Raw genomic sequence first — 55,209 nt, forward strand, 5'->3', positions numbered from 1 at the left:
CTACAGGCAGATAGGCCTTAGTCGAAGTCACATAGCCTGATCGATGCGATTCGAAACGGCGCCGAAGGTCGTTGGTCGACCCGACGTAGACATCGCCGTTACGAAGTTGCAGGAAATAGACGTACCACATGGTCCCCCTACGCTACTTCGTAGCTTCGGGCGACACCCTACGCCCAAAATGCGGTTTCGGGTGGCCTGCCACCCGAAGCCCGCAGGGCGTAGGGTGGCGGAGAGGATGGGATTCGAACCCACGAGAAGCTTTTGACCTCTACTCCCTTAGCAGGGGAGCGCCTTCGACCACTCGGCCACCTCTCCGTTGCGCCGGTGGATAAAGAAAAGCGCCGGCACAATCAACAAGCTGACGCTATTATCCTTGAAAAATCGACCCTTCGCCAAAGCGCCGCGCGGCGATGTGGCGATTCTACGGCAATTCCCTGGTTCGCGACTCGGGCCACGGTCACATTTCGGGCCGACCATCGCCGGAATCCGCGGTTTGCAACGGCTTGCGAAGGGCTGTTGGTTAACGGGAGCTTTCGGAGTGAGGCCAAATCGTGTCATTTGTGCAACAACGCCGGGGTATAGCGCCAACACAAACCTTTTGCCGGTACGATCGTGGTTGAATGCCGCCGTCTCATGGGTAATGTCGGGTTTGAAGGAGCGGCGCGGTGCGCATCTTTTTCGGTAGTGGGGATGGGGCAGGGAACGCTGTCCTTCAGCAAAGAATACCCAGACCCGTTTTTTAACTTTTGACTGGAGGTCAGAAAATGAACATCAAGAGCCTTCTTCTCGGCTCCGCTGCGGCACTGATCGCAGTTTCCGGTGCGCGCGCCGCCGACGCCGTCGTCGTCGCCGAGCCGGAACCCGCTGAATACGTCAAGATCTGCGACGTCTACGGCGCTGGCTACTACTACATCCCCGGCACCGAAATCTGCCTGCGCATCGGCGGCTATGTCCGCTATGACATCGGCGTGGGCCAGGCTGGCTCGTTCGACGGCGCCAGGTACCAGGACCTGTTGGATGCCTTGAATGGTGAAGACAACGAGAACGACGGCTACTACAAGCAGGCTCGCTTCACGCTGAGGACCTATACCGGCCAGGAAACCGAGATGGGCACCTTGAAGACCTACACCGAGACCCGCTTCAACTGGGGAACTGGTTATCAAAGCGTGCCTGGGTTCGACACGGGCTTCTCCGACTTTGGCAGCAGAGGCGTTTCGCTGAACTTCGCCTGGATCCAGCTTGGTGGTCTCCGCGTCGGTAAGGACGAAACAGCCTTCAACACGTTCACCGGCTACGCCGGCAACGTCATCCAGGATACGATCGTTCCCTACGGCGGTTTCGACACCAACGTCGTCCAGTACTACTTCGATGCCGGCAACGGCTTCTCGGCCGTGGCTTCGTTGGAAACCGGTGAAGGCTTTATCCTTAACGACGCTAATACTGCCCTCAATCTCGGTCACGACTCGGTCGACAGCTTCGTTCCGTATGTCGTCGGCGGCGTGAAGTACACGCAGGGCTGGGGCTCCATCAGCGGTGTTGTCGCCTATGACAGCAGCCTGGAAGAATGGGCCGGCAAGGTTCGCCTCGACGTGACGCCGATGCAGAACCTGTCGCTGTTCTTGATGGCCGGCTACGGTTCTGACGACAATCTCCCGCGCAACTTCTACAAGCAGTGGGGCGGCAACTGGGCAGTCTGGGGTGGTGGCACCTACACCATCAACGAGAAGACCTCGTTCAACCTCCAGGCGTCGTATGACGAAGCCAAGGAAGCTGGCGTCGCGGCCAATATCGCCTACGACATCGTTCCCGGCTTCACGATCACGGCCGAAGTGGACTGGGCTCATAACAGCCATCACATCGATAGCGACTCGCTGCCCGGTTATGAATACAACTGGACCGGCATCCCGGGCGACAAGAAAAACGCCGTTGGCGGCTTCCTCCGCTTCCAGCGCTCGTTCTAAGGGCTGGACTTAAGGCAAGTGAAATCCAGCCCGGGCGCTTTAACGCCCGGGCTGTTTTTGTTTTCGCGACTGGTCGCAAATAGAAGGAAAAGGGGTTTCGGTAGCTGAACAGAGTTGTGGAACGATGTCGTTGGGATCCGCCGCTGGCGGATGAAATCGGCCGCAACGCTTAAAACTCTTGAAAGGGCACCGCCAAGCAGGTAGGTCTAGGCCTATCCACTCGGGGGGTGTGGCGAATAATGACGAACGATGCGATTCAAGAGGGAGGAACCTCTGATCATTTTTCGATATTTTCTTCTCAAACTGCAAAGATAAAATACAGTTATAACAAGATACGAGAAGTAAAGTCGCACAGGATCGGAGAACTGTTTTCAGCATACCGGGACATACTTTGGGATGACGGGCGGCATAAATACAATGTCAGCTCCTTCATCGGCGAGATAGACGAGATTCTCCTTGGGGAGCGTTTCAGCGCCTTTGACCAAAGCACCCTCGACAACCTAATCGGCACCTTGCGCCAGCGCGGCAACAGCAACGCAACCATCAACCGGAAGATGGCTGCCCTCAGCAAACTGCTGCGCAAGGCTTACAAGATGGGGGATATCCACAGCCTGCCCGAGTTCCGCCGCCAGAAGGAGCGGGCGGGACGGATTCGTTTCCTCGAAAGAGACGAGGAGGCCCGGCTCTTCGCCGCCATCAAGAGCCGCAGCGAGGACGCTTATCGGCTTTCCGTCTTTCTCGTCGACACCGGCTGCCGCCTCGGCGAAGCGCTGGGTTTGATCTGGAACGATATCCAGGAGCACCGCGTCAGTTTCTGGATCACCAAATCCGGCCGCAGCCGCACCATTCCGATGACCGAGCGGGTAAAAGAGGTGATCAAGCTGCCGGCCACCGAGGGCCGCCGGCCCAAAGGCCCGTTCACCAAGCTCAGCCAGGCGCAGTTTCGCGCCATCTGGAACGATGCCAAGGCCGAAGTCGGGCTTGGTGCCGACGATCAGGTCGTGCCGCATATATTGCGCCATACTTGCGCCTCGCGTCTCGTCCAGGGCGGCATCGACATCAGGCGCGTGCAGATGTGGCTCGGCCATCAGACGCTGTCGATGACCATGCGTTACGCCCATCTGGCCACCAACGACCTCGACGGCTGCGTCACCGTGCTGGAAACGCCTCGGTCCGGTGGCTCGGATATCGGCGGCGCAAGCGCTTTGTCTTCTCCACCTCCGGCGAAGCGAGGGCCAAAAGGCGAGCCGGCCGCAAGCAAGGCCCCAAAGCCCGCAAAGAGAAGCGCTAAATCCTGACGGTTTGTTCCCCGCGAAGTTAAGTCAAGTAATACTCGACATGAAGTCTCGGGTATTACTTAGGTTGGCCTGCCACTCGGCAGCGAGCCTCCAAAATTCTTTCAGTGGCAAAGCGTAAATCTCCGAGATTGGCCGAAGCCTCCTCGCATTCGTCATCCCTGGGCCGGAGCAGGAGCGAAGCGACGTAGCGAAGACCCTGGGATCCATGCCGTTACATTTGCGTACACGAAAGCGGAGCAAATTCGAGTGCTTTTCGCACCGGCGGTCAGTCGCGGGTGATGGTTGAAGGGTAGCTGTCCACGTTACGGATACGAGCGCGATTCCGATCCGCTGCATTCTTCGGCTGACGTCATTCTTCGGCTGACGTCATGGCATGGATCCCAGGGTCTGCGCTCCGCTTCGCGTTCGCTCCGCCCTAGGATGACGAAGGCATGGTAAGTGCTTACTTCCTGCCACCCCGCCGCTCCGCTCGATCGAAAAAACCAGCGATCCTGCCCGGCAGGATCCCGGATTCCAAAAACGGTGCATGCCCCTGGCCGTCGGCGGTGATCGTCTCGATATCGGTATGGCGCGTCCGCATCTGCTCGAGCGTTTCGGCGGACAGCAGCTTCGAATTGGCGCCGCGTATGACGAGCATCGGGATGGCCGCCAGCGCGTCGAACTGTGGCCAAAGATCGGGCAGCGGCCGGCTGGGATCGAGCCCCGCCAGCGTCTCGACCAGTTTCGGATCGAAATCGGGCAGAAATCCCTCCTCGGTCTCGCGGTAGAGGGCTGATGCCATCCGCTCCCAATCCGCATCGGTCAGCGCCGCAAAATCCGCGCCATGGGTGCTGCGCAGGCCGCGGACCACCTCTGCGTACGTCTTCGGCCTGGGCGCGGGGTCGAGGTAGGAGCGGATATGGGCGAGACCTTGCGACTCGATCACCGGGCCGATGTCGTTGAAGACGATGGCCTTCAGCACGGGCGGCCGCATCGCCCCGAGCACATGGATGATCAGTCCGCCGCGCGACGTCCCAATGAAGGCTGCCTTCTCGATGTTCAGCGCCGCCAGCCCGGCAAGGATATCGCCCGCCTCGATGCCGATATTGTAATGGCCGATATCGGCATCGTAGGCGGACTGCCCGCGCCCGCGATAGTCGAAGGCGACAACCCTGCGCTTCGCCTGCGTCGACAGATAAAGCGCCAGCTCGTGAAAGTCACGGCAATTGCGGGTCAGGCCGGGCAGGCAAACGACTGGCCAGCGGCCGGAATTCGCTTCGCCGTAGATGCGGGCGTGCAGGGACAGCCCGTCCGGCGCGGCGTAGAAGAAATCGGAGAAGCCTTCGTCGTTTGGCATGTACACTCGATTCCGTGCTGCTGTCAGATCGTTGCGACTGCTACAGGCGAGGGCAGGGGCGGTCAAATTGGGGGCTCTTACTTCTCTCCTTGTGGGAGAAGGTGGATCGGCGCGTTAGCGCCGAGACGGTTGGGGGGTGTTGGACGGAGCGCTGTCGGAACCAAGCTGGAGCACCCCTCATCCGACCGAGCTTCGCTCGGCCACCTTCTCCCACAAGGAGAGAAGGAAAGGCTAACCCCGGCCGTTCACCAGATCTCCGACAATATCGTACTTGCCGGAGATACGCATCTTGTAGACCTCGTAATTCTCCATCACGCGCTGAACGTAACTTCTTGTTTCCGTATAGGGAATCCGCTCGATCCAGTCGACGACTGCATCGACGTCCTTGCCGCGCGGGTCGCCGTATTTCGTCACCCACTGGGCGGCGCGGGCGGGGCCGGCATTATAGCCGGCGAAGGTCAGCACGTAGGAGCCGTCGAAGCGGCCGAGCTGCTCGCCGAGAAAGGCGGCGCCCAGCGTCGCATTGTAGCCGGCATCGGTGGTCAGCCGCGCCTGCGAGAAAGTCATGCCGGCCTTCTTCGCCAATTGCTTGGCCGTGCCCGGCATCAGTTGCAGCAGCCCGCGCGCGCCGGCGCTGGAGACGGCGCCGATGTTGAACTCGCTTTCCTGGCGGGCAATCGCATAGGCCAGCGCCTTGCCCGAGCCGGAAATGTTGGCGGTGTCGGGAATGACGCCGAGCGGATGCAACAGCGCGCCGACATCGATGCCACGTGCGCCGGCGATCTTGCCGACCTTCAGCGCCATGAAATGGTTGCCTTGTCTTTCCGCCAGCGCCGCAAGCAGCGCAAGTTCGCCGGGGCTGTTCAGCTGCCCGGCAAGGTCGCGGTAGAGCGTCTCGGCATAGCGGTCATAGCCGGCTTCCTGCAGCCGCTTGATGGCGCTGACCGCCTCGCGGGTGGCAAAATTCCGGCGGTCGGCGGCACTTGGCTGCGGGTAGACGATGTTGAGGATCTGCCGGCCGACGCGCTCGCCGGCGAGCTGGCCGTAAAAGGTCGTGCCGTAGCTGGCGGCGCGGCTGAAATAATCCTTGGCACTGCCGGGCCCGCCGACTTCGGCGGCACGGCCGAGCCAGTAATAGGCGCGCGACAGCGACATCGGCCCTTGGGCGAGCTCCGCGATTTGCGCAAAATGCTTGGCGGCGGTGCTCGGGTCGTTGAGGCCGCGCAGCGCGTACCAGCCCGCATGGAATTCCGCCTCGGCAGCATTGGCGGGACTTTCGGCGGCATGCGCGGCGACTATTCTGTAGGCGGTCTTCATGTCGCCCTGGTCGACCAGCTCGCGCGACAGCACCCGGCGTTCGACCCACCAGGCGTCCGGATCGACCAGAGCGTCGCGGTCACCCGGCGCCTTCAGCACCAGCGCGGCGGCATCGGAAAATTTCTGTTGCTTGCGCAGATATTCGGCTTCGGCAAAGAGATAGCCGGCCGCCCGCTGCGCTGCCGGCACCGCCTTCAGCAGCTTGGCCGCGTTCTTGTCGCCTTTGGTGACTGCCGCCCAGGCATCGGCCAATTGCTGGGCGCCGGCGAGACCGGCGACGCGCAGCGCCGAAGCGACCCGATCGGCATAAAACATGCGCTCCATGCGGAAGCGATGGTCGGCGGCCGGGATCAGCGCGCCGAACTCGCGGATGACCGCCGCCTCGTCCGTGGCTTCGAGCTTTTCGGTGCGCCAGAATGGCGACAGCACCGAGCGCGCCGCCTTCGTATCGCCCAGCGCTACATAGGAGCGGGCAAGGATCACCACGCCCTCGAAGGTCAGCGGCTGGCTGCCGTCGAACGCCCGCACCACGATCTGTGGCGCGGGCTTCTCGCGATAGAGCGCGCGCTCGCTGTTCTTGCGCAAGGCGATCGTGCCCGGCCAGTTCGGCAGCATCTTCGCGGCATCGGCGATTTCGCCGCTCGGCACCTGGTCGCCGCCATAGAGCGCAATCGCCCAGGCAAGGATGTGCCGATCGAGCGATTTGGCCGGCAGCGTTTCGCGCACTTGGCGCGCGCGCTGAATGTCGTTTGCCGCCAGCGCATCGAGACCGCTCTTCAGCGCCGCGACGCTGGCGGATGGCGAAGGGGACTGCTGCAGTGCATCGTTCTGCGGCTCCGTCATCGGGATCGCCGACGTGACCTGCCCATCGACGCTGCCGCCGATCGCCGCGCCGGGGATCAGCACAACGATCGCGCCGAGAAGCGCGAAAAGATGAGGCCGCCTGGTCGGCATGGATTTGGTCTTTTCCTATTTCTTCGATGCTACAGCTGGCACAGATGAACTGCAGCCTATTCGTCTGTGATGAAGGGCCCGTAAAGAAAACCCTATCGAGGTCGTTCGAATTGCAATTGCTGGCGCAATGCTTGCCGCGCAACAATGTCGAGACTATGGTGCGCCGCTTCGCTTTCGGCTAGAAGGCGCGCACGACAAACACCTACAGCGCCGCGCGTCTTCTCAGACGCGCAAAGGACGCTGTAGCAATTTAAATTTGGCGCATGATCCTTTCCGAAATCGACGGCGATTTTCGGGGTCATGCGCTAGTCCCAAGGAGTTGGACGACATGCTAAGAGGCTCGCTGACCGCGCTCGTCACACCGTTCGAAAAGAGCGGCCGTTTCGACGAGAAAGCCTTTCGCGCGTTCATCGCCTGGCAGATCGCCGAAGGCACGACGGGCGTGGTCCCTGTCGGCACCACCGGCGAGTCGCCGACGCTGTCGCATGACGAGCACCGCCAAGTCGTCAAGGTTTGCATCGAGGTCGCCAAGGGCCGGGTTCCGGTCGTCGCCGGCGCCGGCTCCAACAACACCGACGAGGCGGTCGGCCTGGTCCAGTATGCTGAGAAGGCGGGCGCCGACGCGGCCCTTGTCGTCACGCCCTATTACAACAGACCGACGCAGCGCGGCCTCTATGCGCATTTCGCCGCCGTCGCCAAGGCGACCAGCCTGCCGATCATCATCTACAACATTCCACCGCGCTCGGTGGTCGACATGAGCCCGGAGACGATGGGGCAATTGGTGCACGACTTCAAGAACATCGTCGGCGTCAAGGATGCCACCGGCAAGGTCGAGCGGGTTTCGGAGCAGCGCGCCACCTGCGGCAAGGATTTCATCCAGCTCTCCGGCGAAGACGCCTCGGCGCTCGGCTTCAACGCGCATGGCGGCGTCGGTTGTATTTCGGTGACGGCAAATGTCGCGCCCAGGCTTTGCGCTGAATTCCAGGAGGCAACGCTTTCCGGCGACAGCGCCAAGGCGCTCGACCTGCAGGACCGTCTGTTGCCGCTGCACAAGGCGATTTTCATGGAGCCCGGCGTTTCCGGCGCGAAATATGCGCTGTCGAAGCTGGGTAAGGTCGAGAATGTGCTGCGCTCGCCGCTAATGACGGTCGAGCCGTCGACCGCCGAGAAGATCGACGCGGCGATGAAGCACGCCGGCTTGATAAACTAGGGATGAGGCGCCACCTCTCCGCATCATGAATCAAGTCAGAAAAGCCGATCCCAACAACAAGACCGTTGCGGAAAACCGCAAGGCGCGGTTTTCCTATGAGGTGCTCGACACGATCGAGGCCGGCCTGGTGCTGACCGGTACGGAAGTGAAATCGCTGCGCCAGGGCCAGGCCAATATCCAGGACAGCTACGCTTCGGTCGAGGGCGGCGAGATCTGGCTGATCAACTCCTATTTGCCGGAGTATCTGCAGGCCAACCGCTTCAACCATGAGCCGCGCCGCCGCCGCAAACTGCTGCTCAACAAGCGCGAGATGGCCAAGCTGGCGCAAAGCGTCGACCGCGAAGGCATGACGCTGGTGCCGCTGAAGATCTACTTCAACGACCAAGGCCGTGCCAAGCTGCTGCTCGCCGTTGGCCGCGGCAAGAAGCTGCACGACAAGCGCGAGACCGAAAAGCAGCGCGACTGGTCGCGCGAGAAGGGCCGGCTGCTGAAGGAGCGAGGGTGAGGAGCGGTCCGCGAAGCGGAGGAAAAGCCAGCGATTTGGCTTTTCGAGCGACGAACGCCCGGAGCCGTAGCGGCGGGCAGGGCGGACCAAAAGGGATAGGTCTCGTTTGAAAAACCGGATCGTCTTATGGGGCGCGGCCGGTCTGCTCGTGGCGGGCCTCGTTCTGGCCGGCGGCTATACCTACTTCCAGACGTTTTCTCCGGACCGCGGCAAATATCCGGTCAGGGGCATCGACGTCTCCCATCATCAGCGGCAGATCGACTGGCGGCGTGTTGCCGCCGACGATGTCGCCTTCGCCGTGATCAAGGCGACGGAAGGCGGCGATCATGTCGACGATGCCTTCGCCGCCAATTTGCGCGCGGCCCGCGCCGCCGGTCTTGCCGTCGGTGCCTATCATTTCTTCACCTTCTGCAGACCGGGTGCGGATCAGGCACGCAACTTCATCTCGGTGGTGCCGCACGATCAGCCTTTGCTGCCGCCGGTGGTAGACATCGAGTTCGGCGGCAATTGCCCGCAGCGGCCAACTCCCGAACAGCTGAGCGCCGAACTCTCCGCCTTCCTCGGCCCGGTCGAGGCGGCGTTCGGCAAGACGGCGATCCTCTATGTGACCGACGAGGCGGCGCAAGCCTATGCCGGGCAGCTAGCCAGCCGCCCGCGCTGGCTGCGTTCGCTGGCGCTGCGGCCGGGCCATGACAACTGGATCTACTGGCAGTATCACAACCGGGGCCGCGTCGACGGCATCAGCGGCGACGTCGACCTGAATGTTCTCCAGGGCGGACCTGCGACGCTGGCCGCATTGTTTGCCGCAGCGCCTGAAGCGACAGCGTCGGATTGATGCTATTCCCGTCCACCAAAACACCCTCGATGGCACGAAGACAGAGCGACGAAGCGTTCCCCATGTGGCTATTCATATCGCAGGCGGCGCCGTGCTAAGTACATTTGATGCCGGAGCGCCCTTCATCAACCAATGACAGCAACGCCCCGCCTGCTGCGACGGACGGCGGCGACCCCCGCCTGGCATTTGTCTATGCGGAGGCGGTGCGTGGCCTCCAGCACCAGCAGGGCGTGGTTGAAAGTCTCAATACGCGCGCCGGCAATCTGATCTTCGCAACCGCGTTCGCGAGTTCTCTCCTCGGAGGCAGGGCGCTCCTGGATGGCGTGGGGCCTTGGGACTGGCTGGCGCTGACATTGCTTTTTCTTATCGGGCTGCTGGTCGCGATTATGGTGTGGCCGTATTATAACTATACGTTCCGTTTCGATCCAGAGAAGCTGCTCCAGGACTTCGTCGATCAGCACCCTCCCGCAACCCTGGACGGGATGCACCGAGCGCTTGCGCTGCGCATCAAATCCGACATGGCCAGCAATTGGCGGATCATCCAACGCCTGCGCGTCGCACTGCAGCTTGCACTGTTTCTGTGGTTGCTGGATCTCCTGGCCTGGTTGTTCGCGATCGCCCGAATCTAGGGCTCGTGCCCCGGCGGGCGTCGTCCGACTCTATGTCTTCAGAAAAGCTTCTATCTGACTGAAGACGTTGACGAACATCGCTTCCGTCAACACGCCGGTATTGGTGTTGTAGCGCGAGCAATGATAGCTGGAAAACAGCGTGATGCCATTGGCCTGCTGCTGCCCACCATGCCGGAACGGATAGGCGGCAACGCGTTGGCCGAGCGCCCGCACGGTCGACTGGTGCGCGATCGAGCCAAGCGCCAGCACAGCGCGCAGATTTGGAAATCGCGCGATCGTCGGCACCAGGAACGTCCGGCAGGTCGCTATCTCGGCGCCAACCGGCTTGTTCTCCGGCGGCACGCAGCGCACCGCATTGGTAATCGCCGTACCGACAAGCTGCAGCCCGTCATCCGGTCGCGCTTTGAATTCGCCGCGCGCAAAGCCGTGCGCGATCAGCGTGTTGTAGAGCAGGTCGCCGGCAAAATCGCCGGTGAAGGGACGCCCCGTCCGGTTTGCCCCGCGCAGGCCCGGCGCCAGCCCGACGATCAGCAGACGCACTGCATCCTCGCCTTCCGGCGGCAAAAAGGTCGGCACCGGCGCGTTGAACCAGGACGGCTCACGCTGCCGCCATTCGGCTCTGAAATCATGCAGCCGCGGACAGAGCGGGCAGTCGCGATCGGGCTCGGGAGAGACGGCCGGCGGCGCGGTCAAGGCGACGATCGTCAATAGTCTTCCTCGTCGGCCTCGGCCGGTTCGGGCCGGCGCACCGGCCGCTCCGACGGATCGCGGCCGACTTCGTTCTTGAGTGTCATCAGGTCAATGAAATGGTCGGCCTGGCGGCGCAGATCGTCGGAGATCATCGGCGGCTGCGAAGCCATGGTCGAGACGATCGACACCTTGCGCCCGCGCCGCTGCAGCGCCTCGACCAGCGTGCGGAAATCGCCGTCGCCCGAAAAGATGACATAATGGTCGACGACATCGGCAAGCTCGAGCGCATCGACGGTCAGCTCGATATCCATATTGCCCTTAATCTTGCGCCGGCCGGTCGAGTCGGTGAATTCCTTGGCCGGTTTGGTCACCACCTTGAAGCCGTTATAGTCAAGCCAGTCGATCAGCGGCCGTATCGAGGAGTATTCCTGATCCTCGACCAGCGCGGTGTAGTAATAAGCGCGCAGCAGATAGCCGCGTTTCTGGAAGCTCGCCAGAAGTTTGCGGTAATCGATGTCAAAGCCCAGAGCGCGCGAGGTGGCGTAGAGATTGGCACCGTCGATAAAGAGAGCGATTTTTTCACGAGGATCGAACATAGAAAATGTCCTTTTTCGAAATAAGCGGTCGTCTAAATGCGTGGCGACTATCGGCCGGTCTGATAATAGACCTGTTGGCCTTCATCGTTCGAGATAACGCCAGTTTTACGGCAATCCAAGGCACCATGCCGCACCGCAAGCAATTGTGATCGGCGCTGTGTCGTCGCAGGCGGCCCGCGTCAGAGCTGCGCACCGCCATAAAAGCTTGTATTTTGGCGGCGTTCGGGTTATGGACCGCGCCTGTTTTCCATCAAATCCAGGCATGAAAGGGGCAACTCATGGCCCGCGTAACCGTTGAAGATTGCATCGACAAGGTCGACAACCGCTTCGAGCTGGTGCTCTTGGCCGGCCACCGCGCCCGTCAGATCAGCCAGGGCGCGCAGATCACCGTACCGCGCGACAACGACAAGAACCCGGTCGTTGCGCTCCGCGAAATCGCCGAAGAGACGCTGTCGCCGGACGACCTCAAGGAAGATCTCATCCATTCGCTGCAGAAGCATGTCGAGGTCGATGAGCCGGAAGCCGATGGCGAGGCGATTGCCGACCAGACCGGCAGCGCCGTTGCAGCGACCGATGCCGACGACGCCGAGGACAACGTCACCTTCGATCGCATGACCGAAGAAGACCTGTTGGCCGGCATCGAAGGCCTGGTGCCGCCGGAAAAAAGCGACGATTATTGATCTTAGCGACAACTGCCGACACTTTCGCGTCGGCAGTTTCGTGGCTATCTATGACATGCGCCGTACGCCAGTGCGGCGCATGATTCATTTCAGCATTGCGAGATCCCGCCCATGATGCGTCAGTATGAGCTTGTCGAGCGCGTCCAGCGCTACAAGCCTGACGTCAACGAGGCGCTGCTCAACAAGGCCTATGTCTACGCCATGCAGAAGCATGGCCACCAGAAACGCGCCTCCGGCGACCCGTATTTCTCGCATCCGCTCGAAGTCGCCGCCATCCTCACCGAAATGCACATGGACGAGGCGACGATCGCCGTTGCCTTGCTGCACGACACGATCGAGGACACCACGGCGACCAGGGCCGAGATCGACGAATTGTTCGGCCCGGAAATGGGCAAGCTGGTCGAGGGCCTGACCAAGCTGAAAAAGCTCGACCTCGTCTCGAAGAAGGCCGAGCAGGCGGAGAACCTGCGCAAGCTGTTGCTGGCGATCTCGGAAGACGTGCGCGTGCTTCTGGTCAAGCTCGCCGACCGGTTGCACAACATGCGCACGCTCGACCATGTGCCGGAAGCCAAGCGCCTGCGCATTGCCGAAGAGACGATGGACATCTATGCGCCGCTGGCCGGCCGCATGGGCATGCAAGGCATGCGCGAGGAATTGGAGGAGATTGCCTTCCGCTTCATCAATCCGGAAGCCTACCGCGCCGTCACCGCACGGCTGGCCGAAATCTTCGAGCGCAACAAGGGCGTGCTGTCGGAGATCGAGAAGGCGCTCTCCACGCTGTTCGACAAATATTCGATCAAGGCCGAGGTCAAGAGCCGGCAGAAGAAGCCGTGGTCGGTATTCCGCAAGATGGAGGCCAAGGCGCTGTCGTTCGAGCAGCTGTCCGACATTTTCGGCTTCCGCGTCGTTGTCGAGACGGTCGAGGACTGTTACCGCGCGCTCGGCGCCATCCACACCACCTGGTCGATGGTGCCCGGCCGCTTCAAGGATTACATCTCGACGCCGAAGCAGAACGACTACCGCTCGATCCACACCACCATCGTCGGCCCGTCGCGCCAGCGCGTCGAATTGCAGATCCGCACCTATCAAATGAACAAGATCGCCGAATACGGCGTCGCGGCTCATTCGATCTATAAGGATACCGGCGGCAAGATGAATGGTGCCGCCCATGCGATCTCGAAGGAAACCAATGCCTATGCCTGGCTGCGGCGCACCATCGAGCAGCTTGCCGAAGGCGACAATCCCGAGGACTTCCTCGAAAACACCAAGCTGGAACTGTTTCAGGACCAGGTATTCTGCTTCACGCCGAAGGGCATGCTGATCGCGCTGCCGCGCGGCGCCACGCCGATCGACTTTGCCTATGCCGTCCACACCGACGTCGGCGACACTTGCGTCGGCGCCAAGGTCAATGGCCGCATCATGCCGCTGATGACGGAGCTGAAGAACGGCGACGAGGTCGAGATCATCCGCTCGAAGGCGCAGGTCCCGCCGGCGGCGTGGGAATCGGTGGTCGTTACCGGCAAGGCACGCTCGGCCATCCGCCGCGCCACCAAGAACGCCATTCGCAAGCAATATTCGGGTCTCGGTATCCGCATTCTGGAGCGCGCCTTCGAACGCTCTGGCAAGACCTTCACCAAGGAAAGCCTGAAGCCGGTGCTGCACCGGCTGGCGCGCAAGGACATCGAGGATGTACTGGCCGCGGTCGGCCGAGGCGAACTTGCCTCCACCGATGTCATGAAGGCGGTGTTTCCCGACTACAAGGACGAGCGTGTCACGCTGGTCGCGCCCAAGCAGCGCGAGGAGGGCTGGTCGAAGATCCGCAACGCCGCCGGCATGCTGTTCCAGATTCCGGGCCGCGCCGCACGCAAGGACAAGAACCAGCCGCGCGACGACGCGGTGCCGATCCGCGGTGTGCGCGGCGATCTGCCGGTGCGCTTCGCGCCGGAGGGGGCAGTGCCAGGCGATCGCATCGTCGGCATCGTGCAGCCGGGAACCGGTATCACCATCTATCCGATCCAGTCGCCGGCGCTGCAGGCCTTTGACGACCAGCCCGAGCGCTGGATCGACGTGCGCTGGGATATTGACGAGCGCACCAAGGAGCGGTTCCCGGCGCGCGTCTCGGTCACCGCCATCAACGCGCCGGGTTCGCTGGCCGATATTGCACAGGTCGTCGCATCCAACGACGCCAATATCCACACTCTGTCGATGGTGCGCACCGCGCCCGATTTCACCGAAATGCTGATCGATCTTGAAGTGTGGGACCTCAAGCACTTGAACCGGCTGCTGTCGCAGCTAAAGGACAATTCGAGCGTCAGCGATGCAAGGCGCGTGAATGGGTGAATAGTGAATAGTGAATAGTGAATAGTGAAAGAGGGTGCTCTCACTACCCTACTACCATTCACCATTCACCATTCACCATTCACCATGGACATGGAGTGAACGATGAACACCGATGAAGTGCTGGGCATTTTCCGCGAGGCCGGCGCCGTTCTCGAAGGGCATTTCATCCTGACGTCGGGCCTGCGCAGCCCGGTCTTCCTGCAGAAGGCGCGCGTTTTCATGCATGCCGACAAGACCGAGCGCTTGTGCAAGGCGCTCGCCGAAAAGATCCGCACTGGCGTGCCCGGCAGGATCGACTACGTCGTCGGCCCGGCGATCGGCGGGCTGATCCCGGCCTATGAGACCTCGCGCCATCTTGGTGCGCCGGCGATCTGGGTCGAGCGGGAAGGGGGCGAATTCAGGCTGCGCCGCTTCGAGATCGCCAAGGGATCGCGCGTCGTCATTGTCGAGGACATCGTCACCACCGGCCTGTCGATCCGCGAGACCATCGACTGCCTGCGCGGCCTTGGCGCCGAAGTCGTTGCCGCCGCATGCATCATCGACCGCTCGGCCGGCAAGACCGATGTCGGCGTGCCGCTGATCGCGCTCGCCGAATATGAAGTTCCGGCCTATCCTGCCGACATGCTGCCGCCCGAGCTCGCCGCCATACCGGCGATCAAGCCGGGCAGCCGCAATATCTAATGCATGTCGCCCAAAAGTGTGCGGCGGTTTTGGGACAACGACATGCATAAAAACAAGTCAAGAGACGCTGCCGTGATTGCTGGCATCGATCATTTCGTGCTGACAGTTCGTTCGGTGGACGATACCTGCGCCTTCTATCAGCGCGTGCTTGGCTTCGAGCGCCTCGACGAGCCGGATCGACCAACGGCGCTGCTGTTTGGAACGCAGAAGATCAATGTGCATAAGGTCGGGCGTACCTTCGAGCCGAAGGCCAAGGCGCCGACGCCGGGCTCCGGAGATTTCTGCTTGATTGCTGCCCGGCCGCTCGCCGAGATATGTGCCAACCTCGCCGCCAATGGCGTGGTGATAGAGGTCGGCCCGGTCGAGCGTGTCGGCGCTCGGGGCGCGATGATGTCGGTCTATTTCCGCGATCCGGACGGCAACCTCGTCGAGGTCAGCGAATATCGATCCTAAGCGACGCTCCTTAAATTCGCCGTGATCATACCCTGTTCAGAACGGCGATACCCAAGGCTGGCGCGACCGGCCACCGAGCGGATGCCCTCGGCCTCGTTGTTCTTCGGCCAGCGCATCGCTATATCAAAGTCGTAGTTGCTTTTCGGCGACCGCAGAGCGCAGCATAGGGCTGTCGCGCCCGGCTGGAGAAGCCGGCGTAAAGCTATTGACGGAACTAGGAACAGGAACAGAGTGCTTTTTCGACGGCGCAAGCCTGATGGTTTTTTCGAGCGGGTGCGTACTTATTTGTGGCCGCGCCGCTCGTTCTCGCGCTCGCTGCGGTATTTTTCCAAGCGCATCCTGCGGCTTAGGGCCACGCCGCATGCCGTGGCCGCCGGTGTTGCGGCGGGCGTATTCGCGTCGTTTTTCCCGCTTGGCTTTCACTTCATCATTGCTGCCATCCTGTGCTGGCTGATCGCCGGCAATCTGGTCGCGGCAGCACTCGGCACGGTCTTCGGCAACCCCCTGACCTTTCCGCTGCTATGGGCCGCCTCCTGGGAGGTCGGCAAGCTGATCCTGCATGAACACCTGCCGGCGCATGGCCCGCCCGCGCATCTCGGCGACATGCTGCATAATCTTTCCTTTGCGCAATTGTGGGGACCGGTGCTGAAGCCGATGACGATCGGCGCAATACCGCTCGGCCTGGTTTTCGGCCTGCTGTTTTACGGCATCACCCGCTGGGGCATGGTCACTTTCCACGAGCAGCGCCGCAAGCGGCTGGCCGAAAGAGCGGCAAAGGCTGGAAAAACCGGGCCGGAAGTTCCTGCCGAATGATTATCGGTATTGGCAGCGACCTCATCGACATCAGACGCATCGAGAAGTCGCTGGAACGCCATGGCCAACGCTTCATCCAGCGCATCTACACCGAGATCGAACAGGCGCGCTCCGAAAACCGCGCGGCGCGTGCGGCCTCCTACGCCAAGCGTTTCGCTGCCAAGGAAGCCTGCGCCAAGGCATTGGGCACCGGTATGGCGCAGGGTGTGTTCTGGCGCGACATGGGGGTCGTCAACCTGGCCAGCGGCAAGCCGACCATGGCGCTGACCAATGGGGCGGCAGCGCGGCTGGACGAAATTCTGCCTGAAGGGCACCGCGCGGTGATCCACCTCACCATCACCGATGATTTTCCGCTCGCTCAAGCCTTTGTGATCATTGAAGCGTTGCCGGTCGAAGAAGCGCCACATTGATTGCATCTGACCACCGGCATGACGTTGCCCAGCGCGCGCCGAGACTCTATACCATCCAACGCACAATCGAGGACGACATGAGCGTGGCTGAAAAAACCCAGAAGAAATCCGGCGGACTTGGCGAAACCGTCAGCGTCATAGTCCAGGCCCTGCTGCTTGCGCTGGTCATCCGCACGCTCCTGTTCCAGCCGTTCTCGATCCCGTCCGGGTCGATGCGGCCGACTTTGCTCGAAGGCGACTATCTCTTCGTCACCAAGTGGTCCTACGGCTTCTCCCGCTATTCACTGCCGTTCGGGCCGAACATCTTTTCGGGCCGCATCTGGGGCTCAGAGCCGAAGCGCGGCGACGTGGTGGTGTTCAAGTTTCCGCCGGATCCTTCTGTCGACTATATCAAGCGCGTCGTCGGCCTGCCGGGCGACAAGATCCAGGTCAAGGATGGCCAGCTCTTCATCGACGATGTGGGTGTGCCGCGCGTCAAGGTCGGGCAGATCGACAACCACGACATCACCGAGGAGAACGGGCCGGTCGATGTCTATCGCGAGACGCTGCCGAACGGCGTCAGCTACGACACGCTCGACCTGACGCAGGCTTCGATCGGCGACAATACCAAAGAGTTCAAGGTGCCGCCCGGTCATTATTTCATGATGGGCGACAATCGCGACAACTCGTCGGACAGCCGCTTCACCGTCGGCTTCGTGCCGGACGAGAATTTGGTCGGCCGCGCCAACCTCATTTTCTTCTCGATCGGCGGCAGCGCCAGCCCGCTCGAAATCTGGAAATGGCCGTCACTGATGCGCGCCTCGCGCCTGTTCCATTTCGTCAATTAGGGCCATGGCGGCGACGAAACGGCTGACCGCCGATGCGCTCGCCGAGGCGCTCAGGGAGCGCACCGGCCACAGTTTTGGCGACCATCAGCGCCTGCAGCGGGCGCTGACCCATGCCAGCGCTCGCGGCAGTCACGCCGGCATCGACTACGAACGTTTCGAATTCCTGGGCGACCGCGTTCTCGGCCTTGTCGTTGCCGATATGCTGCTGGCGGCATTTCCCGACGCAGCCGAGGGTGAGCTGTCGCTGAGATTGAACGCTCTGGTCAACGCTGAAGCCCTGGCGGAAATTGCCGAGGAGATCGGCCTGCCGGAACTTATTCGCGCCGGTTCGGACGTACGCGGCCTCGACGGGCGCAAGCGCGTCAATCTGCGCGCCGATGCATTGGAATCGCTGATCGCCGTGCTCTATCTCGACGGAGGGTTGGAAGCGGCCCGTGCCTTCATCCACAAATACTGGCAGCCGCGCTCGCAAGCCATTGACGCCGCCCGTCGCGATGCGAAAACCGAACTCCAGGAATGGGCGCATCAGGCGGCAGGCGCAGTGCCGGTTTACATAATCGACAGCCGCGAGGGACCGGACCACGATCCGCTGTTCACCGTTAGTGTCAAGGTCGGCGCCTATCCGCCGGCGACCGGCAACGGGCGCTCCAAGCGCGAGGCGGAGCAGGCTGCAGCCGCGGCACTTCTGCAGCGGGAAGGCGTCTGGCTCAATCAAGGGAGTGCCGCATGACCGCCACCGAAGCTCCGGCTACAGAAGCTCCCGCTACCCGCTCCGGCTTCGTCGCGCTGATCGGCGCGCCCAATGCGGGGAAATCGACGCTGGTCAACCAATTGGTCGGCGCCAAGGTGTCGATCGTGACGCACAAGGTGCAGACCACGCGCGCTATCGTGCGCGGCATTGCCACCCACAACAACGCGCAGATCGTCTTCGTCGACACGCCGGGCATATTCAAGCCGAAGCGCCGGCTGGACACCGCGATGGTGACCACAGCGTGGGGCGGTGCCAAGGACGCCGATATCGTGCTTCTCTTGATCGATGCCGAGCGCGGCATCCGGGGCGATGCCGACGCCATCCTCGAGCGGCTGAAGGATGTCCGGCAGCCGATGGTGTTGATCCTCAACAAGGTCGATCGGGTCAAGCACGAGACGTTGCTGGCATTGTCGGCGGCAGCCAACGAAAGGGTGCCGTTCAAGCGCACCTTCATGGTTTCGGCGCTGACCGGGTCCGGCTGCAAGGACCTGCTCGACTATCTCGCCGAGACCTTGCCGGCCGGCCCCTGGTACTATCCGGAGGACCAGATCTCCGACCTGCCGATGCGCCAGCTCGCGGCCGAGATCACCCGCGAAAAGCTCTATCTCAGGCTGCATCAGGAACTGCCTTATTCCTCCCACATCGAGACCGAGAAATGGGAAGAGAAGAAGGACGGCTCGGTGCGCATCGACCAGACAATCTATGTCGAGCGTGACAGCCAGAAGAAGATCGTGCTCGGCCATAAGGGCGAGACGATCCGCGCCATCGGCCAGGCCGCGCGCATGGAAATCGCAGGCATACTCGAGCAGAAGGTGCACCTCTTCCTGTTCGTCAAGGTGCGCGAGAACTGGGGCGACGATCCCGAGCGCTACCGTGAAATGGGGCTCGAATTTCCGCACTGAGCCTGTTTGGGCGATCCGCAGAGCGGCCTGTTGGCCGCCTCAGGATTCTGAGCGGTCGCCGGGCTGCCCGCTTGGTCGACTTTGCATTTTGAACAACGGCCGAGTCATTCCGGGAGGCCATGCGTCGACCACGTCGTCGACCCGTTCCTCATTGGTACCGGCGCGACGGGAAATTCTGAGCGGTTTCTGAGAAATTTCCGATACTTCATGCAAAACAGGCCAGCTGACCGGCTGGAACTCCTGCCGATACTGCGATCGAGCATGGTTACCGTTTGTCGTCTCTCCGTCATACACCCTGCCTATAGGCTGTGCGAAAGACCCGCTTCCGAGCAAACCGGAACCGGCAGGCAAACAGCCAGATCAGGACATGACCGGGACTTGGAATCGCATCGACCCCATCCGTCAGATCGAGTTTGCAAACGCCGTCGCTGTTGAGATCGAGCGCGTGCTGGCGCGGCAAGGCAAGGTGACGAACAGCGATGCGGTCGTTGCAGCGGGCAGGGTCGCCGGCGCCGTTGCCGTCGCCGTCGCCGTCGCTTTGCTTGCGCCGACCGACATCAGTGCGATCGACACCATGCAGGAAAGACTACCCGGCATGGCGTCGCGTTTCGTGCGGATATTGGCTGCCGAAGCTGCGGAACGCCGTGCCCGGACGCATCTGTCGACGGCGCACGACGGCCAAGGGGCAGACATCCAACGCCTGGCCGGAACGGGCGACCTCGACTCGATGCGGGTCGAGGACTGGGCCGGTCGGGTCGCCGGGTCGACGTTCCTGCAGCAAAATCTCGGCATATCGCGCTCGACCCTGCATCGCTGGCAGCGGAGCGGCACGGTCGTTGCGTTGCGCACCGGTGGCCGCAAACATGTATTTCCCTTGGCCCAGTTCATCGACGGCAGGCCGGCGCCGGGTATCAAGGAAGTGTTATCCGCGATGCCCGATCCACGGCATGCCTGGTCGTGGCTGATCGGCCCCGCGCCCGGCCTCGCCGGACGTATTCCCATTGAAATGCTCAAACGGGATCTGGTGGCGGAAGTCGTTCTTGCCGCACAGAACGCAGCGATGGCGAAGTCGGCTTGATCTCGCTGCCAACGTTAGAAGCCTATTCAAAAAAAAGAACACGTAGAAGGAATGTATGTCGGATTCAGATCGGTTTTCCGGCTAATGTCATAAGTATATTTTCGTACAATTGTGACAGTGTCTCGTTTGTGCCGGAGGAAAATGTGAAGAAAATATGAAGTGATATTTGTGCAACATGGATTTATTCTGTTATGCAAACATTGATTATTTTTGGAATCGTCATTGAGACTGGAATGCGGATGAGTATGTTCGCCGCCTGAAGAGGGGTGCGGTGCGCGCCTTTTTCGACGTGGGTGAGGCGTTCAGCCGTTCAACCCATGAATCCAAAGCCATTTTTAACTTTGACTGGAGAGGTCAGAAAATGAATATCAAGAGCCTTCTTCTCGGCTCAGCCGCGGCATTCGTCGCGGTCTCCGGTGCGCGCGCCGCCGACGCTGTTGTGGTCGCCGAGCCGGAACCCGCCGAATACGTCAAGATTTGCGACGTCTACGGCGCCGGCTACTTCTACATTCCCGGCACCGAGACCTGCCTGCGCATCGGCGGCTATGTCCGCTATGACGCCAGCTTCGGCGACGCCGGCCGCGTTTTCGATGGCGCGACGACACATGACCTTTTGGACGGTGACGAGCAGCAGACCTGGAACAAGAATGCCCGCTTCAATCTGAAGACGTGGACCGGCCAGGAGACTGAGCTCGGCACGTTGAAGACCTATACCGAGACCCGTTTCAACTTCGGCAATACCAAACGCACCGTGAGCGGTGTTGATTTCAGCGTGCAGGACAACAAGGCGGTTACCCTGAACTTCGCCTGGATCCAGCTTGGAGGTTTCCGTGTCGGTAAGGATGAAACTGTCTATGATTCGTTCATCGGCTACGCCGGCAACGTCGTCCAGGACACTATCATTCCTTACGGCACCAAGGACACCAACCTGATCAGTTACTACTTCGACTGCGGTAATGGCTTTACGGCAGTCGCCTCGGTCGAAACGGGCTCCGGCGCTGACCAGTCGATCGACAGCTACGTTCCGTTTGTCGCCGGCGGCGTGAAATACAAGGGTGACTGGGGTGCGATCACCGCGGTCGGCGCCTATAACAGCACGTCGGAAGAATGGGCCGGCAAAGCTCGCCTCGACGTCAAGCCGATTACTGACCTGACCCTGTTCGTGATGGCGGGCTACGGCAGCGACGACAACGTCGCGAAGAACTTCTACAAGCCGTGGACTGGCAACTTTGCCGTCTGGGGCGGCGGCAGCTATGCCGTCAACAAGAAGACCTCTTTGAACGCCCAGGTCTCCTATACCGACGACCAAGACTTCGCCGTTGCGGCCAACGTCGCCTACACCATCGTTCCTGGTTACACGATCACCGCCGAAGTCGATTATTACGACAATTTCGATGCCGACGATGCCGACGCAATCGGCGGCATCTTCCGCTTCCAGCGCTCGTTCTGATCAAACGACGATCTCGCAAAAACGGCCCGTAGCGATACGCTACGGGCCGTTTTGGTTTAAGGCGGATAAGTCGCTCATCTTGATTTCGCCATGCAACCGGTGACAAGCTCTCGTCATGGAATGGCGCGACGAGGGAATCATTCTCGGCACCCGCAAGCATGGCGAAACCAGCGCCATTCTTGAGGTGATGACACGCGCGCATGGCCGCCATCTCGGCCTCGTGCGCGGCGGCCGTTCGCGCAAGCAGCAGCCGGTCTTGCAGCCGGGCAATCGCGTCGACCTGTTGTGGCGGGCGCGGCTCGACGAGCATCTCGGCACTTTCCAGGCCGAGGCTATCGAGATGAACGCCGCCCGGCTGATGGACAGCGCCGTTGCCGTCTACGGCCTGCAGACGATGGCCGCGCATTTGCGTCTTCTGCCTGAGCGTGACGCCCATGGCGGCCTTTACGAGACGCTTGCGGTGATGATCGCTCATCTCGACGATGCCGATGCCGCCGGCGAGCTGGTGGCCCGCTTCGAGCTGCTGGTACTCGACGAACTCGGTTTCGGCCTCGATCTCAGCCAGTGTGCGGCGACCGGCACCAGGCAGGACCTTGCCTATGTCTCGCCGAAATCCGGCCGCGCCGTGTCGCGGGCGGCGGGCGCGCCGTGGCGCGACAAGATGCTGGCGCTGCCTGCCTTCCTGCAGCGCGGCTCCGGGCTGCGCGCCGATCCGGCGGCGATCGAGGACGCCTTCCGGCTGACCGGCTTCTTTTTGACCCGCCATGTCTACGAACCGCGCGGCATCGAGCCTCCCGGCGCCCGCGCCGGGTTTCTCGCCGCCTTGCGCAGGCATCATTCACCCGGCCATGAATCCGGCAAGGCAAGCGCCGGGGAAACCGCCACCGGGGAAACCACCAGATGAGCGAAGTTGAACCTGATCCCGAAAACGTTTCGCCGCTCGGCCTTGGCACCATTTCGCAGGTGGGCGAGGCCTATGCGACGGCCGAGTTCAAAGTGAATTTGACGCGGCCGATCACGCCAAGGACGGGCGAGGTGGTGTGCGAGGGCAAAATGGTGCACAAGGGCCGCACGCTGACGGTTTCGGAAGCGGCGCTGAAGGACGCCAACGGCAAGCTGCTGGCTTTCGGCACCGAAACATGCTCGATCTTTCCGGCCAATCTGGCGGCACGTTGAATGGACCGGCCGTTTGGCCGCCGCATTTGAATGTCACTGAACATTGAATGTCAGTGACAACTGGCCTGGTTTGGGGGAACCGCCATGTTTGAAAGCCTGATTGGCCTCGTCGCCATCATCGTGCTGTTCGTCATCATTTCACGCCAGCAGAGCCGCATCGGCCTGATCGAGCGCGAGCTTGGCGCCTTGCGCAGCCTTGTGCTTTCGGGCACGCCTGCGCTGCCGCCGCAAGCCAAGGAACCGGCTGCAAACGACAGCAAACCGGCGGATGCCGCAATCCCGCTTGCGGCCGCAGCCGATATGGCCGTATCGCCACGGACCGCAGCGGTCGTGTCAGCTACAGAGGCCGATGCCGATAGAACGGCGCCGTCCGCGCCGGAGTCGGCGCAACCGGCGGCAGCGGCGAAGGCAGCTCGCCAGTCCGACGTCGAAACGGCGCTCGGTACCCGCTGGGCGGTCTGGGTCGGCGGCATCGCGCTGGCGCTGGGTGGCTTGTTTCTGATCCGCTACACCATCGAGGCCGGCATTTTCGGGCCACGCGTGCGGCTTGTCATGGCGGCGGCACTCGGGCTGGTGCTGGTCGCCGGCGGCGAGTTCATCCGGCGCACCGGCTTCAGGGTGCCGGTGCAAGGTGCCGCCGGTGCCTATATCCCGGCGATCCTGACGGCGGCCGGCGCTTTCATCCTGTTCGGTACCGTCTACGCCGCGTACAGCGTTTACGGCTTCATCGGCCCGACGCTCGCTTTCACGCTGCTCGGCGCCATCGGGGTGGCGACGATCGCGGCAAGCCTGGTGCACGGTCAGGCGCTGGCCGGCGTCGGCCTGCTCGGTGCCATGGTGACGCCGCTGCTGGTCGCCTCGCAGGCGCCCAATCCGTGGGCGCTGTTCGGCTATCTGGCGATCGTGCTCGCCGCCACCTGCGTCATTGCCCGCATCCGCGACTGGAGGCTTTTGATGGCCGCAGCCTTCGTCGCCACGGGCATCTGGACCATCTTCTACATGACCGACGCGCCGGGGGCGAACCTTGCCGTCATCCTCTTTATCGACGGGGTGACACTGGCCGTGCTCGCCTTCGTCTGGCTTGGCCGCCGCGCCGAAGCGGTCGCCGGCACCGGCTTCGACTGGCCGTCGATCGCGCCGGGCTTCTTCGTCGGCCTTTCGGCGCTGGCCCTGTTTGTCGATCCGGCCTTCGCCGCCATCCGCGGTGCATTGCCGGGGGCCGCCCTTGTCGCAGCCCTGGTGGCGGTGGCGCTCTACCGGCCGCGGGCGCTTGCACTGCTGCACGCCGCCGGGCTGGCGACGGTACTGGTCTATCTCGGCACCATTCCGCCGACCACGATCGCTTCCGATTTTTCGGGTGGCGCTCTCGGCGTCGACGGCATGCCGGTCGTGGCGTCCGATGCCTTGATGCTCAGGGTCGGCATCGCGCTCGGCCTGGTCTTCATCGGCGCCGGCTTTTGGGCGGCGCGCCGTTTTGCGGCCTCTGGCTGGCTGCGCGCCGCCGCATGGGCGGCCTGGAGCGCTGTCGCGCCACTGGTCATCCTGCTGGCGCTCTGGTCTGCCTTCGGCAATCTCGACCGTGACCTTGCTTATGCGGCGGTCGCAGCCGTTTTGGTCGGCGTCTTCGTCGCCGGCGGCGAATGGATAGCGCGCGGCGAAGCGCCGCCGCTGACCGGCGGCGCTGCCGTCTCCTTCGCGCTCGGCGGCGCGGCGATTGCCGGCCTGCTGATGCTGCACATGGCCTTCGGTTCAGGCTGGACAACCACCCTGCTCGGAGCAGCCGCCGTCGTGCCGGCGCTGGCGACGCGCTGGCGCAGCTATCCGGTGCTTGGCTGGATTTCGGTCGGTGCGGTGATTGCAGTGCTCGGCCGCGCTGCCTTCGACCCGACCATCGTCGGTGCCGAGTTCCTGTCGAAGACGCCGGTGTTCAACTGGCTGCTGCTTGGATATGGCGTGCCGGCGCTCGCTTTCGGTTTTGCCGCCTGGCAGCTTGCCCGAACCACCAACGGCCGACCGCGCCTCGCAATGGAGGCCGGCGCCGCGCTGTTTGCCCTGCTCACCGTCGCCATGCTGGTGCGCCATGCCATGCATGGCGGCGTCATCGATACCGCTGCTGCGACGCTTGCCGAACAGGCGATCTACACGCTGATCGCGATCGGTGGCGGTGCCATCCTGGTCGCCATCGACATGCGCTCGCCAAGTTCGGTGCTGCGCTACGGCTCGATTGCAGCGGGCGTGGTCTCGGTCGCCTTCATCGTCCTCCAGCATTTTCTGGCGCTGAACCCGTTGCTGACGGATGAATCGACCGGCAGCATTCCGGTGTTCAACCTTCTGTTGCTCGCCTACCTCTTGCCGGCAGTCGCGACAGGCGCACTGGCGCTCTATACCCGCGACAAGCGGCCGAAATGGTATGCGGCCATGCTGGCGGTTATGGCGGCGGTGCTCGCCTTCGCCTATGCGACGCTGTCGGTCAGGAGGCTGTTCAAGGGTGAGTTCATCGGCCTGTGGAGCGGTCTCGGCCAGCTCGAGACCTATACTTATTCGGCACTGTGGCTGGTCATCGGCGTGGCGCTGCTCACCGCCGGTGTCTGGCTGAAGTCCCAGGTGCTGCGCATAGCGTCGGCGGCGCTGATCTCGATCGCCGTGCTCAAAGTCTTCATTTTCGACATGTCGGAACTGGAAGGCGTGTTGCGGGCGCTGTCCTTCATCGGCCTCGGCGCGGTGCTCATCGGCATCGGCCTGTTCTATCAGCGGCTGCTGACAAGGGCGGCGAGAGAGGTAAATTAGTGTGAGTCTATGATCACGGGAAAAGGCTATTGACAGATGGCTGTTCAGCATACGGACGTCGTGGATATTGTCGCAAAAGGCAAAAATGGTGAATATTTGCTCAGCATTGTAGATGATCTCGGTTGGGATGATGTAGAAAATCATCTTGAGCTTCTAGAGAATAAACTGAATCTATATTGTGTTTTCGTTTTAGAAGGGCAATTCTACAAAGAACATCCGGATGCTGTGGGGCGACCCGTTATGATTTCGGTGGCATTGTTGTCTATTATGCCAGCCGAGGTACAATGGTTCTTTACCGCAGCTGCGGTATCAGTCGAAAAGGCCGGATTGCAATTTGAAGTTCAGCACCTCTCGAAGGGGAATTTGTAGAGGGGTCTTCAGGTGGGGATCGGCCGGGAATAAACCTGCCGCTGGCAGCGTTATTCAGATGCTTGGGTGACCGGGGCGGCGGACCGCTTCGCGCTGGCCGCTTGCGCCGCGCCGCGAAGGCGCGTTCAATCACCACGGACAGGGCGCCAGAACCAGCGGTCATGGACGAAAAGAAGGCAGCAATCCTTGGCGAAATACCGCGTCTGCGCCGCTATGCACGCTCGCTGTTGCGCGACCGCGATTCCGCCGACGATCTCGTCCAGGATTGTCTCGAGCGGGCGCTTGTGCGGCTCGACAATTGGCAGACAGGAGAAAGCCCCAGGAGGTGGCTGTTTACGATCATGCACCATTTGTTCATCGACCAGATGCGCAAGGTGAACCGGCGCGGCGAGGCGGCGATGCTGCCGCTCGAGGCAAGCGAGGCGCAGGCAGCACCCGCCGAGCAGGTCGAGAGCATCGCTTCCCGCGAGATCGTCGACGCCCTGCAGGCGATCAGCCCTGACCGGCGGGCGGCACTTGTGATGGTCGCCATCGAAGGGTTTTCCTATGCCGAAGCCGCCAACATCCTTGGAGTCCCCGCCGGCACTTTGATGTCGCGCATCGCGCGCGGGCGTGAGGAGTTGCGCGGGCTTTTGGACGACACCGCGCGCCGCCGCTCGATAAGGATCGTTGAGAAATGAGCCGGCGCGATTTCTCCGAACGCGACATCCACATGGCCCTCGATGGCGAGTTGCCGGGCGACGAGCGGACGGCCTATGAGGCATGGCTCGAGGCCAATGCCGAGATGAAGGCCAAGAGCGCACGCTACGCCGCTGACCGGGCAGCGTTGCGCGCGGCCTTTAACGGCGTGCTGGACGAACCCATCCCGGTGCGGCTGAATAAGGTGGTGCTCGGCGAGGCGCCGGTGGTCAAAGCGGCGGCGTCGCGCTCGCGTTGGTGGCTTGCGGCCGCCGCTGCCGCCATGCTGGTGATTGGCGGTGCTGGCGGCTATCTTGCCGGCATCGGCGGCCTCGGCCTGGAAAATACGGCCGAGGACCAGCTTGCCGAAGAGGCGATTGCCGCCCACGTCATCTATGCCGCTGAAAAGCGGCATGCTGTGGAAGTGCCGGCAAGCGACAAGGATCATTTGCAGAACTGGCTGTCTAGCCAGGTGGGTTTGAAGCTGGTGGCGCCAGATCTGGCGGCGCAGGGATTCCAACTGGTCGGTGGCCGGCTGCTGCCTGCCGGCCAGGGTAAGGCCGCGATGCTGCTTTACGAGGACGACAAGGGCGAGCGCATATCGCTCTTCGTAATCGCCGAATCGGCGGCCAAGGCCAAGGGCACCTATGGGTCCGAGGAAAATGGTCCTGAGGCCGTCTACTGGCTGGACAAGGGTTATGGCTGCGCCGTCGTCGGATCGCTGCCGCGCGAGCAGCTGTCTGCGGTGGCCAAGAGCGCCTATGGCCAGCTTCTGGCGGGCTTGAAAAGCTGAGCAGGAGCTCGTTTTTCCGGAGCCGCGCCGATGCCGAAACACGAAGGTCGTTTCAAAGCCTTTGCGCGACCTGCCTGCCTTGAAAACTGTCACAATTCGGCCCTAATCGAGGTGCGATAGCGCTTGCTGAATGCTGGCACTTCGGCTGGTGTGACCGATGTTTAGACTAGGGCCGTTTCCACAACCCAATCGAGGTTTTCTGAGCCCGCATGCCTGCCGAGATTCGCAAGGCCCGCGCGTCCGACGTCGATGACCTCGCCGCCATCGAAAAAGCCGTTTTCTCGAGCGATCGCATTTCTCGCCGCTCCTTTCGCCAACTGATCGAACGCGACACCGCCGAACTGCTGGTTGGCGAGAACGATGGTCACGTCGCCGGCTATGCGGTCGTGCTGTTTCGCAAGGGCAGCGGCGTCGCGCGACTCTATTCGATCGCCGTCGGTCCATTTTTCGGCGGCCGTGGCGTTGGCCGCCTGCTGCTGGAAGAGGCTGAAGCCGCCGCTTTCGAGCACGGCCGCATGATGCTTCGTTTGGAAGTCCGCGAAGACAATCCGCGCGCCATCCAGATCTACGAGCAGAGCGGCTACCGTAAGATCGGCCGCGAACCGGACTATTACGAGGACGGCGCCACGGCGCTGCGCTATGAGAAGACCTTGCGCGGCGACATTCCGGTCGCCACCGAAGTGCCGTTTTATCAGCAGACTTGCGAATTCACCTGCGGACCATGCTGCCTGATGATGGCGATGGCTTACTTCGGCCCCGGCTTCGTGCCGGACCCGGTGATGGAAATCCGGCTGTGGCGTGAGGCGACGACCGTTTTCATGATGTCGGGGCCGGGCGGCTGCGAGCCGTTCGGGCTTGCCGTCGCCGGCTATGAGAGCGGGCTTGCTGCTGAGATCTATGTGTCCTTCTACGGCGCGCTCTTCCTGCAGTCGGTGCGCAGCGAAGACAAGCGCCGGGTCATGGAACTGGCGCAGGTCGACTTTCGCCGCCGCGCGGAACTTTACGGCATCCCGGTGAATTACCGTTCATTCGGGCTTGACGACATTCGCACCGCGATCGCAGAGGGAAAACTGGTGCTGGTCCTGATCAGCGGCTTCCTGATGTTCGGCAAGAAGGTTCCGCACTGGGTATTGGCCATCGGTGACGACGGCGATCATATTCTGATCCACGACCCTTGGGTCGAGGACGAGCGGCAGGAGACGATCCTCGATGCTGCCAACATTCCCGTGCCTTACGGCATCTTCATGAACATGGCGCAATTCGGCCGCGACGGATTGCGCGCCGCCATCATTCTCGGAAAGCGCGACAGCCAATGACCTGGGTCATCCTTACCGGCCGGCAGAACGATCTCGACCAGGTGGCGACGCCGCACAAGATCATCACCAATCGCGACTACCTTGCCCATCCGGCACTGTTTCGCGGTCAGCGGCCGAAGGTCATCAACCTGTCGAACAATTATGGCTACCAGAGCCGCGGCTATTACGCGTCGCTGCTTGCCGGTTCGCGCGGCCATAAGGTCATCCCGACGGTCGAAACGATGATCGACCTGTCAGAACGCAAGCTCTATGAGCACGCGTTGCCGGAACTCGAACTCGCACTCAACAAGTGCCGCAAGGACCTGGGTGGCGCTTTTCCGCAGAAGGTCTGCATCTTCTTCGGCATCGGACCATCCAGGATCTGGGACCGCTTCGCAAAACTTCTGTTCGACTGGTTCCGTGCCCCGGCGCTCGAGGTCCACGTCAGGGACAGCGCCGAATGGGCCTCGATCCGCAAGATTGGCTTCCATCCGCTGGCCAGGATGACCGAGGACGAGGAAACGCACTTTCTCCAGTGCCTGGAGACCTACACCAACCGCGAGTGGCGCGACACCAAGGGCCGCACGCCGGCGCGCTACACTTTCGCAACGCTGGTCGATCCGCATGAGGAACTGCCGCCGTCGGAGATTTCGTCGCTGCGCCACTGGGCCAAGATCGCTGAAAAGATGGGCGTCGAAATCGAGCCGATCACCAAGCGGGATCTGGCCAAGCTCGCCAACTACGACGCGCTGTTCATCCGCGAGACCACTTCGATCTCCAACCACACCTACCGCTTTGCCCGCCGCGCCCAGCAGGAAGGCATGCCGGTCATCGACGATCCGCTGTCGATGATCCGCTGCACCAACAAGGTCTATCTCAACGAGCTGATGACCTACAACAAGGTGCCGGTGCCGCCGACGGTGATGATAGCCGGCCCTTCGGATCTGGAACTTGCGGCGCAGACGCTGGGCTTCCCGCTGGTGCTGAAGATCCCGGACTCCTCGTTTTCGCGCGGCGTCAAGAAATGCGGCACCTTTGAAGAGTTGAAGACGCTCGCAACCGAATGGCTGGAGGATTCCGACCTCCTGATCGCGCAAAAATTCATTCCGACGGAATATGACTGGCGCGTCGGTGTCCTCGGCGGCCAGCCCTTGTTCGCCGTCCATTATCTGATGGCCAAGAAACATTGGCAGATCGTCAATCATAAGGCCAACGGCAAGCCCGACCAGGGCGGCATCAAGACCTTCACCCTGAAGGAAGCACCGGCCCATGTCGTCGAGACGGCGGTGAGCGCGGCGCGCTGCATTGGCGACGGCCTCTACGGCGTCGACCTCAAGGAAACCAGGGACGGCGTCTTCGTCATCGAGGTCAACGACAACCCCAACCTCGACCACGGCTGGGAAGACTCCGGCGAAAAAGACGAGGTCTGGGTGCGGCTGACGCAGTGGTTCCTGGAGCGGCTGGACCGGCCGGGGCGATAATATCCGAACTGAGGGGAAAAAGATGCTGTTCTTCGTAACCGAGGATTTTCGCGGCTGCGACCGCAAGGAGATCTACCGCCGTTTCCGCGACCAGGGCCGACTGAAGCCGGACGCGCTTCTCGTGCACCACAGCTGGATCGCAGCGGATATGAGCCGCTGCTTCCTGCTGGTGGAGGCCGATGACGTCACGCTCCTGCAGCGGTGGGTCATCGAATGGGCGGATCTGGTCGAATTCGAGATCGTTCCCGTGGCGACGAACAAGGATATGGTGGAGGCATTGAGCGGACATCTCTGACCCGTTGGGAACCTCCTGGTTCGCCACACCTGAATGCCGCCTTCTCCTATCAAGGAATTAACACGCGGATCGAGCGTCATCTCAAGGAGATCTGAGCCGGTTGCCCGCGCTTCGCACTTAGCCGGACTGCCGGATCGTCGCGCTCGACTTCAGCAGCCGATTAATGTCCGACGCCTTTGACGGCACCCCGATCAAATAGCCCTGGGCCTCGACACAACCCTCCTTTTGCAGGAATTCAAGCTGCGCTTCGGTCTCGACACCTTCGGCGGTGACGGTGATGCCCAGCTGTGCGCCAAGCCCGATGATGGTGCGCACGATCGCCGCGGTATCGCGACTGTCGATGTCACGGGTGAAAGAGCGATCGATCTTGATCTTGTCGACGGGAAAGCGCCTGAGGTAGCCCAGCGACGAATAGCCGGTGCCGAAATCGTCCAGCGCGATGCGGACGCCCAGATCGCGTAGCTGCCTGAGTGTCTTGAGCACCAGATCGCTCTCGTCCATCAGCACCGTTTCGGTGATTTCCAGTTCAAGCCGGTTGGCCGGCACGCCCGAGAACGCCAGTGCCGAGATAACACTGCGGGCAAAGGTACCGCTTTTGATCTGCACGGCGGAGACATTGACTGCGATGCGCCAAGCCGCCCAGCCTGCCGCGGTCGTGCAGGCTTTTCGCAGCGCCCATTCTCCAAGCGGCACGATCAGCCCGGTCTCCTCGGCGGCCGGAATGAAGTCGTCCGGCCGTACCAGGCCGCGCACCGGCGAACGCCACCGCATCAAGGCTTCGGCGCCGACGATTTCGCCGGAGGCGATGTTCATGATGGGCTGGAAATCCAGCTCGAATTCGCGGCGCGACAGCGCGGCCCTGAGATCGATTTCGAGTGCCCGGCGTGCCCGCACCATCGCGTCCATGGCTGGTTCGAAGAAGCGGTACAGGTTGCGCCCTTCGCTCTTTGCCCGATAGAGCGCCATATCGGCATTTTTCAGCAAAGTGTCGGCGTCCTTGCCGTCATTCGGAAACAGCGCAATGCCGAGACTGATGCCGACACGCATGTCGTGTCTTTTGTCGCGAAACGGCTTTCCGATGATCTCGACGATGCGTTTGGCCAGCTTTTCCGCGTCGCCCGGGCTTTTGAGATTGAACTGGATGATGACGAATTCGTCGCCGCCGAAGCGGGAGACAACGTCCGTTTCATTGCGCAGGCACCGTTGCAGCCGTTCGGCCACGCATTTCAGCAGCCAGTCGCCGGAAGGATGGCCCCAAGTGTCGTTGACCGCCTTGAAGTGATCGAGGTCGAGCGAGAATATCGCCAGCGATCCGTCTCTCGTGTCGCTCAGGGCTTGGTCGAGCCGTTCGCGAAGCATCGAGCGATTGGGCAGGTTGGTCAGTGTGTCGTGGTGCGCAAGATGGGTCATGCGCTCTTCCACACGCCTGCGCTCGGTGACGTCGTCGAACGTCGCGACCCAGCCGCCGCCGCTCATCGGCCGCCGCGCAACCAGCAGCGTTCTGCCGTCAGCGAGATGGCGATGCGTTACGTGTGTTTTCCCCGCCCGCAGGCAGGCTTCGATTTGCGAGATTTCGCTGTCGGGGTCGAGCTTTGTATAAATGCCCAGTTCCAGCAGCCGCTTGAACGCATCATGGTGACTCATGCCAAGCGGGAAGTCGGCCGGCCTGACATGATAAAGTTCCAGGAAACGTTCGTTGCGCACGATCAGCTTGCCATCCGCATCGTACATCAAAAGGCCTTGCGACATGTTGGCAAGTGCCGCGTCGAAACGGCGGTGCTGCTCCTTCAACTCCTGCTCGGCGCGCCGTTGCTCGGTGATGTCCTCGTAGATCGATACCCAACCGCCTGACGCCAGCGGCCGGTGCGAAATGTTGACGATACGCCCGTCTGCAAGCGTTTCCTCATAGGTGGAAGGTTTTGCCTGGTCGATATAGGGCTTGCGGATGGCATAGAGTTGCTCAGCGCTTTGCGAGGCGATGCCGATATCCACGCTGTGCTGGAGGATGTCGAAAAACCGGATGCCGGGCCGCACCACTTCGGCGTCGAGGCGAAAGATGCTGATGTAGTTCCTGTTGCAGATGATCATCCGTTCATCGGCATCGAACATGCACAGGCCATGCGACATGTTCTCGACCGCTGCCGAAAAACGCTCGTTCTGTTCGCGCAGCTCGTCTTCAATAGGTTGCGGCTGACCAACGCCTTTGGCCCTCCGTCGGCGGACGGACGAAGCAGCCTTGATACCGGCAACGGGCATGAGGCAAGCCTATGGACCATGGTTAACCATGGCACTGTTGTCCCTGCCGGTTAATTTACCGTTTTCAGCCGGCTGGAACGGCAGTCTGGCGTCGCGACTTTTCGATCGCCGCAAAGCGTTTGAGAAAGGCATTCTGCGCCCAAGTCACCGAGCGCGGCGTGACGTCGAAGCGCTCGGCATTGAAGCCGCGCGGCCTGCCGAAGAACTCCGTCGCCTCTGCCGTCGAAAAACCCGCAAGCAGCGTTGCTTCGAAATAAGCGGCGATCTGATCCGCTCGCTTGATCTCCTTGCGCAGTCCCGCGTCGAGTTCGGCCGGCAGTGAAAAGCGCAGATGGATGGCGCGCTGCAGCCTGATCTCGCAATCCCTGTAGCTGCCGCCCATCACGGATTTGAACGGCGAGATCATGTCGCCGATGACATATTCCGGCGCGTCGTGCAGCAGCGCCGCCAACCGCGCGTCGGCGTCGGCATCCGGCATCAGCTCGCCGACAAGCGTTTCGACCAGCAGCGAATGCTGGGCGACCGAAAAGGCGTGATCGCCTCTGGTCTGGCCGTTCCAGCGTGCGACGCGGGCAAGGCCATGGGCAATATCGGAGATCTCGATGTCGAGCGGCGAGGGATCGAGCAGATCGAGCCGTCGGCCGGACAGCATGCGCTGCCAGGCGCGCGGCGGCGCCCCGGCGCGATCGGCAGCCATCAGGCGTCCTCCGCGCCGATGGCTTCCTGCGGAAAGCTGAATTTCGCCCAGGACGGGATAGCGAGCGACACGGCGACGTCCTCCGCCAGGATCGGCAGGCCGGCGTCGAGCGCTGCCTTGACCCGGTCGATGCGGGCAATGGCAAGGCCTGTCCTGGCCGCGGTCGAGCCAAGCGTGCCGACCGGTCGCCCCTCCACGGTCAACTCTGCGCGCGAAGTGGGCAGGGTGCGTTCGGCCGAGACAATCAACACCCGACGCCTGGCAGTGCCGCGATGCTGCATGCGCGAGACGACCTCCTGGCCGACGTAGCAGCCTTTCTTGAAGCCGATACCGCCGATCTGGTCGAGCAGCACGTCATGCGGAAAAGCGTCGCCGAGTTGGTAGTCCGCACCGCTTTCGGCAATGCCATGGGCGATGCGAAAGGCTTGCCATGCGGCAAGGTCGCCGCCATCTGCGGTGTCATCGTAGAAGCGCTTGACGGCAGTATCGACAAACCGCGCATCAGCAAACGGTGCTGATTCAAATTGCGAAGTGGCTGAATCGCTTCCCCATGCGACGGCCACAACCGGCTGATCCAGCTTGGCAATTTCGACCTTGGCGCGCAATTTGTAGAGCGTCAGCCGGCGCATGAAATCATCGGCGGTCTCGGTACGGCATTCAAGTCGGAAAGCATTTTCGCCGGCGCGCGAGATCAGGAAGTCGAAAAGGATCTTGCCTTGCGGCGTTAGCAGCGCACCGGGCTTTGCTTCGCTGCTGCCGAGCACGTCGAGGTCGGTGGTCAGGATGTTCTGTAAAAAGTGCTCGGCGTCCGGCCCGGACACGGAAACGAGTACGCGATCTCTGAGCGAGGCAAAGGGCATGGTGGGAAAACGAGCCTGATCTTGCAAAACTATCGGCCATTACGTAAGCCGCTGGCACTTCCCCCGCAAGAGACCGGATCCGTATGGCCCCCATCTACGATCTCATCCTGACAGGCGGCACCGTGGTCAATCACGACGGCCAGGGTTTTCGCGACGTCGGCATCAATGGTGGGCGCATCGCTGCCATCGGCGACCTCCGCGAGGCGTCGGCCGGTGAGACGATCGACTGCCGTGGGCTGCACATCCTGCCGGGCGTCGTCGACAGCCAGGTGCATTTCCGCGAGCCGGGCCTGGAGCACAAGGAAGATCTGGAGACGGGCTCGCGGGCAGCGGTGCTCGGCGGCGTCACCGCCGTCTTCGAGATGCCGAACACCAACCCGCTGACCACCAGTGAGGCAACCCTTGCCGACAAGGTGCGGCGTGCCACCGGCCGCATGCATTGCGACTTTGCCTTCTGGGTCGGCGGGACCCGCGACAATGCAAAGGACGCTGGCGATCTCGAGCGGCTGCCTGGTGCGGCCGGCATAAAAGTTTTCATGGGCTCGTCCACCGGCGACCTGCTGGTCGAGGACGACGAAGGCGTTGCCTCGATCCTGAGGAACACACGCCGCCGCGCCGCCTTTCACTCCGAGGACGAGTTCCGGCTGCGCGAGCGGCTTGGCGAGCGCATCGCGGGCGATCCGTCCTCACATCCGGTGTGGCGCGACGAGATCGCTGCGTTGCGCTGCACCGAGCGCCTCGTGCGAATCGCGCGCCAGGCCCGCGCCCGGATCCATGTGCTGCACATCTCGACCGCCGAGGAGATAGGCTTCCTCGAACAGCACAAGGATGTCGCGACCTGCGAGGCGACGCCGCATCATCTGACGCTGAGCGCCGATGATTATGCGCAGTTGGGCACCCTGATCCAGATGAACCCGCCGGTGCGCGCCACGCGCCATCGCGACGGGGTCTGGCACGGCGTTGCGCAAGGCATCGTTGATGTGCTCGGCTCCGACCATGCGCCGCACACGCTGGCCGAGAAGGCAAAGCCTTATCCGGCGTCGCCGTCCGGCATGACCGGGGTGCAGACTTTGGTGCCGATCATGTTGGATCATGTCAACGCCGGCCGGCTGACGTTGCAGCGCTTTGTCGACCTGACTAGCCACGGCCCGCAGCGTATTTTCGGCATCGCCAGGAAAGGCCGCATTGCCGCCGGCTACGATGCCGATCTGACCATCGTCGATCTGAAGCGCCGCGAGACCATCGCCAACGCCCAGCAAGGCTCCAAGGCCGGCTGGACGCCTTATGACGGCAGGCAGGTGACCGGCTGGCCGGTCGGCACCATCGTGCGCGGCCGGCGCGTGATGTGGGAAGGCGAGATCGTCACGCCGGGCCAGGGTAGGGCGGTGGAGTTTTCCGAGGCGTTGGCGGGCTAAGCTCCTGTCTCCAAGAGACCATGCTTAGCCACTCAATCGCCGGCGACGAAGAACGTCCATTGTCCGGTCGGCGTGATGCCGACGCGGTAGAAAATGTAGGCACCGAACTGCTTCATGTCGTCATAGTCGCTGGCGGTGACGATCTTGAACAGCTCGACCCGTTGTCTGGCGTCGAGCTTGTCCAGCGGCAGGGCGAAGAAATAGGGCCAGACATAGAGATCCTGCGGCGTGCCGGCATCGACATGGACAAAACCGGCACTGAGCACTTCTTCCAGGATGGCGAGGATCTCCTGGCCTTCCGTATCGCCCGAAAGGCCCTTCAGGAAGGCGATCGGGTCGCCCTCGATGTCGCCCAGCGACAATTGGGTCATCATGTCTCCCGTGCCGATCAGCGGCCGAAGTTTTTCGATGTCGCCGCTTTTGCACGCCTCGACGATCAGATCGTGCATGCGCCTGACCGGTTCCGGCAACTTGGCCAGGTCGTAGACGACTTCGGGCACGGGCGCGTCCGGATCGACATGCGGATTGGCCATGCCGCCATCGTTGGCCGGCCCTTTCGGTTCGGTTTGTTCCGGCTCGTCGGATGGCGTCGGCTGGCTGGTCGGTGGTGGCGTCGTGCCGAGCGGGCCGGGCATCGGCACGGTACTTCCGGGCGGCGACATGTCACCGTCGGGTGGCGGTGTGACCGGTGAGGGAAGGTCTTCGCGCTTGATCTCGCTGAGGGCTTGAGAGGGACTGCTCGCAAGAAACAGTGCAAGGGGAATCGTGGCGCAGGAAGCAGTAAGCCAAATGCTGAGGACCAGGCCGCGCGGCTTGCCTGATATCGAAAAATTCACCGCCTGCTACTCCTTGGTTCCAGCCCATCCATGTGCCCGGACATGATGTCCGGCGGCGCGCCGTCGTCAAAGAACCGGGGTCAGTGCCGCAGTCTTTCGGGCTCGAAGGCCCCGGCAATCACCTTTTCACGCATGCGATCGAGCAGGGCAAGCGCCGAGGTCTCGCCATTGGTGCGCAGCATTTCGCCGAATGCCGTTTCGAGGGCTGCCTCGGCGATGATTTCCGGCTCGATCCCGGCCGACAATCCTTCTGCCCAGGCTTCGCTGTGGCTTTCCACGGCGGTCAGGCGCTTTTCTTCCCTGACCAGCGCGTCGATGTCGTTGACGCCATGTTCCATTGCGATTTCCACCCTTTCAAGCGGTGATCCGTTGGACAGGGATCAAGCTTGAGTTGTCCCTTTTACACGCAGGCGCAGTAAGTATTTGTAAATACGACATTTTTTTGGTCGTCTTCTACAATTCCGTCGCGTCCAGCAAACCTGCGTCCGATCCGTTTCAAACTTAGCCGATTAGGCCGGCCAAGGGGACGGAAACCTTCAGTTTGAGTTAATTTCACATTCGCGCGCTAACGTTTCGTTAACATAGTTGCAAAAGTGCAACATCAGGTTTGCACCAAGACCTCACCCGAGGCAAGCGGAGAAGTGTCGAACGCGTCCGCCGCCCACAGCGCCGCGGTTGATGCCGGTTTGCCGGAACGGCAGCTGCCGTCGTCAGTTTCCGTAGCGCGAAGCGATGTCGCGAGACAGCGTCTCGCCTTCCTTCATGTAGCGGCTGATGGCTTCCGTGGCCGAGGCGGTGCATTGCGTATAAGTACCGCCGAACGACCGGTAGCCGCGGTTGAAGCTGGCGATGAAGCGGGCGCGCCGCTCCGGGTTCGGATTTTCCGATGCGATCAGTTTTTCCATCTCGGCTCGCCACCGATCGCCCTTCTCGCCACACAGATTACGCAGGAAATGCAGCGAGCCAAGCACTTCCGCCAGCCGCATCAGCCCAGGCTCGAACGGTGCTTCGGCGGCAATCGCCGGGCGCGCACCGACAACCACGCTGGCGGCGAGGCATGCGGCGAGAAACGAAGACGTGCGGCTCATGAGTCCTTGTGCTGAAACAATTTGTCGCCTGCAAGGCGATTCTCTGGCTCAGGTCTCGCCGTCTTTGTTGGGACCGAGTAGATCGTCCGCAATTTCAAACACCGCATCGGCGAGCGGCATCGCTGTCATTTCGGCCAGCGTATAGAAAGCCGCGGTTTCGGCGTCGTCGCTGGCCACCGCCTCGCCGCCAGCATAATTGGCCCCAAACACCGTCAGCCAGTAGTCGACCGGATGCCCGTCGCCGCTGCCGTCGATGTGGATTTCCCGCAGCGGCTGGTAGCTGCGCGCCTGCAATCCGGTCTCTTCCAGCAATTCGCGCCGTGCTGCCTGTTCCAGCGTCTCGCCGGCTTCGACCTTGCCGCCGGGAAAGGCATGGAGGCCTTGCGAGGGCGGCCTGGCCCGCTTGACCAGCAGCACCGTGTTCTCGCGCACGACGCAGACCGAGACTGCCGGAATGATCTTGCGTGCTTCCATGGGCTTCGGATCGCTCGATTGGCATAGCCCGTTGTGGACCGGCCGTCGGCGAACAGCTTTAGCGGTTGCGAAAGGCGGGTTCCATGGCCACTTTCACATGCCACCAATTCGAGAGCTGAATTCATGTGCGGACGCTTTGCCTTGACCGCCACTCCGGACCAGACCGCCGCCTTTCTCAGCCTGGCGGAACTTGAGGAGTTTCCGGCCCGCTACAACATCGCGCCGACGCAGCCGGTGCTGATGGCGCTCGCCGGATTGCCGCAGGCGCCGGGCTCGAACCTGCCCGACCGCCGCTCGATGCTGGTGCGCTGGGGCCTGATCCCGGCCTGGGTCAAGGATACGCGTAACTTCCCGCTGCTGTTCAACGCGCGTTCTGAGGGGGCTTCGGAAAAGGCGTCGTTTCGCGCTGCCATGCGCCATCGCCGCGCCCTGGTACCGGCTTCGGGATTCTACGAATGGCACCAAACCGGTGGCAGAAGAGGGCAGCCCTATTGGGTGCGACCAAGGCGTGGCGGGCTTGTCGCCTTCGCCGGGCTGATTGAGACCTATGCCGAGCCGGGCGGCTCGGAAATGGACACCGGCGCCATTCTGACCGCCCACGCCAATGCCGATACTGCCCATATCCACGACCGCATCCCGGTGGTGATCCATCCCGAAGATTTCGCGCGCTGGCTGGATTGCAGCACGCTCGAGCCGCGCGATGTGGCCCATCTGCTGAGACCCGCCCAGCCCGATTTCTTCGAAGCGATCCCGGTTTCCGACCTCGTCAACAAGGTCGCCAATACCGGGCCGGAGATTCAGGAGAAGGGCGTCGTCGAGCCTGAGCCTGAGAAGGTCAGGCGCCAGAAGTCCGGCGCGAACGACAGTCAGATGAATTTATTTTAGCAAAAGCTACTATTGCTGGTGCGCCGTGAGCGCCTCAATCTTCCCGACGGCATTCTCAGGCAGCGCGCGGCGAAACGATCTTCTGCGCCGGCTTCTTCTTCTTCGCGGTGTGCAGAAGAGCTGCGACGATTGCTGCCGGGCCGATCGCCCGGTAGTGGCTGGCGAGCGCCGGTTGCTTGGCGCGGTTGGATTCTTGCTTAGGCATTGTTCTCTTCCCTGGTAACGTCTTCATGTCTGCGTTTGCTGGCCGAATCCGACCAAATCGTGACGCTTGCTGATCTAGCCGGCGAATGTTTCATCACAGTGCCGACCTGTTTAATAAAATGTTTCAGTGGCTCAATTCCTGTGAGCCAACGATATTTTTGGCGAAGGTAGCGACTTGACGGCAACACCGGGCAAGGCGATAAAGCCGGCCATGAAAACGTCTTTCGCCATTTGTGGCATTTGCATTATCGGCTAGCCTCGCGCTGGTCCTGGACGTTTTCGCCTCATCTCCTCCCAGATTGGACAAACGCCCCGGCCAGCAGGCTGGACCCCGATTTGCGCCTCGGCGTAACCGACTCCATCCAGAGCACGATCCCAAAAGATCATGCCAAAGTAACGCACCGGGAACGCACGTATGTCTGACGCATCGAAGAGCCTGCGCCTCTACAACACGCTAACGCGGAGCAAGGAGGATTTCTTCCCGATCGATCCGCGCAACGTGCGCATGTATGTCTGCGGCCCGACGGTCTACGACTTCGCCCATATCGGCAATGCGCGGCCGGTGATCGTCTTCGACGTGCTGTTCCGTTTGCTGCGCCATCTCTACGGGCAAGCGCACGTCACTTACGTCCGCAACATTACGGACGTCGACGACAAGATAAACGCCCGCGCACTGCGCGATTTCGGCGGCGAGATTGCCTCTGGCAGGCTGTCGCTGAACGAAGCGATCAGGCGGGTCACCGAAAAGACCGCCGGTCAGTTCCACAAGGACGTGGCGGCGCTCGGTTGCCTGGAGCCGACGGTCGAGCCGCGCGCCACCGAGTTCGTCGAGCCCAGGCCCGACGGCAAGGTCGACATGATCTTCTTGATTCAGCGCTTGATCGAACGCGGCCATGCCTATGTCGCGGCTGGAGAAGTCCTGTTCGACACCGCTTCCATGCCGGATTACGGGCAGTTGTCGAAGCGCAATCTCGACGAGCAGCAGGCAGGCGCCCGCGTCGCCGTCGATGCGCACAAGAAGAACCCGCAGGATTTCGTGCTGTGGAAATTGTCTTCGCCCGAGGAGCCGGGCTGGGACAGCCCGTGGGGCAGGGGTCGGCCAGGCTGGCACATCGAGTGCTCGGCGATGTCGGCCGCCTATCTCGGCGAGGTGTTCGACATCCATGGCGGTGGTCTCGACCTGATCTTTCCGCACCACGAGAACGAGATCGCGCAGTCGCGTTGCGCCCACGGCACCGAAACGATGGCCAAGGTGTGGATGCACAACGGTTTCCTGCAGGTCGAGGGCCAGAAGATGTCCAAGAGCCTGGGCAATTTCTATTCGATCACCGAATTGTTGGAGACGGAGACTTTTGGCGGCCGCAAATGGCCTGGCGAGGTGCTCAGGCTGGCGATGCTGATGACGCATTATCGCGAGCCGATCGACTTTTCCGTACGCAAGCTGGAAGAGGCTCTGAAGATCGCAAACGATCTCATAACGCTCGGTTCCCAATATCCTAACGGCGTTCGAGATACAGAGTTTTTACGGGTTTTGGGCGACGACTTAAATACGACCGAGGCAATCAAATATATCCAAACGTTACGGAACAAAATTGTCCACGACGTTGAAGGCGCCTTTGGATCAAGGCTACGGTTCTGCCTCGATGTACTCGGCTTCGAACATCAATCTATCCAGTCCTGGACTAGTAAGAGAGCTGCTAGCGCAGGTGTGGATATCGAGCAGCTTAGGGAGACAATCAACGACAGAATCGCCAAACGCCTCGCGCTGATCGCCGCCAAGAAATGGGCCGAGGCCGACCGCATCCGCGACGAGTTGCTGACGCAAGGCATCCAGTTGAAGGACGGCAAGGACCCCGTCACCGGCGAACGCATCACCACCTGGGAGGTAAAAAGATGATCGATCATCTCGGCATCACCGTTTCGGATTTCGACGCGTCGAAGGCTTTTTACGACAAGGCGATGGCGCCGCTCGGCGCCTCGCTGCTCTACATGGTGCCGCAGGAATATACCGGCGGCGCCAAGGTCGGCGGCTACGGCCGCGACCGGCCGGTGTTTTGGCTGCATGCCGGCAAGGACAAGCCGAAGGATCATCAGCATGTCGCCTTCACCGCTCGCAGTCGCGCCGAGGTCGATGCCTTTCACGCCGCGGCGATTGCCGCCGGCGGCAAGGACAATGGCGGGCCGGGCCTGCGCCCGCACTACCATCCGAACTATTATGGCGCCTTTGTTTTCGATCCCGACGGCAACAATGTCGAGGCGGTTTGCCATGCCCCGGAGTAGTGCGCGATGAGCCTCGACAACAGACCGGTCTATACAGGCGGCTGCCAGTGCGGCGTGGTGCGCTTCCGCGTCGAAGGAGCGCTCGGCGATGCTTCCGTCTGCCATTGCCGCATGTGCCAGAAGGCGAGCGGCAATTTCTACCTGCCGCTGGTCTCGGTGCGCGGCGCAAGGCTGGACTGGACGCGCGGTGAGCCCAAACGCTTCCGCTCGTCCAACGCGGCTTTGCGCGGTTTCTGCGCCGAATGCGGCACGCCGCTGACCTTCGAAGCGCCCGACGGGGTGGCCCTCGCCATCGCCACATTCGACCACCCCGACGAGATCGCCCCGACCATCCAATGGGGTGTCGAAGCCAAGCTCCCGTACGTGGATCACGTCCACGAATTGCCAGGTGAGGAAACGATGGCCGACGTCTCGTCGGCCTCCTATCTCGCCGATCTCGTCTCCTACCAACATCCCGACCACAACACCGAACAATGGCCGCCGGAGGAAAAATCATGACCGAAACCGTTCGTACCGGCGGCTGCCAGTGCGGCGCCGTGCGCTTTCGCATCCACGGGGCGCTCGGCCGCCCGTCCATTTGTCATTGCCGCATGTGCCAGAAACAGTTCGGGTCGTTTTTCGGCGCGCTGGTGACAGTGCCGAGCGACGGCGTCGAATGGGTGCGCGAGGAGCCGAGTTACTTTCAGTCGTCGGTCAACATCGATCGCGGCTTCTGCGCCCGCTGCGGCACACCGCTGACCTACCGCCAGCCCGGCGCGCTGGAGATCGCCATCGGCGCCTTCGACGACCGTTCCGATCTGGCGCCGCAGATCCAGGTTAACTACGCCGCCAGGCTGCCTTGGGTCGAGACGATCTTCGACGCGCCGATCCATGACGACCCGGATTTCTACGCGCGACAGGAATCCATCATCTCCTTCCAGCATCCAGATCACGAGACGGCCAACTGGCCGCAGCAGGGCCTGAAATTATGAGCAGCGAATTCCGTACCCTCTATCCCGAGATCGAGGCTTTCGAGTCCGGCATGCTCGACGTTGGCGATGGCCATCAGGTCTATTGGGAGCGCTCCGGCACCAGAGGGGCCAAGCCGGCTGTCTTCCTGCACGGCGGGCCGGGCGGCACCATTTCGCCAAAGCACCGGCGGCTGTTCGATCCGAAGCTGTACGATGTCATCCTGTTCGACCAGCGCGGCTGCGGAAAATCGACGCCCAATGCCTCGCTTGAAGCCAACACCACCTGGCACCTGGTCGCCGACATCGAGCGCCTGCGAAAAATGTGCGGCTTCGACAAATGGCTGGTGTTCGGCGGTTCGTGGGGTTCGACGCTGGCGCTGGCCTATGCCGAGACCCACCCCGAGCGGGTCAGCGAACTGGTCGTGCGCGGTATCTACACGCTGACCCGCGCCGAACTCGAATGGTACTACCAGTTCGGCGTGTCGGAGATGTTCCCCGACAAGTGGGAGCGGTTTCTGGCGCCGATCCCGGAGGCCGAGCGCGGCGACATGATGGCCGCCTACCGCAAACGGCTGGTCGGCAGCGATCCTGTGGCGCAGGTCGAGGCCGCCCGCGCCTGGAGCCTGTGGGAGGGCGAGACGATCACACTGCTGCCGGAACCGGAAACCAGCGGTCCCTTCGGCCAGGATGATTATGCCCTGGCTTTCGCCCGCATCGAGAACCACTATTTCGTCCATGCCGGCTGGCTGGAAGAGGGACAGCTGCTGCGCGATGCATGGAAGCTTAAGGATATCCCGGGTACCATCGTTCACGGCCGCTACGACATGCCGTGCCCGGCGCGTTACGCCTGGGCGCTGCACAAGGCGTGGCCGAAAGCGGATTTCCATCTGATCGAAGGCGCCGGCCACGCCTATTCGGAGCCGGGCATCCTCGACAGGCTGATCCGCGCAACGGACATGTTTGCCGGGAAATGACCATGGCTCGCGAGCGCCTTTATCTGTTCGACACCACGCTGCGCGATGGTCAGCAGACGCCGGGTGTCGACTTCTCCGTCGAGGACAAGATCGCCATCGCCAAGCTGCTCGACGAGTTCGGCATCGACTACGTCGAGGGTGGCTACCCCGGCGCCAATCCAACCGACACCGCCTTCTTTGCCGAGCGTCGCACGGCCGATGCCAAGTTCGTTGCCTTTGGCATGACCAAACGGGCAGGAGTGTCGATCTCGAACGATCCTGGGCTTGCCGCGCTGGTCCAGTCGAAGTCGGACGCCATCTGTTTCGTCGCCAAGAGTTGGGACTACCATGTCCGCGTCGCGCTCGGCTGCACCAATGAGGAGAACCTCGAGGCGCTCAAGGCCTCGGTCGAGGCGGCGCTCACTACCGGCAAGGAGGCGATGGTCGACTGCGAGCATTTCTTCGACGGCTTCAAGGCCAACCCCGATTATGCGCTGGCCTGCGCCAGGACGGCCTACGATGCCGGCGCGCGCTGGGTGGTGCTGTGCGACACCAATGGCGGCACGCAGCCCTCCGAGGTGCGCGTCATCGTCGAAAAGGTGATCGCGGCCGGCATACCGGGCGACCATCTCGGCATCCACGCCCATGACGACACCGGCCAGGCGGTGGCGAATTCGCTTGCCGCCGTGGAGGCCGGCGTGCGCCAGATCCAAGGCACGCTGAACGGCATCGGCGAGCGCTGCGGCAACGCCAACCTGATCTCGATCGTGCCGACACTGGCGTTGAAGCCGGCCTTTTCGGGCCGCTTTGCAACCGGCATTTCGGCAGAGGCGTTGACCGGTATATCGCGCCTATCCCGCGCCTTCGACGAGTTGCTGAACCGCGCGCCCGAAGCGCAAGCGCCCTATGTCGGCGCCTCCGCTTTCGCCACCAAGGCCGGCATCCATGCCTCGGCGCTGGCCAAGGAGCCGGCGACCTACGAGCATGTGCCGCCAGAGACTGTCGGCAACCGCCGCCGCGTCATGGTTTCGGACCAAGGTGGCAAGGCCAATTTCCTGGCCGAGCTGAAGCGGCGCGGCATCGACATGCCCCGGGATGACCATCGCCTCGACGCGCTGATCGCTGTAGTCAAGGAACGTGAGGCGGAGGGCTACGCCTACGAAGGCGCCGACGCCAGCTTCGAGCTTCTGGCGCGCAAGATGCTGCATGGCCTGCCGGAATTCTTCCGCGTCACTTCGTTCCGCTGCATGGTCGAGCGCCGCTTCGACGCCAACGGCCAGCTGAAGACGGTCTCGGAGGCGATCGTGAAAGTGCTGGTCGAGGGCGAGGAGAAGATGTCGGTCGCCGAAGGCCATGGCCCGGTCAACGCGCTCGACATTGCGCTGCGCAAGGATCTCGGCAAATTCCAGAGCGAAATCGCCGATCTCGAGCTGGCCGACTTCAAGGTGCGTATCCTCAATGGCGGCACCGAGGCGATCACCCGCGTGCTGATCGAATCGCATGACGGCACCGGCGCGCGCTGGTGGACGGTCGGCGTCTCCGAAAACATCATCGACGCTTCGTTCCAGGCGTTGATGGATTCGATCGTCTACAAGCTGATGAAGAACCGCGACATGGCGGGATTGGCAGCGGCGGAGTGAGGAAATGGGCTTCTCGATAAGCTGGCTGGGCTTTCGTGGTTACGGAATAAAAGAGGCTGCGGCCTTGTTCGGGCGCGAGATTGGCGATCCATCGGAGATTTTCGAAGCACCGGTGAATGCCCATGCCAGCAAAAAGAACTGGGCGATCATCGTTCTCGATCCCTGCAGCTTTCCGAACCCGCCTCAGCAATATCTGGCCGCGATCTCGCAAGGGCGAGAAGTCATTATCGCGCACGTAGAAGAACATGTCATGTTTGCACGCGCCGAATTCTGGCGTGACGGAAGGAACATCTGGAAAGTCTGGCATAGCGGAGACAAGACCGTTAGGGACCTGCATGTCACGGGTGATCTACCCGCGTCGTTCGAAGCGCTGAAGCGGCAGTGTTTTTCAAAACAAGATCAACAAGATACCGAAGGTGCCGAGGTCGATCTTGTTTTTGACCTTCCCCTCGATCTCGCGGCGGAGCTGACGGGCTTCAGACACGATGAAGGCACGCCCGACAGTGTCTTTTTCGAACTCAAGGAAAAGCCTGCTCAGCGTTGAGAGATCGTTTTGTGCTGGGGTAGGACCGCGGCACTCACTCTCGCATGCAGCGGCAATTGTCGAAATCGACAGTTGCGTTGAACCATCAGCGAGACTCCATTGATCCATCAGCAATTTGCGATGGTTTTGGGCAAGCCGCTGGCGCATAGCCTTGGGCCATGGCTACCCAAGCACTTCAAATCGAGCCCGATACCAAAGCTCGTCGCGGCTTCCTGCTGGCGCTCGGCGCCTACCTGCTTTGGGGGCTGCTGCCCTTCTACATGAAGGCTGTCGCGCATCTGCCGCTGGCCGAAGTCATTGCCCACCGCATCGTCTGGTCGGTGCCGATCGCGGCCGCTGTCCTGGTCTGGGCCGGTCGCACTGCCGATTTCAAAGCGGCAGTTCGTTCACCGCGCATCATTTCGATGGCGGTGCTGACGGCGGCGCTGATCTCGGTCAACTGGGGCATCTATGTCTGGGCGATCGCGGTCGACCGCACCATCGAGACCGCGCTCGGCTACTACATCAACCCGCTGGTCAGCGTCGTTGTCGGCGCGCTGCTGCTCGGCGAGCGGCTCGACCGCCTGCAGATCGCGGCGGTGGTGCTGGCGGCAATCGCGGTCGCGGTGCTGACCATCGACGCCGGCAAGCTGCCCTGGGTGTCGCTGGTGCTGGCCTTTTCCTTTGCCGCCTATGGCTTCTTCCGCAAGACGCTGCCAATCGGCCCGAGCCAGGGCTTCCTGCTTGAAGTGCTGCTGCTGTCGGTGCCGGCACTCGGCTACATCATCTTCCTGATCGCCACAGGACAGGATCATTTCATCTCCAGCTCGCTGAACGACACCGCCTTGCTGATCGGCTGCGGTCCGGTCACCGCCGTGCCTCTGCTGTTGTTTGCGTTCGGCGCCAGGCTGCTGCGCCTCTCCACCATCGGCATCATGCAATATATCGCGCCGACGATCGTCTTTTTGATCGCGGTGCTGATTTTCGGCGAACCCTTCGGCAGTGTTCAGGCCATAGCCTTCGGGCTGATCTGGGCGGCACTGGCGATGTACTCTTGGTCGATGTTTTCTTCGGCGCGCAAGACCGTTTCCGCATCAGCTCGAGCCGCGTAACGAAGAAAGGCGGCTGGCCGGTCTTAATGCCGGCAGCCGCGTCTTCCACGAGCGCTCAGCGCTTCGGCCCGAAGCCGGGATATGGCTGCAGCGGCAGGACGGCGGCAATATCCATCATGCCGGCCTTGACCAGCGGTAGAGTTGCAAGATGATGGCGCACATCCGCATCGCTGCCGGCTTCGAACATCATGCCGCTGCCGGGAATGTCGCCCCGATTCCACACCTGACGCACGGCGCCTTCGGCATAGAGCGTGCGGCGCTGCTCGGCCTCGCCAGGCAGCAGCGGCGCGAAATCGGCGTCGGTGAACTTTTCGGTGTTGCGCGCAAGAAGAGCAAAGAACTGCATCGGAATCTCCTGATGTTGGCCGTTGGAATGGCGGAAATATTCGCTTCTGCTGGCCAGACAGTCCAAGACTGATTAGGCTAAATTTGAGACCTCACGGGACTTGAGCATCGAAGCAACAATGTTCGACCTGCGCCAGCTCCGCTATTTCATCACGGTGGCCGAAACCGGCAACGTCGGGCGTGCCGCCGAATTGCTGCACATCTCGCAGTCGCCGCTCAGCCGTCAGATCATTCAGCTGGAGGAGCAGCTGGGCGTCGCACTGTTCGAGAGGGCGAGGCAGCGGGTTCATCTCAATGCCGAGGGCCGCGCTTTTCTTGCCGAGGCGCGTGCGCTGCTGGCCCATGCAAGACGGCTCGAGGAGCTCGGCCGCAATCTCGCCAGCGGTACGGTCGGCCGTCTCGCCATCGGTTATGTGGAAGGTGCGGTCCATGCCGGGCTTGTCGCTCGGATGCTGCGCCAGTTTCGCCGCGACCGGCCCGAATTTCATCTTCAACTGAAGGGTCAGCGTTCCGCCGCCCAGATCGAAGCGCTGCGCGAACGATCGCTCGATCTGGGCCTTGTCTACACGCCTCCTTCTGCCGATGATCCCGACATCGTCGCCATGCTCATCATGCGCGAGCCGCTGGTTCTGGCGATGCCGGAAGGCGATCCATTGGCAGAAATCGCGGAGATACTGCCGCAGCAACTGGACGGCCGTACCTGGATCACGGTGGTGCGCCAGCCTGACGACACCAACCGCAGCCAATTTCTCGCCGCCTGCGCGAAGGCCGGTTTCCTGCCCGACATAGCCTATGAGACGACCGATCCGTTGACGTCGTTGGGCTTGGTCAGCGCCGGGCTTGGGCTGGCGACGGTGCAGGCCAGCCTGCGGAGTGCCGCGCCGCCTCAGATCGTGTTTCGCGATCTGCCGTGGTTCGAACGCACCGTCTCGATCCATCTCGCCTGGCGGCGTCAGGACAAGCGTGCGGTCATCGGAGACTTGAGGAAGGCAGTAGGGAAGGAGTGAATAGTGAATAGACAGGCGCCGGTTTGGAAAGTCTTCTACTTCACCATTCACCATTCACCATTCACCATTCACCATTCACCATTCACTCTACATCTTATCAATCACCGACTGCACGCCCTCCGTCGGTGCATCGACAGAGGATCCCGCCACCATGATAGCGGCGACGATTGCTTCCGGATCCCCGACCACCAGCGGCTTGACCCGTTGCGCCGTGTGGATGAAGCCCTCCGTTGCCATGTGGTCGAGCAACGCCAGCATCGGATCCCAGAACCCGCCGACGTTGCCGAAGACGATCGGCTTGCGGTGATGGCCGAGCTGTGCCCAAGTCATGATCTCGACGATCTCCTCGACGGTGCCGATGCCGCCGGGCAACGCCACAAAGGCGTCGGATTTCTCAAACATCCTGTGCTTGCGCTGGTGCATGTTGTCGGTGATGACGAGCTCGTCGAGCCGGTTAAGCGCGGTTTCGGTCGCCTCCCGGTTGATCAGAAAACGTGGAATTATGCCGGTTACCTTGCCACCGGCCTTTAATGCCCCTTCAGCGACGGCACCCATGATCCCTTTAGTGCCGCCGCCATAAATCAGACGCAGGCCGGACTTGGCGATCGAGCGGCCAAGCAGGTGTCCGGCCTTGATATAGGTCTCATCTCGGCCGGGGGACGAGCCGCAATAGACGCAGACAGATCGAATCGTGTTCATGTTATGATTGGTGATAGGGACTATAGGCATGGTCAAGCCCCGGGGCGGGCTTTTTCTTGTCGGCTTTGGCAAAACAGGCTAGACCGAAATTAGGTGGCTAAGGGGCAGGGAAACATGGCAATTAATCCATTGAAGGCGTTTTTGTTCGCGGCTGGCGGCTCTGTCGCAGCAACGGGAACCGCCTATGTATCGGGCGCACTCGACCCGTATCTCAATTCTACCCGGCCTGCGGAGGTCGCGGCGCTGACGCCGCCGGCTTCGAAACCGCCCGCTCCGGCGACCGAGGGCCGCCTGCCGCCTGCGCCCGCCGCGTCCACCGATGCCGCAGCGCCCGCCGCGCCGGCCGCAGCAGGTGCAATCGTGCCGACCTTCGACATCGTGCGCGTCGAAAGCAACGGCTCGATCGTCGTCGCCGGCAATTCGGCGCCCAACGCCAAGGTAGAGATTCTTAACGGTTCGGCTGTGCTCGGCTCAACGGTCGCCGGCCCTGACGGCGCCTTTGCCATTATTCTCGACGATCCGCTGAAGCCCGGCGACTATACGATCACGCTGCGCTCTACGGCTGGCAATGTCGTGACCGCCTCGGCGCAGACCGCCGTCGTTTCGATCCCCCAGAATTCCACCGGCCAAGTGCTGGCAATGGTCGAGGAGCCGGGCAAGCCGTCCGAACTGCTCACTGTTCCGGCCCCTCAGGCGAAATCTGACGCCTCGCCGCCTGTCGGCGAACAGGCGGCCGTTCAGCCACCCGCCACGGGCACCGAATTGCCGGCTGCCGCAGCGCCGGCGCCAGCCGCCCCGGCGGCTGATGTTCCAGCAGCGTCTGCTCCTGCCGCGCCGGCCGCTGTTGAAGCCGCGCCGGCTCCGGCAGCGCCCGCCACACCGGCAGCGCCCGCTACTTCCGCGGCGGAGCCGAAGATCGTCGTCGAAGCTGTCGAAATCGACGGCAACAAGATTTTCGTTGCCGGCGTCGCCGATCCCGGCCGCAAGGTGCGTGCGTATGCCAACGATATCCTGCTCGGTGACGCGAAGACCTCGCCCGACCGCCACTTCCTGGTCGAAGCGACACGCGACATCCCGGTCGGCACCTACACCATCCACGTCGATGCGCTCGATGCCGACGGCGTGACGGTGGTTGCCCGTGCGGCTGTGCCGTTCGAGCGCGAGCCTGGTGAGGCGGTTGCGGCCGTGGCGCCGGCCGAGCAGAAGCCTGCCGGGACAAAACCAGCCGAGCCGAATGCTCCGGCGACCGAAGGCGCACCGGCAACGGCCACCGAAACGCCCGCAACTGCCCCCACTCCTGCAACCGAGGCCCCGGCCGAAATGGCTGTCGCAACGCCTCCGGGCGAAACGCCCGAGACCGTGGCGCCAAAGCTCGAACATGCCGATGGCGCAGTCATCATCCGCCGCCATGACACGCTGTGGCGGATTTCGCGGCGGGTCTATGGCCAAGGCATGCGCTACTCGACCATCTATCTCGCCAACCAGGACCAGATCAGCAATCCGAACCGAATCTGGCCGGGGCAGGTGTTCAAGGTGCCGGAGAAATCGAAGGAAGGCGAGCCCGCCGATCTCAAGGCAATGGGCGACCAGATGACGACGGCGCCAGTCAAGTCCGAGTAGCCGTTCTGCCCATCAGGATAGCTTGCGGCAGGGCCAGTCATCGTTTATCGCCGATGGACGATGACCGAATCCCCCCTCGTAACGGACCGAAGCCGCGCGGCAGATGAACGCGCGCCGGCCAACTGCACGCCGGCCAGCTGCACGCCGGATAGCCGCGCTGTCGCTGTCCGGCTCGCGGCCCTTTCGCATCCAGCGCGGATCGAAATTCTCAAACACCTTTCCGCAAGCCGTTCCTGCTGCTGTCGCGAGGTCGTCGAGCATCTCGACCTGGCGCAGTCCACCGTTTCCCAGCATTTGAAGATCCTGGTCGAGGCCGGGCTGATCCGCTTCGAGCCTGACCGCCAGCGCTCGCGCTATGAACTCGACCGCGCCGCGCTCGCCGATGTTTCGGCATCGCTGGCCGCGCTGGTCGATTCCTGCTGCTCCGGCCGCTAAAATCATAAAGGTAAACAAGAATGGCCGAGAAAACCGTTTCCGCAGATTCCGGCTCGACCTTCAGAACGTTGCGCAATCTCTGGCCCTATATGTGGCCGGCCGACCGCGCCGACCTGAGGGCGCGCGTGGTGTGGGCAACCGTACTGCTGGTTGTCGCCAAGCTGACCCTGGTGGCCGGACCCTATTTCTTCAAATGGGCGACCGACGCACTGGCCGGCGATAGCAAATCGCCGCCGCCGCTGCCGGCCCTGCTGCTGGCGCCGGTCATGCTGGTCGTCGCCTACAATGCCGTGCGGCTGGTGCAGCTCGGCTTCAACCAGTTACGCGACGCCCTGTTTGCACGGGTCGGCCAGCATGCGGTGCGCCGGCTCGCCTTCCGCACCTTCGTGCACATGCACGAACTGTCGCTGCGCTTCCACCTCGAACGGCGCACCGGCGGACTGTCGCGCGTCATCGAGCGCGGCACCAAGGGCATCGAGACGATCGTCCGCTTCACCATGCTGGCGACGGCGCCGACAATCGTCGAATTCGCGCTCACCGCCGGCATCTTCGCCGTCACCTATGGCTGGCTATACGTCTTGGTGATTGCGGTCACGGTCTGGCTCTATGTCTGGTTCACCGTCAGGGCGAGCGATTGGCGTATTTCGATACGCCGTGAGATGAACGAAAGCGACAATGAAGCCAGCACGAAGGCGATCGACTCGCTGCTCAACTACGAAACAGTCAAATATTTCAATAACGAAGCCATGGAGGCCGAGCGGTTCGACCGGTCCACGGCGCGCTACGAGTTGGCGGCGACCAGGACCTGGACCTCGCTTGGCTGGCTGAACTTCGGCCAGGGTGTGATCTTCGGTATCGGCATGACCGTCGTCATGGTGATGTCGGCGCTCGAGGTGAAGGCGGGCACACAAAGCGTCGGCGATTTCGTCTTCGTCAACGCCATGCTCATGCAGCTTTCGGTGCCGCTGAATTTCATCGGCATGATCTACCGCGAAATTCGCCAGGGCCTGACCGACATCGAAAACATGTTCGATCTGCTCGACGTCAAGCGTGAGATCGTTGATCGGCCGGGCGCCAAGCCGCTGGTCGTCGATGCCGGCAGGGTCGAGTTCCGCGACGTACATTTTTCCTACGACCCGAACCGCAAGATCCTGAAGGGCATCAGCTTCGAGGTGCCAGCCGGCAAGACGGTGGCCATCGTCGGCCCCTCCGGAGCCGGCAAGTCGACCATTTCGCGGCTTTTGTTTCGCTTCTACGACATCCAGCGCGGCAAGATTCTGATCGACGGCCAGGACATTCGCGACGTGACGCAGGAGAGCTTGCGCGCTGCCATCGGCATGGTGCCGCAGGACACGGTGCTGTTTAACGACACCATCGCCTACAACATCCGCTACGGCCGCGTCGGCGCCAGCGAGGAGGATGTGCGCAAGGCGGCAGAACTGGCCCAGATCGGACCGTTCATCGAGCGGCTGCCCGACGGCTATCGCTCAATGGTCGGCGAGCGCGGATTAAAACTGTCTGGCGGCGAGAAGCAGCGGGTGGCGATTGCCCGCACCATTTTGAAGGCACCGCCGATCCTGATGCTCGACGAGGCGACCTCGGCGCTGGACAGCCACACCGAGCAGGAGATCCAGGCGGCACTCGACCTGGTCAGCCAGGGCCGCACCACCCTCGTCATCGCCCATCGGCTGTCCACAGTGATTTCGGCCGACGAGATCATCGTCCTGCAGGATGGCCAGATCGCCGAGCGCGGCACCCATGTCGCCTTGATAGCCAAGCGCGGCCTTTATGCATCAATGTGGGACCGCCAGCGCGAGGCAAGCGAGGCCGAGGAGCGGCTGCGCATCGCCCGCGAAAGCGACGAGTTCGGCGTCGTCGTCCGCCGCCGCACCTCGGAGGTGAGCTGAAAATTCGTGCTTGACCTCAACTTAAGTTGAGATCGTAGGCCGTTTTGGATCGCAGCAAGATGCGTCGTTCAAAAACGGAGGCAATCGATATGAATGGGATAAATCAGGCAGTTAGTGGCGGCAGTGTATTCCGGGTGGACAAGTTTGTCGTTCCGGCCAACGCCCGCGAGGAGATTCTTGCCAAGGTCCGGATGACGCATGATTTGCTGCGCCAGCAGCAAGGGTTCGTCCAGGATTTCCTGCTTGAGCAATTCTCGGGGCCGGGCGAGTTCAACCTCGTGACCATTGTCGAATGGGAAGGGCAGGCCGCCGTCGACAAGGTCGTGCCGATCATCAAGGCTGCGCATGAGCGCATCGGCTTCAATCCTCAGGAGACCATTGCGCGACTTGGCGTCAAGGCCGATATCGCCAACTATCAGCGGATTCCCGGGGTGTAAGCTCTTCTACGGCCAGCCCGCGCCCGGCGCGGTAGCCTCGATGCTGAGCACCTGGCCGGTACGGGCATCGCTAATCATATGTTCGAAGCCGTGCCATTCGGCGGCGACGATGAACAGCGTTTTTCCCTCGCTGCCGCCGAGCATGCAGGCAAAACAGCCGCGATCGACGTCGACGCTTTCGAGCATCGCGCCGCCCTCGCGCACCCGCACGCAATGCCGGTTCGGAACGTCGGCGTACCAGGCCGCACCTTCGGCATCGAGGCAGATGCCGTCGGGAAAACCGTTGCCGAGATTGGCCCAGATCCTGCCGTTGGAAAGGCCACCATCGGCAGCGATGTCGAAGGCGGTCAGCCGGTTGGCGTGGGACTCGGCAACGATAAGCGTCTTGTTGTCAGGCGTCACCGCCATGCCATTGGCGAAGGCGAGGTTCTCAGCCACCTGCTGAACCGAGCCGTCAGGCGCGACCAGCACGATGGCGCCGGGGCCGAAATGCTGGCCGGGATCCGGAACGGGCCCACCACCATTGACGTAGATGTTGCCGCGTCCATCGACGACGATCTCGTTCCACGGGCTCTTTGATAGTTGTCTCAGATCGGCATGGGTGACCAATGTCCCGTCTGCCTCCTGCCTGAGGATCAGCCCTTCGCGGCCGGACACGACAAGCAGGCGCCCGTCCGGCAGCCAGTCAATGGAATAGGGCAGGGTGGCCGGCACGGTGAGCGCGATCTCGCTGTTGCCTAGGGCGTCAACGGCGATGATCTGGCCTGTGCCCCAGTTGCAGAACCACAGCCGGCCATCGTGCCAGCGCGGTGACTCGCCGAAGGCCAAGCCGTTCATCACCACTTGCACTTGCCTAGCTGCTGATTTCTGCATGGGCCGAGAACCTCCGGGTTTGCGCAAATCGTCATGGCCGAAAGGCCGATGAGAGGCGCTGTCTTGCCAAGGACGGGCGAGAGTGCTGCGTTCCGACAATCGCAATGAACATTTCCGGTTGATCACTTCGGCAGTCCGGATGCTGCTAACGGCATCCTGAAACGGCGGCGACCGCCACCCCCCGAGCGCTCTCATTGTCGCGTTGCGACCGCGGGGTGTTTCCGCTATTGAGGCCGGACTTGGAACCAAGGTTGCCCTCATCCATGAGCCTCGTTGACACGATCAAGAATGCGTTCGTTCCGATCCATCGCGAGGGTTATCCCTTTATCGCTGCATTCGGCGCGGCGACGCTCTTTCTTGGCTATTTCTCCTCGACCCTGTTCTGGATCGGTCTCATCCTGACGGCCTGGTGCACCTATTTCTTCCGCGATCCCGAGCGTGTCACGCCGATCGATGACCGGCTGGTTGTCAGCCCGGCCGACGGCATCGTTTCGGCGGTTGGCCCGGCCGTGCCGCCGCGCGAGCTTGGCCTCGGCGGCGGCGAAATGACCCGCATCTCGGTATTCATGAACGTCTTTTCCTGCCACGTTAACCGCTCTCCGGTGCGTGGCCGCATTTCCAGGATCGAGCATCGGCCAGGAAAATTCCTTAACGCCGAACTCGACAAGGCAAGCACCGAGAACGAGCGCAACGGGCTGGTCATCGAAAGCCCCAATGGAACGGTCGCCGCGGTACAGATTGCCGGCCTGGTGGCGCGGCGCATCGTCTGCTGGGCCGAGCCCGGCGGCGCCATCGGCACCGGCGAACGCTTCGGGCTGATCCGCTTTGGCTCGCGCGTCGATGTATTCCTGCCCTCGACCGCGACGCCGCGTGTCGCCGTCGGCCAGACCGCAGTTGGCGGTGAGACGGTGCTGGCGGAATTCGGCGGCGTTGCCGCAACGCCGCTCGTGCGGATCTCCTGACCGGTGGCCCCGCCGTTCAAGAAATTCGAGGCGCATGGCGGCGGTGGCCCGCGCATTCGCGAAATCCCGATGCGCATGGTGCTGCCCAATCTGGTCACGGTGCTCGCCATCTGCGCCGGCCTGTCCGGTATTCGCTTCGGCTTCGAGGGCCGCTTCGAGCC

The 55,209-nt window shown here is 62.2% G+C and carries 59 protein-coding genes and 1 tRNA gene (2 of these 60 running past the window's edge); 43 read left to right on the forward strand and 17 right to left on the reverse strand.

What is annotated here, in order from left to right:
* Positions 1-130, reverse strand: partial view of a GIY-YIG nuclease family protein gene (locus NKI59_RS21420; protein ID WP_352591996.1) — the 5' portion only. 122 nt of this gene lie to the left of the window's left edge; the window shows 130 of its 252 coding nt (coding positions 1-130); the start codon lies at positions 128-130; its stop codon lies off the left edge, out of view.
* A gap of 94 nt (positions 131-224) precedes the next feature.
* Positions 225-315: transfer RNA gene (locus tag NKI59_RS21425), tRNA-Ser, on the reverse strand.
* A gap of 449 nt (positions 316-764) precedes the next feature.
* Between NKI59_RS21425 and NKI59_RS21430 the strand changes: the two genes are divergently transcribed.
* On the forward strand, positions 765-1,961 hold the full coding sequence (locus tag NKI59_RS21430; RefSeq protein WP_352591998.1) for a porin: 1,197 nt from the start codon (positions 765-767) through the stop codon (positions 1,959-1,961).
* A 239-nt stretch (positions 1,962-2,200) separates the two neighbouring features.
* Entirely contained in the window at positions 2,201-3,259 is a 1,059-nt protein-coding gene (locus NKI59_RS21435) for a tyrosine-type recombinase/integrase (RefSeq protein ID WP_352706633.1), read from the forward strand.
* Positions 3,260-3,701: 442 nt separating this feature from the next.
* Here the strand turns inward: NKI59_RS21435 and NKI59_RS21440 are convergent, their stop codons facing one another.
* Together NKI59_RS21440 and NKI59_RS21445 are read right to left on the reverse strand one after the other, a co-directional pair.
* Positions 3,702-4,595, reverse strand: coding sequence for an alpha/beta fold hydrolase (locus NKI59_RS21440; RefSeq protein WP_352706635.1), 894 nt, complete (start codon positions 4,593-4,595; stop codon positions 3,702-3,704).
* A 231-nt stretch (positions 4,596-4,826) separates the two neighbouring features.
* Positions 4,827-6,866, reverse strand: a complete 2,040-nt coding sequence (locus tag NKI59_RS21445) for a lytic transglycosylase domain-containing protein (RefSeq protein ID WP_352706638.1) — start codon at positions 6,864-6,866, stop codon at positions 4,827-4,829.
* Positions 6,867-7,194: 328 nt separating this feature from the next.
* Here NKI59_RS21445 and dapA point away from each other — a divergent pair, with 328 nt between their 5' ends.
* From dapA to NKI59_RS21465, 4 genes are all read left to right on the forward strand, one after another.
* Positions 7,195-8,076: a 4-hydroxy-tetrahydrodipicolinate synthase gene (gene dapA, locus NKI59_RS21450; RefSeq protein WP_352490891.1), complete on the forward strand. Its 882-nt coding sequence runs from the start codon at positions 7,195-7,197 to the stop codon at positions 8,074-8,076.
* Positions 8,077-8,101: 25 nt separating this feature from the next.
* Positions 8,102-8,581, forward strand: coding sequence for an SsrA-binding protein SmpB (gene smpB, locus NKI59_RS21455; protein ID WP_023768487.1), 480 nt, complete (start codon positions 8,102-8,104; stop codon positions 8,579-8,581).
* Positions 8,582-8,687: 106 nt separating this feature from the next.
* Positions 8,688-9,416, forward strand: a complete 729-nt coding sequence (locus NKI59_RS21460) for a GH25 family lysozyme (RefSeq protein WP_352569836.1) — start codon at positions 8,688-8,690, stop codon at positions 9,414-9,416.
* A gap of 107 nt (positions 9,417-9,523) precedes the next feature.
* Positions 9,524-10,045, forward strand: a complete 522-nt coding sequence (locus NKI59_RS21465) for a hypothetical protein (protein ID WP_352454369.1) — start codon at positions 9,524-9,526, stop codon at positions 10,043-10,045.
* 30 nt (positions 10,046-10,075) lie between these two features.
* Here the strand turns inward: NKI59_RS21465 and NKI59_RS21470 are convergent, their stop codons facing one another.
* Together NKI59_RS21470 and NKI59_RS21475 are read right to left on the reverse strand one after the other, a co-directional pair.
* Positions 10,076-10,753: a uracil-DNA glycosylase gene (locus NKI59_RS21470; protein ID WP_352706640.1), complete on the reverse strand. Its 678-nt coding sequence runs from the start codon at positions 10,751-10,753 to the stop codon at positions 10,076-10,078.
* On the reverse strand, positions 10,750-11,331 hold the full coding sequence (locus NKI59_RS21475; RefSeq protein ID WP_352449005.1) for a LabA-like NYN domain-containing protein: 582 nt from the start codon (positions 11,329-11,331) through the stop codon (positions 10,750-10,752). Before NKI59_RS21475 ends, NKI59_RS21470 begins: the two co-directional genes overlap by 4 nt.
* 278 nt (positions 11,332-11,609) lie before the next feature.
* Between NKI59_RS21475 and rpoZ the strand changes: the two genes are divergently transcribed.
* The 20 genes from rpoZ to NKI59_RS21575 all read left to right on the forward strand — a co-directional run bounded on the left by rpoZ (position 11,610) and on the right by NKI59_RS21575 (position 30,590).
* A complete protein-coding gene (gene rpoZ, locus NKI59_RS21480; protein WP_023677773.1) occupies positions 11,610-12,011 on the forward strand; it encodes a DNA-directed RNA polymerase subunit omega in 402 nt (133 codons plus the stop codon).
* A 111-nt stretch (positions 12,012-12,122) separates the two neighbouring features.
* Entirely contained in the window at positions 12,123-14,351 is a 2,229-nt protein-coding gene (locus NKI59_RS21485) for a RelA/SpoT family protein (protein WP_023677772.1), read from the forward strand.
* 102 nt (positions 14,352-14,453) lie between these two features.
* A complete protein-coding gene (gene pyrE, locus NKI59_RS21490) occupies positions 14,454-15,032 on the forward strand; it encodes an orotate phosphoribosyltransferase (protein ID WP_352449004.1) in 579 nt (192 codons plus the stop codon).
* Positions 15,033-15,074: 42 nt separating this feature from the next.
* On the forward strand, positions 15,075-15,485 hold the full coding sequence (locus NKI59_RS21495) for a VOC family protein (protein ID WP_352706642.1): 411 nt from the start codon (positions 15,075-15,077) through the stop codon (positions 15,483-15,485).
* Between the two features lie 231 nt (positions 15,486-15,716).
* Positions 15,717-16,298: a DUF2062 domain-containing protein gene (locus NKI59_RS21500; RefSeq protein WP_023677769.1), complete on the forward strand. Its 582-nt coding sequence runs from the start codon at positions 15,717-15,719 to the stop codon at positions 16,296-16,298.
* On the forward strand, positions 16,295-16,708 hold the full coding sequence (acpS, locus tag NKI59_RS21505) for a holo-ACP synthase (protein WP_352467214.1): 414 nt from the start codon (positions 16,295-16,297) through the stop codon (positions 16,706-16,708). Before NKI59_RS21500 ends, acpS begins: the two co-directional genes overlap by 4 nt.
* A gap of 77 nt (positions 16,709-16,785) precedes the next feature.
* Positions 16,786-17,535 carry a signal peptidase I gene (gene lepB / locus NKI59_RS21510; protein ID WP_352706693.1) on the forward strand — a complete coding sequence of 250 codons (750 nt, stop codon included), beginning with the start codon at positions 16,786-16,788 and terminating at the stop codon, positions 17,533-17,535.
* Between the two features lie 4 nt (positions 17,536-17,539).
* Positions 17,540-18,265, forward strand: coding sequence for a ribonuclease III (gene rnc, locus NKI59_RS21515; RefSeq protein WP_352449001.1), 726 nt, complete (start codon positions 17,540-17,542; stop codon positions 18,263-18,265).
* Entirely contained in the window at positions 18,262-19,188 is a 927-nt protein-coding gene (gene era, locus NKI59_RS21520; RefSeq protein WP_023677765.1) for a GTPase Era, read from the forward strand. The genes rnc and era overlap by 4 nt, the downstream gene beginning before the upstream one ends.
* A 367-nt stretch (positions 19,189-19,555) precedes the next feature.
* Positions 19,556-20,266 carry an antitoxin Xre/MbcA/ParS-like domain-containing protein gene (locus tag NKI59_RS21525; RefSeq protein WP_352569628.1) on the forward strand — a complete coding sequence of 237 codons (711 nt, stop codon included), beginning with the start codon at positions 19,556-19,558 and terminating at the stop codon, positions 20,264-20,266.
* 361 nt (positions 20,267-20,627) lie between these two features.
* On the forward strand, positions 20,628-21,716 hold the full coding sequence (locus NKI59_RS21530) for a porin (protein ID WP_352569817.1): 1,089 nt from the start codon (positions 20,628-20,630) through the stop codon (positions 21,714-21,716).
* Positions 21,717-21,831: 115 nt separating this feature from the next.
* Positions 21,832-22,620: a DNA repair protein RecO gene (recO, locus tag NKI59_RS21535; protein ID WP_352680800.1), complete on the forward strand. Its 789-nt coding sequence runs from the start codon at positions 21,832-21,834 to the stop codon at positions 22,618-22,620.
* Positions 22,617-22,892, forward strand: coding sequence for a PaaI family thioesterase (locus NKI59_RS21540; RefSeq protein ID WP_352680799.1), 276 nt, complete (start codon positions 22,617-22,619; stop codon positions 22,890-22,892). Before recO ends, NKI59_RS21540 begins: the two co-directional genes overlap by 4 nt.
* A gap of 84 nt (positions 22,893-22,976) precedes the next feature.
* Entirely contained in the window at positions 22,977-25,679 is a 2,703-nt protein-coding gene (locus tag NKI59_RS21545; protein WP_352706647.1) for a DUF2339 domain-containing protein, read from the forward strand.
* Positions 25,680-25,715: 36 nt separating this feature from the next.
* Positions 25,716-26,048, forward strand: coding sequence for a DUF6572 domain-containing protein (locus tag NKI59_RS21550; protein WP_352680797.1), 333 nt, complete (start codon positions 25,716-25,718; stop codon positions 26,046-26,048).
* 161 nt (positions 26,049-26,209) lie between these two features.
* Complete coding sequence (locus NKI59_RS21555) at positions 26,210-26,728, forward strand: sigma-70 family RNA polymerase sigma factor (RefSeq protein ID WP_352706650.1); 519 nt, start codon at positions 26,210-26,212, stop codon at positions 26,726-26,728.
* A complete protein-coding gene (locus NKI59_RS21560) occupies positions 26,725-27,519 on the forward strand; it encodes an anti-sigma factor family protein (protein ID WP_352680795.1) in 795 nt (264 codons plus the stop codon). Before NKI59_RS21555 ends, NKI59_RS21560 begins: the two co-directional genes overlap by 4 nt.
* A 209-nt stretch (positions 27,520-27,728) precedes the next feature.
* Positions 27,729-28,835 (forward strand): peptidase C39 family protein, encoded by a 1,107-nt coding sequence (locus NKI59_RS21565; protein ID WP_352680794.1) that lies wholly within the window; start codon positions 27,729-27,731, stop codon positions 28,833-28,835.
* The gene (locus NKI59_RS21570; RefSeq protein WP_352680793.1) at positions 28,832-30,295 is read left to right on the forward strand and encodes a RimK family ATP-grasp domain-containing protein; all 1,464 of its coding nucleotides are present in this window, start codon (positions 28,832-28,834) and stop codon (positions 30,293-30,295) included. Before NKI59_RS21565 ends, NKI59_RS21570 begins: the two co-directional genes overlap by 4 nt.
* Before the next feature lie 22 nt (positions 30,296-30,317).
* On the forward strand, positions 30,318-30,590 hold the full coding sequence (locus NKI59_RS21575) for a DUF3303 domain-containing protein (RefSeq protein WP_023719871.1): 273 nt from the start codon (positions 30,318-30,320) through the stop codon (positions 30,588-30,590).
* 117 nt (positions 30,591-30,707) lie between these two features.
* Here NKI59_RS21575 and NKI59_RS21580 read toward each other — a convergent pair whose 3' ends face one another.
* The 3 genes from NKI59_RS21580 to ygfZ form a co-directional block, all read right to left on the reverse strand.
* On the reverse strand, positions 30,708-32,846 hold the full coding sequence (locus NKI59_RS21580; protein ID WP_352706653.1) for a putative bifunctional diguanylate cyclase/phosphodiesterase: 2,139 nt from the start codon (positions 32,844-32,846) through the stop codon (positions 30,708-30,710).
* A gap of 64 nt (positions 32,847-32,910) precedes the next feature.
* Positions 32,911-33,543, reverse strand: a complete 633-nt coding sequence (locus NKI59_RS21585) for an HD domain-containing protein (protein ID WP_023677753.1) — start codon at positions 33,541-33,543, stop codon at positions 32,911-32,913.
* Positions 33,543-34,403 (reverse strand): CAF17-like 4Fe-4S cluster assembly/insertion protein YgfZ, encoded by an 861-nt coding sequence (gene ygfZ, locus NKI59_RS21590; protein ID WP_352680791.1) that lies wholly within the window; start codon positions 34,401-34,403, stop codon positions 33,543-33,545. Before ygfZ ends, NKI59_RS21585 begins: the two co-directional genes overlap by 1 nt.
* An 83-nt stretch (positions 34,404-34,486) precedes the next feature.
* On the opposite strand from ygfZ, the gene NKI59_RS21595 reads away from it, so the two are divergent.
* Positions 34,487-35,818: a dihydroorotase gene (locus NKI59_RS21595; RefSeq protein WP_352706656.1), complete on the forward strand. Its 1,332-nt coding sequence runs from the start codon at positions 34,487-34,489 to the stop codon at positions 35,816-35,818.
* A gap of 32 nt (positions 35,819-35,850) precedes the next feature.
* Here the strand turns inward: NKI59_RS21595 and NKI59_RS21600 are convergent, their stop codons facing one another.
* The 4 genes from NKI59_RS21600 to NKI59_RS21615 all read right to left on the reverse strand — a co-directional run bounded on the left by NKI59_RS21600 (position 35,851) and on the right by NKI59_RS21615 (position 38,216).
* Positions 35,851-36,654, reverse strand: a complete 804-nt coding sequence (locus NKI59_RS21600) for a hypothetical protein (protein WP_352680789.1) — start codon at positions 36,652-36,654, stop codon at positions 35,851-35,853.
* A gap of 80 nt (positions 36,655-36,734) precedes the next feature.
* Complete coding sequence (locus NKI59_RS21605) at positions 36,735-36,992, reverse strand: hypothetical protein (RefSeq protein ID WP_023677749.1); 258 nt, start codon at positions 36,990-36,992, stop codon at positions 36,735-36,737.
* Between the two features lie 372 nt (positions 36,993-37,364).
* A complete protein-coding gene (locus NKI59_RS21610) occupies positions 37,365-37,742 on the reverse strand; it encodes a TIGR02301 family protein (RefSeq protein ID WP_352680788.1) in 378 nt (125 codons plus the stop codon).
* Between the two features lie 48 nt (positions 37,743-37,790).
* Complete coding sequence (locus NKI59_RS21615; protein WP_352680787.1) at positions 37,791-38,216, reverse strand: NUDIX hydrolase; 426 nt, start codon at positions 38,214-38,216, stop codon at positions 37,791-37,793.
* Positions 38,217-38,339: 123 nt separating this feature from the next.
* Here NKI59_RS21615 and NKI59_RS21620 point away from each other — a divergent pair, with 123 nt between their 5' ends.
* Complete coding sequence (locus NKI59_RS21620; protein WP_352622565.1) at positions 38,340-39,101, forward strand: SOS response-associated peptidase; 762 nt, start codon at positions 38,340-38,342, stop codon at positions 39,099-39,101.
* A gap of 55 nt (positions 39,102-39,156) precedes the next feature.
* Here the strand turns inward: NKI59_RS21620 and NKI59_RS21625 are convergent, their stop codons facing one another.
* Positions 39,157-39,306, reverse strand: a complete 150-nt coding sequence (locus NKI59_RS21625) for a hypothetical protein (RefSeq protein ID WP_023677745.1) — start codon at positions 39,304-39,306, stop codon at positions 39,157-39,159.
* Positions 39,307-39,720: 414 nt separating this feature from the next.
* Here NKI59_RS21625 and cysS point away from each other — a divergent pair, with 414 nt between their 5' ends.
* From cysS to rarD, 8 genes are all read left to right on the forward strand, one after another.
* On the forward strand, positions 39,721-41,202 hold the full coding sequence (gene cysS, locus NKI59_RS21630) for a cysteine--tRNA ligase (protein ID WP_352680786.1): 1,482 nt from the start codon (positions 39,721-39,723) through the stop codon (positions 41,200-41,202).
* Positions 41,199-41,585: a VOC family protein gene (locus NKI59_RS21635; RefSeq protein WP_352454382.1), complete on the forward strand. Its 387-nt coding sequence runs from the start codon at positions 41,199-41,201 to the stop codon at positions 41,583-41,585. Before cysS ends, NKI59_RS21635 begins: the two co-directional genes overlap by 4 nt.
* A gap of 6 nt (positions 41,586-41,591) precedes the next feature.
* The gene (locus NKI59_RS21640; RefSeq protein ID WP_352706661.1) at positions 41,592-42,083 is read left to right on the forward strand and encodes a GFA family protein; all 492 of its coding nucleotides are present in this window, start codon (positions 41,592-41,594) and stop codon (positions 42,081-42,083) included.
* Complete coding sequence (locus NKI59_RS21645) at positions 42,080-42,556, forward strand: GFA family protein (RefSeq protein ID WP_352448982.1); 477 nt, start codon at positions 42,080-42,082, stop codon at positions 42,554-42,556. The genes NKI59_RS21640 and NKI59_RS21645 overlap by 4 nt, the downstream gene beginning before the upstream one ends.
* A complete protein-coding gene (gene pip / locus NKI59_RS21650; protein WP_352540787.1) occupies positions 42,553-43,509 on the forward strand; it encodes a prolyl aminopeptidase in 957 nt (318 codons plus the stop codon). The genes NKI59_RS21645 and pip overlap by 4 nt, the downstream gene beginning before the upstream one ends.
* Entirely contained in the window at positions 43,506-45,128 is a 1,623-nt protein-coding gene (cimA, locus tag NKI59_RS21655) for a citramalate synthase (protein WP_352680784.1), read from the forward strand. The genes pip and cimA overlap by 4 nt, the downstream gene beginning before the upstream one ends.
* Before the next feature lie 4 nt (positions 45,129-45,132).
* Positions 45,133-45,672 carry a hypothetical protein gene (locus tag NKI59_RS21660; protein ID WP_352680783.1) on the forward strand — a complete coding sequence of 180 codons (540 nt, stop codon included), beginning with the start codon at positions 45,133-45,135 and terminating at the stop codon, positions 45,670-45,672.
* A gap of 158 nt (positions 45,673-45,830) precedes the next feature.
* Positions 45,831-46,763 carry an EamA family transporter RarD gene (gene rarD / locus NKI59_RS21665; RefSeq protein ID WP_352706665.1) on the forward strand — a complete coding sequence of 311 codons (933 nt, stop codon included), beginning with the start codon at positions 45,831-45,833 and terminating at the stop codon, positions 46,761-46,763.
* A gap of 55 nt (positions 46,764-46,818) precedes the next feature.
* Here rarD and NKI59_RS21670 read toward each other — a convergent pair whose 3' ends face one another.
* A complete protein-coding gene (locus NKI59_RS21670; RefSeq protein WP_352706667.1) occupies positions 46,819-47,109 on the reverse strand; it encodes a muconolactone Delta-isomerase family protein in 291 nt (96 codons plus the stop codon).
* A gap of 100 nt (positions 47,110-47,209) precedes the next feature.
* On the opposite strand from NKI59_RS21670, the gene NKI59_RS21675 reads away from it, so the two are divergent.
* Entirely contained in the window at positions 47,210-48,115 is a 906-nt protein-coding gene (locus NKI59_RS21675; RefSeq protein ID WP_352578950.1) for a LysR family transcriptional regulator, read from the forward strand.
* A gap of 87 nt (positions 48,116-48,202) precedes the next feature.
* Here NKI59_RS21675 and NKI59_RS21680 read toward each other — a convergent pair whose 3' ends face one another.
* Complete coding sequence (locus NKI59_RS21680; protein ID WP_352620468.1) at positions 48,203-48,814, reverse strand: LOG family protein; 612 nt, start codon at positions 48,812-48,814, stop codon at positions 48,203-48,205.
* A gap of 114 nt (positions 48,815-48,928) precedes the next feature.
* Here NKI59_RS21680 and NKI59_RS21685 point away from each other — a divergent pair, with 114 nt between their 5' ends.
* The 4 genes from NKI59_RS21685 to NKI59_RS21700 all read left to right on the forward strand — a co-directional run bounded on the left by NKI59_RS21685 (position 48,929) and on the right by NKI59_RS21700 (position 53,213).
* A complete protein-coding gene (locus NKI59_RS21685; protein ID WP_352706669.1) occupies positions 48,929-50,434 on the forward strand; it encodes a LysM peptidoglycan-binding domain-containing protein in 1,506 nt (501 codons plus the stop codon).
* Positions 50,435-50,494: 60 nt separating this feature from the next.
* Complete coding sequence (locus NKI59_RS21690; RefSeq protein WP_352706671.1) at positions 50,495-50,869, forward strand: ArsR/SmtB family transcription factor; 375 nt, start codon at positions 50,495-50,497, stop codon at positions 50,867-50,869.
* 20 nt (positions 50,870-50,889) lie between these two features.
* Positions 50,890-52,776, forward strand: a complete 1,887-nt coding sequence (locus tag NKI59_RS21695; protein WP_023677732.1) for an ABCB family ABC transporter ATP-binding protein/permease — start codon at positions 50,890-50,892, stop codon at positions 52,774-52,776.
* An 89-nt stretch (positions 52,777-52,865) separates the two neighbouring features.
* Positions 52,866-53,213, forward strand: coding sequence for an antibiotic biosynthesis monooxygenase (locus tag NKI59_RS21700; RefSeq protein WP_352620473.1), 348 nt, complete (start codon positions 52,866-52,868; stop codon positions 53,211-53,213).
* A gap of 6 nt (positions 53,214-53,219) precedes the next feature.
* Here NKI59_RS21700 and NKI59_RS21705 read toward each other — a convergent pair whose 3' ends face one another.
* A complete protein-coding gene (locus NKI59_RS21705; protein ID WP_352706673.1) occupies positions 53,220-54,086 on the reverse strand; it encodes an SMP-30/gluconolactonase/LRE family protein in 867 nt (288 codons plus the stop codon).
* 263 nt (positions 54,087-54,349) lie between these two features.
* On the opposite strand from NKI59_RS21705, the gene NKI59_RS21710 reads away from it, so the two are divergent.
* Together NKI59_RS21710 and NKI59_RS21715 are read left to right on the forward strand one after the other, a co-directional pair.
* The gene (locus NKI59_RS21710) at positions 54,350-55,048 is read left to right on the forward strand and encodes a phosphatidylserine decarboxylase (RefSeq protein WP_352706675.1); all 699 of its coding nucleotides are present in this window, start codon (positions 54,350-54,352) and stop codon (positions 55,046-55,048) included.
* A 3-nt stretch (positions 55,049-55,051) separates the two neighbouring features.
* Positions 55,052-55,209, forward strand: partial view of a CDP-alcohol phosphatidyltransferase family protein gene (locus NKI59_RS21715; RefSeq protein WP_023719846.1) — the 5' end (the start) only. The gene runs 658 nt beyond the window's last position; only the first 158 of its 816 coding nucleotides appear in the window; its start codon is at positions 55,052-55,054; the stop codon falls past the right edge of the window.

The organism is Mesorhizobium sp. M0598 (genome assembly GCF_040320865.1).
Taxonomy (GTDB): domain Bacteria; phylum Pseudomonadota; class Alphaproteobacteria; order Rhizobiales; family Rhizobiaceae; genus Mesorhizobium.

Bases quoted from the DNA above. Each gene is read 5' to 3' on its own strand.
- NKI59_RS21430 (WP_352591998.1), top strand. From the start codon at position 765: ATGAACATCAAGAGCCTTCTTCTCGGCTCCGCTGCGGCACTGATCGCA.
- NKI59_RS21435 (WP_352706633.1), top strand. From the start codon at position 2,201: ATGACGAACGATGCGATTCAAGAGGGAGGAACCTCTGATCATTTTTCG.
- NKI59_RS21440 (WP_352706635.1), bottom strand. From the start codon at position 4,595: ATGCCAAACGACGAAGGCTTCTCCGATTTCTTCTACGCCGCGCCGGAC.
- NKI59_RS21445 (WP_352706638.1), bottom strand. From the start codon at position 6,866: ATGCCGACCAGGCGGCCTCATCTTTTCGCGCTTCTCGGCGCGATCGTT.
- dapA (WP_352490891.1), top strand. From the start codon at position 7,195: ATGCTAAGAGGCTCGCTGACCGCGCTCGTCACACCGTTCGAAAAGAGC.
- smpB (WP_023768487.1), top strand. From the start codon at position 8,102: ATGAATCAAGTCAGAAAAGCCGATCCCAACAACAAGACCGTTGCGGAA.
- NKI59_RS21465 (WP_352454369.1), top strand. From the start codon at position 9,524: ATGCCGGAGCGCCCTTCATCAACCAATGACAGCAACGCCCCGCCTGCT.
- NKI59_RS21475 (WP_352449005.1), bottom strand. From the start codon at position 11,331: ATGTTCGATCCTCGTGAAAAAATCGCTCTCTTTATCGACGGTGCCAAT.
- rpoZ (WP_023677773.1), top strand. From the start codon at position 11,610: ATGGCCCGCGTAACCGTTGAAGATTGCATCGACAAGGTCGACAACCGC.
- NKI59_RS21485 (WP_023677772.1), top strand. From the start codon at position 12,123: ATGATGCGTCAGTATGAGCTTGTCGAGCGCGTCCAGCGCTACAAGCCT.
- pyrE (WP_352449004.1), top strand. From the start codon at position 14,454: ATGAACACCGATGAAGTGCTGGGCATTTTCCGCGAGGCCGGCGCCGTT.
- NKI59_RS21495 (WP_352706642.1), top strand. From the start codon at position 15,075: ATGCATAAAAACAAGTCAAGAGACGCTGCCGTGATTGCTGGCATCGAT.
- acpS (WP_352467214.1), top strand. From the start codon at position 16,295: ATGATTATCGGTATTGGCAGCGACCTCATCGACATCAGACGCATCGAG.
- lepB (WP_352706693.1), top strand. From the start codon at position 16,786: ATGAGCGTGGCTGAAAAAACCCAGAAGAAATCCGGCGGACTTGGCGAA.
- rnc (WP_352449001.1), top strand. From the start codon at position 17,540: ATGGCGGCGACGAAACGGCTGACCGCCGATGCGCTCGCCGAGGCGCTC.
- era (WP_023677765.1), top strand. From the start codon at position 18,262: ATGACCGCCACCGAAGCTCCGGCTACAGAAGCTCCCGCTACCCGCTCC.
- NKI59_RS21525 (WP_352569628.1), top strand. From the start codon at position 19,556: ATGACCGGGACTTGGAATCGCATCGACCCCATCCGTCAGATCGAGTTT.
- NKI59_RS21530 (WP_352569817.1), top strand. From the start codon at position 20,628: ATGAATATCAAGAGCCTTCTTCTCGGCTCAGCCGCGGCATTCGTCGCG.
- recO (WP_352680800.1), top strand. From the start codon at position 21,832: ATGGAATGGCGCGACGAGGGAATCATTCTCGGCACCCGCAAGCATGGC.
- NKI59_RS21540 (WP_352680799.1), top strand. From the start codon at position 22,617: ATGAGCGAAGTTGAACCTGATCCCGAAAACGTTTCGCCGCTCGGCCTT.
- NKI59_RS21545 (WP_352706647.1), top strand. From the start codon at position 22,977: ATGTTTGAAAGCCTGATTGGCCTCGTCGCCATCATCGTGCTGTTCGTC.
- NKI59_RS21550 (WP_352680797.1), top strand. From the start codon at position 25,716: ATGGCTGTTCAGCATACGGACGTCGTGGATATTGTCGCAAAAGGCAAA.
- NKI59_RS21555 (WP_352706650.1), top strand. From the start codon at position 26,210: ATGGACGAAAAGAAGGCAGCAATCCTTGGCGAAATACCGCGTCTGCGC.
- NKI59_RS21560 (WP_352680795.1), top strand. From the start codon at position 26,725: ATGAGCCGGCGCGATTTCTCCGAACGCGACATCCACATGGCCCTCGAT.
- NKI59_RS21565 (WP_352680794.1), top strand. From the start codon at position 27,729: ATGCCTGCCGAGATTCGCAAGGCCCGCGCGTCCGACGTCGATGACCTC.
- NKI59_RS21570 (WP_352680793.1), top strand. From the start codon at position 28,832: ATGACCTGGGTCATCCTTACCGGCCGGCAGAACGATCTCGACCAGGTG.
- NKI59_RS21575 (WP_023719871.1), top strand. From the start codon at position 30,318: ATGCTGTTCTTCGTAACCGAGGATTTTCGCGGCTGCGACCGCAAGGAG.
- NKI59_RS21580 (WP_352706653.1), bottom strand. From the start codon at position 32,846: ATGCCCGTTGCCGGTATCAAGGCTGCTTCGTCCGTCCGCCGACGGAGG.
- NKI59_RS21585 (WP_023677753.1), bottom strand. From the start codon at position 33,543: ATGGCTGCCGATCGCGCCGGGGCGCCGCCGCGCGCCTGGCAGCGCATG.
- ygfZ (WP_352680791.1), bottom strand. From the start codon at position 34,403: ATGCCCTTTGCCTCGCTCAGAGATCGCGTACTCGTTTCCGTGTCCGGG.
- NKI59_RS21595 (WP_352706656.1), top strand. From the start codon at position 34,487: ATGGCCCCCATCTACGATCTCATCCTGACAGGCGGCACCGTGGTCAAT.
- NKI59_RS21605 (WP_023677749.1), bottom strand. From the start codon at position 36,992: ATGGAACATGGCGTCAACGACATCGACGCGCTGGTCAGGGAAGAAAAG.
- NKI59_RS21610 (WP_352680788.1), bottom strand. From the start codon at position 37,742: ATGAGCCGCACGTCTTCGTTTCTCGCCGCATGCCTCGCCGCCAGCGTG.
- NKI59_RS21615 (WP_352680787.1), bottom strand. From the start codon at position 38,216: ATGGAAGCACGCAAGATCATTCCGGCAGTCTCGGTCTGCGTCGTGCGC.
- NKI59_RS21620 (WP_352622565.1), top strand. From the start codon at position 38,340: ATGTGCGGACGCTTTGCCTTGACCGCCACTCCGGACCAGACCGCCGCC.
- NKI59_RS21625 (WP_023677745.1), bottom strand. From the start codon at position 39,306: ATGCCTAAGCAAGAATCCAACCGCGCCAAGCAACCGGCGCTCGCCAGC.
- cysS (WP_352680786.1), top strand. From the start codon at position 39,721: ATGTCTGACGCATCGAAGAGCCTGCGCCTCTACAACACGCTAACGCGG.
- NKI59_RS21635 (WP_352454382.1), top strand. From the start codon at position 41,199: ATGATCGATCATCTCGGCATCACCGTTTCGGATTTCGACGCGTCGAAG.
- NKI59_RS21640 (WP_352706661.1), top strand. From the start codon at position 41,592: ATGAGCCTCGACAACAGACCGGTCTATACAGGCGGCTGCCAGTGCGGC.
- NKI59_RS21645 (WP_352448982.1), top strand. From the start codon at position 42,080: ATGACCGAAACCGTTCGTACCGGCGGCTGCCAGTGCGGCGCCGTGCGC.
- pip (WP_352540787.1), top strand. From the start codon at position 42,553: ATGAGCAGCGAATTCCGTACCCTCTATCCCGAGATCGAGGCTTTCGAG.
- cimA (WP_352680784.1), top strand. From the start codon at position 43,506: ATGACCATGGCTCGCGAGCGCCTTTATCTGTTCGACACCACGCTGCGC.
- NKI59_RS21660 (WP_352680783.1), top strand. From the start codon at position 45,133: ATGGGCTTCTCGATAAGCTGGCTGGGCTTTCGTGGTTACGGAATAAAA.
- rarD (WP_352706665.1), top strand. From the start codon at position 45,831: ATGGCTACCCAAGCACTTCAAATCGAGCCCGATACCAAAGCTCGTCGC.
- NKI59_RS21670 (WP_352706667.1), bottom strand. From the start codon at position 47,109: ATGCAGTTCTTTGCTCTTCTTGCGCGCAACACCGAAAAGTTCACCGAC.
- NKI59_RS21680 (WP_352620468.1), bottom strand. From the start codon at position 48,814: ATGAACACGATTCGATCTGTCTGCGTCTATTGCGGCTCGTCCCCCGGC.
- NKI59_RS21685 (WP_352706669.1), top strand. From the start codon at position 48,929: ATGGCAATTAATCCATTGAAGGCGTTTTTGTTCGCGGCTGGCGGCTCT.
- NKI59_RS21690 (WP_352706671.1), top strand. From the start codon at position 50,495: ATGACCGAATCCCCCCTCGTAACGGACCGAAGCCGCGCGGCAGATGAA.
- NKI59_RS21695 (WP_023677732.1), top strand. From the start codon at position 50,890: ATGGCCGAGAAAACCGTTTCCGCAGATTCCGGCTCGACCTTCAGAACG.
- NKI59_RS21700 (WP_352620473.1), top strand. From the start codon at position 52,866: ATGAATGGGATAAATCAGGCAGTTAGTGGCGGCAGTGTATTCCGGGTG.
- NKI59_RS21705 (WP_352706673.1), bottom strand. From the start codon at position 54,086: ATGCAGAAATCAGCAGCTAGGCAAGTGCAAGTGGTGATGAACGGCTTG.
- NKI59_RS21710 (WP_352706675.1), top strand. From the start codon at position 54,350: ATGAGCCTCGTTGACACGATCAAGAATGCGTTCGTTCCGATCCATCGC.